48 protein-coding genes, 1 tRNA gene and 1 other RNA gene (2 of these 50 running past the window's edge) are annotated in these 57,671 nt (G+C 53.3%); 21 read left to right on the top strand and 29 right to left on the bottom strand.

Features of this window, described 5'->3' with window-relative positions; genetic code table 11:
- Positions 1 to 283, top strand: partial view of a M2 family metallopeptidase gene (locus IPJ96_10650; GenBank protein MBK7910807.1) — the 3' portion only. The gene continues 1,523 nt to the left of window position 1, outside the view; the window shows 283 of its 1,806 coding nt (coding positions 1,524-1,806); its start codon lies off the left edge, out of view; its stop codon occupies positions 281 to 283.
- A 9-nt stretch (positions 284 to 292) separates the two neighbouring features.
- Positions 293 to 676, top strand: coding sequence for a DUF4907 domain-containing protein (locus tag IPJ96_10645; protein ID MBK7910806.1), 384 nt, complete (start codon positions 293 to 295; stop codon positions 674 to 676).
- 26 nt (positions 677 to 702) lie between these two features.
- Here IPJ96_10645 and IPJ96_10640 read toward each other — a convergent pair whose 3' ends face one another.
- On the bottom strand, positions 703 to 1,443 hold the full coding sequence (locus IPJ96_10640) for a YdcF family protein (GenBank protein MBK7910805.1): 741 nt from the start codon (positions 1,441 to 1,443) through the stop codon (positions 703 to 705).
- Entirely contained in the window at positions 1,433 to 3,352 is a 1,920-nt protein-coding gene (gene asnB, locus IPJ96_10635) for an asparagine synthase (glutamine-hydrolyzing) (GenBank protein MBK7910804.1), read from the bottom strand. The genes IPJ96_10640 and asnB overlap by 11 nt, the downstream gene beginning before the upstream one ends.
- Positions 3,353 to 3,457: 105 nt before the next feature.
- Between asnB and mscL the strand changes: the two genes are divergently transcribed.
- A complete protein-coding gene (gene mscL / locus IPJ96_10630) occupies positions 3,458 to 3,871 on the top strand; it encodes a large-conductance mechanosensitive channel protein MscL (protein MBK7910803.1) in 414 nt (137 codons plus the stop codon).
- A gap of 449 nt (positions 3,872 to 4,320) precedes the next feature.
- On the opposite strand, the gene lpdA is transcribed toward mscL, so the two are convergent.
- Entirely contained in the window at positions 4,321 to 5,709 is a 1,389-nt protein-coding gene (lpdA, locus tag IPJ96_10625; GenBank protein ID MBK7910802.1) for a dihydrolipoyl dehydrogenase, read from the bottom strand.
- A gap of 161 nt (positions 5,710 to 5,870) precedes the next feature.
- Between lpdA and IPJ96_10620 the strand changes: the two genes are divergently transcribed.
- Positions 5,871 to 7,604: a M61 family metallopeptidase gene (locus tag IPJ96_10620; protein MBK7910801.1), complete on the top strand. Its 1,734-nt coding sequence runs from the start codon at positions 5,871 to 5,873 to the stop codon at positions 7,602 to 7,604.
- On the opposite strand, the gene IPJ96_10615 is transcribed toward IPJ96_10620, so the two are convergent.
- Entirely contained in the window at positions 7,605 to 7,985 is a 381-nt protein-coding gene (locus IPJ96_10615) for a RidA family protein (protein MBK7910800.1), read from the bottom strand.
- Positions 7,986 to 8,047: 62 nt separating this feature from the next.
- Here IPJ96_10615 and IPJ96_10610 point away from each other — a divergent pair, with 62 nt between their 5' ends.
- The 10 genes from IPJ96_10610 (at position 8,048) to IPJ96_10565 (ending at position 23,695) form a co-directional block, all read left to right on the top strand.
- On the top strand, positions 8,048 to 8,623 hold the full coding sequence (locus tag IPJ96_10610) for an aminodeoxychorismate/anthranilate synthase component II (GenBank protein ID MBK7910799.1): 576 nt from the start codon (positions 8,048 to 8,050) through the stop codon (positions 8,621 to 8,623).
- Between the two features lie 48 nt (positions 8,624 to 8,671).
- Positions 8,672 to 11,137, top strand: a complete 2,466-nt coding sequence (gene thrA / locus IPJ96_10605; protein MBK7910798.1) for a bifunctional aspartate kinase/homoserine dehydrogenase I — start codon at positions 8,672 to 8,674, stop codon at positions 11,135 to 11,137.
- Positions 11,138 to 11,294: 157 nt separating this feature from the next.
- Positions 11,295 to 12,233: a homoserine kinase gene (locus tag IPJ96_10600; GenBank protein MBK7910797.1), complete on the top strand. Its 939-nt coding sequence runs from the start codon at positions 11,295 to 11,297 to the stop codon at positions 12,231 to 12,233.
- A 6-nt stretch (positions 12,234 to 12,239) separates the two neighbouring features.
- Entirely contained in the window at positions 12,240 to 13,550 is a 1,311-nt protein-coding gene (gene thrC / locus IPJ96_10595) for a threonine synthase (GenBank protein MBK7910796.1), read from the top strand.
- A 76-nt stretch (positions 13,551 to 13,626) separates the two neighbouring features.
- Positions 13,627 to 17,226, top strand: a complete 3,600-nt coding sequence (locus tag IPJ96_10590; protein ID MBK7910795.1) for a CotH kinase family protein — start codon at positions 13,627 to 13,629, stop codon at positions 17,224 to 17,226.
- Positions 17,227 to 18,238: 1,012 nt separating this feature from the next.
- Positions 18,239 to 19,876, top strand: coding sequence for a T9SS type A sorting domain-containing protein (locus IPJ96_10585; GenBank protein MBK7910794.1), 1,638 nt, complete (start codon positions 18,239 to 18,241; stop codon positions 19,874 to 19,876).
- Between the two features lie 23 nt (positions 19,877 to 19,899).
- Positions 19,900 to 21,861 carry a tetratricopeptide repeat protein gene (locus tag IPJ96_10580; protein MBK7910793.1) on the top strand — a complete coding sequence of 654 codons (1,962 nt, stop codon included), beginning with the start codon at positions 19,900 to 19,902 and terminating at the stop codon, positions 21,859 to 21,861.
- Between the two features lie 4 nt (positions 21,862 to 21,865).
- Positions 21,866 to 22,279: a cytochrome c gene (locus IPJ96_10575; GenBank protein ID MBK7910792.1), complete on the top strand. Its 414-nt coding sequence runs from the start codon at positions 21,866 to 21,868 to the stop codon at positions 22,277 to 22,279.
- Positions 22,276 to 23,220 (top strand): hypothetical protein, encoded by a 945-nt coding sequence (locus IPJ96_10570; GenBank protein ID MBK7910791.1) that lies wholly within the window; start codon positions 22,276 to 22,278, stop codon positions 23,218 to 23,220. The genes IPJ96_10575 and IPJ96_10570 overlap by 4 nt, the downstream gene beginning before the upstream one ends.
- 76 nt (positions 23,221 to 23,296) lie before the next feature.
- On the top strand, positions 23,297 to 23,695 hold the full coding sequence (locus tag IPJ96_10565; GenBank protein MBK7910790.1) for a hypothetical protein: 399 nt from the start codon (positions 23,297 to 23,299) through the stop codon (positions 23,693 to 23,695).
- 162 nt (positions 23,696 to 23,857) lie between these two features.
- Here IPJ96_10565 and ssrA read toward each other — a convergent pair.
- The 3 genes from ssrA to IPJ96_10550 form a co-directional block, all read right to left on the bottom strand.
- Positions 23,858 to 24,225, bottom strand: a transfer-messenger RNA (tmRNA) gene (gene ssrA, locus IPJ96_10560).
- 413 nt (positions 24,226 to 24,638) lie between these two features.
- Positions 24,639 to 24,713, bottom strand: a tRNA-Pro gene (locus IPJ96_10555).
- A gap of 319 nt (positions 24,714 to 25,032) precedes the next feature.
- Positions 25,033 to 25,599, bottom strand: a complete 567-nt coding sequence (locus IPJ96_10550; protein MBK7910789.1) for a YqgE/AlgH family protein — start codon at positions 25,597 to 25,599, stop codon at positions 25,033 to 25,035.
- A 166-nt stretch (positions 25,600 to 25,765) separates the two neighbouring features.
- Between IPJ96_10550 and bcp the strand changes: the two genes are divergently transcribed.
- The 4 genes from bcp to IPJ96_10530 all read left to right on the top strand — a co-directional run bounded on the left by bcp (position 25,766) and on the right by IPJ96_10530 (position 28,992).
- Positions 25,766 to 26,242 (top strand): thioredoxin-dependent thiol peroxidase, encoded by a 477-nt coding sequence (bcp, locus tag IPJ96_10545; GenBank protein ID MBK7910788.1) that lies wholly within the window; start codon positions 25,766 to 25,768, stop codon positions 26,240 to 26,242.
- Between the two features lie 3 nt (positions 26,243 to 26,245).
- The gene (gene pdxH / locus IPJ96_10540) at positions 26,246 to 26,902 is read left to right on the top strand and encodes a pyridoxamine 5'-phosphate oxidase (protein ID MBK7910787.1); all 657 of its coding nucleotides are present in this window, start codon (positions 26,246 to 26,248) and stop codon (positions 26,900 to 26,902) included.
- 66 nt (positions 26,903 to 26,968) lie between these two features.
- The gene (locus IPJ96_10535; GenBank protein MBK7910786.1) at positions 26,969 to 28,207 is read left to right on the top strand and encodes a metallophosphoesterase; all 1,239 of its coding nucleotides are present in this window, start codon (positions 26,969 to 26,971) and stop codon (positions 28,205 to 28,207) included.
- Positions 28,204 to 28,992 carry an RNA methyltransferase gene (locus IPJ96_10530; GenBank protein MBK7910785.1) on the top strand — a complete coding sequence of 263 codons (789 nt, stop codon included), beginning with the start codon at positions 28,204 to 28,206 and terminating at the stop codon, positions 28,990 to 28,992. The genes IPJ96_10535 and IPJ96_10530 overlap by 4 nt, the downstream gene beginning before the upstream one ends.
- Here IPJ96_10530 and IPJ96_10525 read toward each other — a convergent pair whose 3' ends face one another.
- From IPJ96_10525 to IPJ96_10505, 5 genes are read right to left on the bottom strand one after another with little or no spacing between them, the layout of a single operon-like run.
- On the bottom strand, positions 28,993 to 30,570 hold the full coding sequence (locus tag IPJ96_10525; protein MBK7910784.1) for an FAD-dependent oxidoreductase: 1,578 nt from the start codon (positions 30,568 to 30,570) through the stop codon (positions 28,993 to 28,995).
- Positions 30,571 to 30,597: 27 nt separating this feature from the next.
- Complete coding sequence (locus IPJ96_10520) at positions 30,598 to 31,290, bottom strand: PorT family protein (GenBank protein MBK7910783.1); 693 nt, start codon at positions 31,288 to 31,290, stop codon at positions 30,598 to 30,600.
- Between the two features lie 32 nt (positions 31,291 to 31,322).
- Positions 31,323 to 32,054: a bifunctional demethylmenaquinone methyltransferase/2-methoxy-6-polyprenyl-1,4-benzoquinol methylase UbiE gene (gene ubiE / locus IPJ96_10515; protein ID MBK7910782.1), complete on the bottom strand. Its 732-nt coding sequence runs from the start codon at positions 32,052 to 32,054 to the stop codon at positions 31,323 to 31,325.
- Positions 32,054 to 33,064 carry a D-glycero-beta-D-manno-heptose-7-phosphate kinase gene (locus IPJ96_10510; GenBank protein ID MBK7910781.1) on the bottom strand — a complete coding sequence of 337 codons (1,011 nt, stop codon included), beginning with the start codon at positions 33,062 to 33,064 and terminating at the stop codon, positions 32,054 to 32,056. The genes ubiE and IPJ96_10510 overlap by 1 nt, the downstream gene beginning before the upstream one ends.
- Before the next feature lie 46 nt (positions 33,065 to 33,110).
- Entirely contained in the window at positions 33,111 to 34,310 is a 1,200-nt protein-coding gene (locus IPJ96_10505) for a pyridoxal phosphate-dependent aminotransferase (GenBank protein ID MBK7910780.1), read from the bottom strand.
- Positions 34,311 to 34,652: 342 nt separating this feature from the next.
- On the opposite strand from IPJ96_10505, the gene lon reads away from it, so the two are divergent.
- Entirely contained in the window at positions 34,653 to 37,073 is a 2,421-nt protein-coding gene (gene lon / locus IPJ96_10500) for an endopeptidase La (protein ID MBK7910779.1), read from the top strand.
- Positions 37,074 to 37,134: 61 nt separating this feature from the next.
- On the opposite strand, the gene IPJ96_10495 is transcribed toward lon, so the two are convergent.
- A complete protein-coding gene (locus IPJ96_10495) occupies positions 37,135 to 38,697 on the bottom strand; it encodes a SulP family inorganic anion transporter (GenBank protein ID MBK7910778.1) in 1,563 nt (520 codons plus the stop codon).
- A gap of 70 nt (positions 38,698 to 38,767) precedes the next feature.
- Entirely contained in the window at positions 38,768 to 40,471 is a 1,704-nt protein-coding gene (gene rho / locus IPJ96_10490) for a transcription termination factor Rho (GenBank protein MBK7910777.1), read from the bottom strand.
- Between the two features lie 320 nt (positions 40,472 to 40,791).
- On the opposite strand from rho, the gene IPJ96_10485 reads away from it, so the two are divergent.
- A complete protein-coding gene (locus tag IPJ96_10485; protein MBK7910776.1) occupies positions 40,792 to 41,238 on the top strand; it encodes a DUF4293 domain-containing protein in 447 nt (148 codons plus the stop codon).
- A gap of 4 nt (positions 41,239 to 41,242) precedes the next feature.
- Here IPJ96_10485 and IPJ96_10480 read toward each other — a convergent pair whose 3' ends face one another.
- The 14 genes from IPJ96_10480 to IPJ96_10415 form a co-directional block, all read right to left on the bottom strand.
- Entirely contained in the window at positions 41,243 to 41,752 is a 510-nt protein-coding gene (locus tag IPJ96_10480; GenBank protein ID MBK7910775.1) for a metallophosphoesterase family protein, read from the bottom strand.
- 4 nt (positions 41,753 to 41,756) lie between these two features.
- On the bottom strand, positions 41,757 to 42,542 hold the full coding sequence (locus IPJ96_10475) for a tetratricopeptide repeat protein (GenBank protein MBK7910774.1): 786 nt from the start codon (positions 42,540 to 42,542) through the stop codon (positions 41,757 to 41,759).
- Complete coding sequence (locus tag IPJ96_10470) at positions 42,539 to 44,389, bottom strand: protein BatD (protein ID MBK7910773.1); 1,851 nt, start codon at positions 44,387 to 44,389, stop codon at positions 42,539 to 42,541. Before IPJ96_10470 ends, IPJ96_10475 begins: the two co-directional genes overlap by 4 nt.
- On the bottom strand, positions 44,364 to 44,903 hold the full coding sequence (locus IPJ96_10465; protein MBK7910772.1) for a GNAT family N-acetyltransferase: 540 nt from the start codon (positions 44,901 to 44,903) through the stop codon (positions 44,364 to 44,366). Before IPJ96_10465 ends, IPJ96_10470 begins: the two co-directional genes overlap by 26 nt.
- On the bottom strand, positions 44,897 to 45,628 hold the full coding sequence (locus IPJ96_10460) for a tetratricopeptide repeat protein (protein MBK7910771.1): 732 nt from the start codon (positions 45,626 to 45,628) through the stop codon (positions 44,897 to 44,899). The genes IPJ96_10465 and IPJ96_10460 overlap by 7 nt, the downstream gene beginning before the upstream one ends.
- Positions 45,629 to 45,666: 38 nt before the next feature.
- On the bottom strand, positions 45,667 to 46,725 hold the full coding sequence (locus IPJ96_10455) for a VWA domain-containing protein (GenBank protein MBK7910770.1): 1,059 nt from the start codon (positions 46,723 to 46,725) through the stop codon (positions 45,667 to 45,669).
- A 1-nt stretch (position 46,726) separates the two neighbouring features.
- On the bottom strand, positions 46,727 to 47,722 hold the full coding sequence (locus IPJ96_10450) for a VWA domain-containing protein (protein MBK7910769.1): 996 nt from the start codon (positions 47,720 to 47,722) through the stop codon (positions 46,727 to 46,729).
- Entirely contained in the window at positions 47,719 to 48,699 is a 981-nt protein-coding gene (locus IPJ96_10445; GenBank protein ID MBK7910768.1) for a hypothetical protein, read from the bottom strand. The genes IPJ96_10450 and IPJ96_10445 overlap by 4 nt, the downstream gene beginning before the upstream one ends.
- Before the next feature lie 2 nt (positions 48,700 to 48,701).
- Entirely contained in the window at positions 48,702 to 49,574 is an 873-nt protein-coding gene (locus tag IPJ96_10440) for a DUF58 domain-containing protein (GenBank protein ID MBK7910767.1), read from the bottom strand.
- 32 nt (positions 49,575 to 49,606) lie between these two features.
- The gene (locus IPJ96_10435) at positions 49,607 to 50,593 is read right to left on the bottom strand and encodes a MoxR family ATPase (GenBank protein ID MBK7910766.1); all 987 of its coding nucleotides are present in this window, start codon (positions 50,591 to 50,593) and stop codon (positions 49,607 to 49,609) included.
- 157 nt (positions 50,594 to 50,750) lie between these two features.
- Positions 50,751 to 51,971: an ABC transporter permease gene (locus IPJ96_10430; protein MBK7910765.1), complete on the bottom strand. Its 1,221-nt coding sequence runs from the start codon at positions 51,969 to 51,971 to the stop codon at positions 50,751 to 50,753.
- Entirely contained in the window at positions 51,968 to 53,116 is a 1,149-nt protein-coding gene (locus IPJ96_10425; protein MBK7910764.1) for an ABC transporter permease, read from the bottom strand. The genes IPJ96_10430 and IPJ96_10425 overlap by 4 nt, the downstream gene beginning before the upstream one ends.
- A gap of 42 nt (positions 53,117 to 53,158) precedes the next feature.
- Complete coding sequence (locus IPJ96_10420) at positions 53,159 to 54,955, bottom strand: hypothetical protein (protein ID MBK7910763.1); 1,797 nt, start codon at positions 54,953 to 54,955, stop codon at positions 53,159 to 53,161.
- A gap of 12 nt (positions 54,956 to 54,967) precedes the next feature.
- The gene (locus IPJ96_10415) at positions 54,968 to 56,188 is read right to left on the bottom strand and encodes a sodium:proton antiporter (protein MBK7910762.1); all 1,221 of its coding nucleotides are present in this window, start codon (positions 56,186 to 56,188) and stop codon (positions 54,968 to 54,970) included.
- A gap of 172 nt (positions 56,189 to 56,360) precedes the next feature.
- Here IPJ96_10415 and IPJ96_10410 point away from each other — a divergent pair, with 172 nt between their 5' ends.
- Complete coding sequence (locus IPJ96_10410) at positions 56,361 to 57,119, top strand: glucose 1-dehydrogenase (GenBank protein ID MBK7910761.1); 759 nt, start codon at positions 56,361 to 56,363, stop codon at positions 57,117 to 57,119.
- A gap of 21 nt (positions 57,120 to 57,140) precedes the next feature.
- Here the strand turns inward: IPJ96_10410 and IPJ96_10405 are convergent, their stop codons facing one another.
- Positions 57,141 to 57,671: the 3' portion of an NAD(P)-binding domain-containing protein gene (locus IPJ96_10405; protein MBK7910760.1), read on the bottom strand. The gene runs 87 nt beyond the window's last position; only the last 531 of its 618 coding nucleotides appear in the window; its start codon lies off the right edge, out of view; its stop codon occupies positions 57,141 to 57,143.

Below are 57,671 nucleotides of genomic sequence, written 5' to 3'. Positions count from 1 at the left end.
TGCACTCAGTTTTATCCTGCTGTTCCAGGTGCACGATCACATCGCCAGGAACATCCTCAAACAGGATCCCCACGCGACGAATTATTTCGGCAACCAGGAAGTCGGTAAATTCATCGCGGACATCATGCGGCCAGGCAGCAGTGCCGACTGGCGTAAGTTGCTGAAGGAAAAGACGGGAGAAGATCTGAGCGCCCGCGCCATGCTGGACTATTTCAGTCCGCTGATGGATTGGTTGAAAAAAGAGAACGCCGGCCGGACCTATACGTTACCGGAAATGAAATAACAGGCCGCGATGCAGAAAAGTCTGTTGATCATACTTGTCATGCTTGCAGGTTACGCATGCAATTCCGGAGGGTCTGTTTCCGGGGAGGGAAAAGCCGAAGATCCCGTGCGTCCGCCGGCAACATCCCGACCCGCCCCTGCTGAGGCGGGTGTTTGGAGCGTTCGGACCTTTTCCAATTCAGACGGAAATTCCGGCTACGGCTTTGACATCCTGAACGGTGAAAAGATCTACGTGCACCAACCTACGATTCCCGCGGTACAGGGCGTTCGTGGTTTCTCTTCAGAAGCGAATGCGAAAGCCTGCGGCGTACTGATGGTCTATAAGATCCGCAATGGAATCCTTCCGCCGTCCGTTTCAGTCGCGGAGCTGGATTCCCTGGGCGTTTCCCGATAATTACAAGCATTGAAAAAAGGGTGGACTCAGATCCACCCTTTTATTTTATAATAGGCAAGTGCAAGGTATTCCCGATAGCATTTGACCTGATAGTGGAGATGGTTCCAGAACTGGTAACGGAGTTGCAGGCTTTCGCCGACTTCGGGCCCGGGCAATTTGCGGCCGCCCAGTTTTTCCGACCGGTACGTCAACTCTTCTTCCAAGGCTTTTTCAAAAGCGGCGGTTCCGCCCACATTCGAGAAGCCGACTTTACGGAAAGACAACAACGATCGGTAGAGGTGCTCCGGTGAGGTGATGAGGACGATCGGATATTCAGGCAAGCGAATTTCTTCGAAGATGCGTTGGGCTTGTTCGCGCGTGTTATGGCCACGGACTTCCAACAGGATCCGGTTCTCCTTGACTCCCCGCTGAACGAGTTCATCGCGCAACTGACCGATCGCGCTGCCGGACAGGGATTCACCGATTCCTTTGGTCAAGGCGATTTCTACTTCGGCTTCGGGAAAGCGGGTAGCCAGTTCGGCGGTCGTGTAGGCGCGCAGCAGGTTGGCTTCGGAGGGCATGCCGCCGGCTCCGAGGAGGATGATCCGTTTAGGAGCGAAGCGATAATCCGCGGATGTTGTGCCAAGCCGGTAGTACATCCAGAAGGGCAGGGTGGTGAACGACAGGATCAGGATCACCACAAATAATCCGCCCAGGCCGAGCAGGATCCGGCGAGTCCAGGTTAAGGTGCCGGCAATAAGTGCTGCTATCTTCGGATTACGCGTCATGTAACGGTCGATAACGATCGTACCAATGCTGGAATACCAACAGCGCCCAGACCTGCGCGACCGATTCTCCCGGATCGCGACTGAACAGGCGCTTCAGGATCAATGCTACCGCTTCGGGGTCGAAAATTCCCTGATCTGCGAGACGCTCACGTGAAAGCAGGTCTTCGGTGATATGCGTTCTCAATTCGCCGCGGAACCAGTTCAACAGTGGAACTTCGAATCCCTGCTTGCCGCGTCGGTAGAGCTCGTCGGGTAGGAGCTTGCGAAACGCATCCCGTAATACTTTCTTTCTGCCGTTGCCGTCGATCTTATATTCTCCCGGCAGGCGGCTCGCGAAATTGACCACTTCATAATCCAGGAAGGGGGTCCTGACTTCGAGTGAATTGGCCATCGACATCAGGTCGACTTTCGTAAGCATATCGTTGACGAGCACCAGCTCCATATCGTTGCGCAACACATCGTTCAGGGATGTTCCGCCTTTGATAAACCTCGTCAACCGTGTTTTGCGGGCCTGATAAACCCGTTCATCCGTGCTGAAACTGTCATGCATGAACAACTGTCGAACACTGGACTCATCCTCGAAGCCTGCCCATCGCCAATACCGGTCCGTCGCCGACATGCCGGCCCCGGAGCTAAAGCGATCGAGTTGACGGAATCTGTTGGTCCATTTGCCGTTGCGCGAGCGTGGCAGTTGCTTCCACAGTGGTCCCAGGAGCCGGATGGCCGTGGTAGCAGTGCTGTTGTTCCGCAACCGCCATTCAGCGGCGTGCTTGTTGTAGCCGCCGAAAAGTTCATCGGCACCGTCGCCGCTCAGCGCGACTGTTACGTGCTTACGGGTTTCACGGCTCAACAGGAATACATTGAGCGCGCTGGAGTCGGCGAAGGGTTCATCGATGTAATCAAGCGCCGGTTGCAGAACGGAGTAAAGGTCGTCGGTTGTGAGCTTGAATACGGTATGATCGGTTTTATACCGCTGGGCAACGAGCTCCGCAAAGTGGGTTTCGTCGAATTGCGGTTCGTCGCGGAAGCCGATGGAAAAGGTTTTCAGCTTCTTCGTCATCCCGCTGGCCAGCGCGACAATAACAGAAGAGTCGATGCCTCCACTGAGAAATGCGCCGAGCGGAACGTCGGCGACCATGCGTCGTTCCACCGAGCGTTCCAGTAGGTGCAGCAGGCGGTCCTGTGCTTCGTGGTAGCTTGGCGTTGTTTCAAAGGTCGAATCCGGAATCTGATAGTATGCTACCGGTTCATCCACGGAAGCGTTTTCCCCGATGTTTCGGATGACTTGGTAATGTCCGGGTTCCAGTTTTCGAACCCCTTGCAGCATGGATTCCGGCCCGGGTACGTAATTCAACTGAAGGTATTGGAAGAGTGAGACACGATCCAGCCGCACGGGAATTCCCATGCGTACCAGTGCCTTCATTTCGCTGGCGAAGCAGAAACGATCGCTGTCGGTATACGTCAGCAAGGGTTTCACACCCATGCGGTCGCGTGCGACAAACAGCTTACGTTCCGTTCGATCGTAAATGGCGAGCGCGAAGAAACCGTTGACGCGTTGCAGACACGCTGCACCTTCCAGGATGTACCAATGCAATAAGACTTCGGTATCACTATTCGAATGCAAACTGACGCCACGACGAACCAGTTCTTCCCGGTGTTCCCGGTAATTGAAGAATTCACCATTGAAAATGATGGTGTAGCGGCCCGAAGGGTCCGACATCGGTTGCCGGCCCGCGTCACTCGTATCGATGATGGAGAGCCGGGCGTGCCCTAACGACAAACGATCAAAGGTCGCGATGCCGCTCGCGTCAGGTCCGCGTTGTCGTAGGCAGTGCACGGCTTCCTGAATGGTAGAAAGCGTATGGGTGCCTTGAGAAGTGAGGGCGACAATGCCCGCGATGCCACACATGCGTTGTGTTACAAATATACCCGATTGCCATGACCCTTTTCAAATAATTATCGCGGGGACGTGACCATCACTTTTGTAAATTTCGGCCACCAAAACATAAAGAATATGGGCCTATTAAAAGAATTCAAAGAGTTCGTCAACCGCGGCAACGTCATGGACCTGGCTGTCGGTGTAGTCATCGGCGGTGCCTTCGGGAAAATCGTCGATTCGCTGGTTACCGATATCATCTCACCGATGATCGGGCTGGTAATCGGAGAGACCGATTTCGCGGCCTGGAAACTGACCCTCAAAGAAGCCGGTATGAATGCCGCCGGGAAGGAGATTTCCCCGGTCACCCTGAACATCGGAAGTTTTTTCGAGTCGATCGTTGACTTCGTAATCGTGGCTTTCGCCATCTTCATGGTGATCAAAGCTGTCAATAATATGCGTCGGAAGCAGGAAGCAGCACCAGCCGCACCTCCGGCTCCACCTAAACAGGAAGTCTTGCTGACGGAGATCAGGGATTTGTTGAAGAAGTAAGCCTGCAGTTGGCAGAGATCAGTAGGCGGTTGGCGGCAGGCGGAAGGCAGAGATCGGTTAGCAATTGGCAGTAGGCGGTAGGCAGAGATCGGTTAGCAATAGGCAGTAGGCGGTATGCAGTATGGCTGTTGCCTGTTTAGAGCAATCCACCCACTTCAATCTGGGTCTGGAATTTTAGTCTCCGACTAATGAAAAAATAAAAGGGAACAGTAGCGAAGGCTGCTGTTCCCTTTTATTTGGTGCCAGGAGAAGGGACTAGAAATTAGTAATTTGTAATTAGTAATTGGTAATTAGTAATTGGTAATTAGTGATTAGAAATATTTTATTCGCTCCTGCCTTCGCTAAAGCTACGGCAGGCAGGATTCGCTATTCACCATCTACTGTTTACTGTTTACTGTTTACTGTTTACTGTTTACTGTTTACTGTTTACTGTTTACTGTTCACTAAAATCAAAGATGAATGCACTCCCCATAAGCTTCAGCAACTGCTTCCATGATGGCTTCGCTCATGGTCGGGTGGGGGTGAACGGCTTTGATGATCTCGTGTCCGGTGGTTTCGAGTTTGCGGGCCGTCACTACTTCGGCGATCATTTCAGTGACGTTGGCGCCGATGAGGTGGGCGCCCAGCCATTCTCCATACTTCGCGTCGAAGATGACCTTGACAAATCCGTCCGGCGTGCCACCGGCTTTCGCTTTTCCCGAAGCAGTGAATGGAAACTTGCCGACCTTGATCTCATAGCCGGCATCTTTAGCTGCTTTTTCGGTGTAACCGACTGAAGCGATTTCGGGCTGACAGTAAGTACAACCGGGAATGTTCTTGTAATCCATCGGCTCAGCGTGCAGGCCGGCGATCTTCTCCACGCAGGTGATGGCTTCATGCGAAGCGACGTGGGCAAGGGCAGGGGTGTTGATGACGTCCCCGATCGCATAATAGCCGGGCATATTCGTCTGATACCAGTCGTTCACCATGATCCGGCCTTTGTCGGTGGCGATCCCTACTTCTTCAAGTCCGAGGTTTTCGATGTTCGCTGTAATGCCTACGGCCGACAAAACGACATCGCACTCGATGACCGAATTGCCGGATTTTCCTTTGACGTTCACCTTACAGCCTTTGCCCGAGGTGTCGACCGATTCGACACTTGCCTCCGTCATGATCTCGATGCCGGATTTCTTGAAGCTGCGGGCCAGTTGTTTTGAAACGTCTTCGTCTTCGAGCGGAACGATGTTCGGGAGATATTCCACGATGGTGACCTTTGTGCCGATCGAATTATAGAAATAGGCGAACTCGACGCCAATTGCTCCGGAACCGACGACAACCATGGATTTCGGTTGTTGCGGCAGGGACATGGCCTCCCGGTAGCCGATCACCTTTTTGCCATCCTGCTTGAGGCCGGGCAACTCGCGTGAGCGGGCGCCGGTGGCTATGATGATGTGTTTCGCTTCGTAGGAAGTGGACTTGCCGTCGGCAGCCAAGACTTCGACTTTGCGCCCCGCTTTGATCTTTGCAGTCCCGGCGATCACCTCGATCTTATTCTTCTTCATCAGGAACTGGACACCTTTACTCATCGCATCGGCAACGCCACGACTACGCTTGACCATGGCGCCAAAATCCGCTTCGATGCCCGAGGCTTTTACTCCATAGTCTTGTGCATGAAGCAGGTACTCATATACCTGTGCGCTCTTCAACAGGGCTTTGGTTGGTATGCACCCCCAGTTCAAGCAGATGCCGCCGAGTTCGGAACGTTCAATGACGGCTGTTTTCATTCCCAGTTGTGCGGCGCGGATAGCGGCAACATAGCCTCCGGGTCCGCTGCCGATGACGATCAGGTCGTAGTTCATTTCAGTTGATTTTCAAAGCGGGCCGAAGATACCAATTGTCCGGCATTTGATGGGAAGCGCTTGTCATCCAGAGGGTTGAAAAAAAGCAAGAACACCCTCGTCCGGTTTGGAGGTTTTCCTGCGATCTTAGCCGGTCCAATCCCAAGCCGAAACATCCATCAATGCACTATACCTTTTCCGCAGAGCGCCCGAATTCCCGGTACATTGATATTGAGTTCACGACCAGTAATCCGGATGGAGGAGAGGTGTTGCTGCAACTCCCTTCCTGGCGGCCCGGTCGCTATGAGCTGGGTAATTTTGCCCGTAATATTCAGCGATTTCATGTCTTCGATGCGGTTGGAGAATCGCTTCCTTTCAAAAAACTAACGAAAGATTCGTGGCTGGTACACGCCAACGGCGCGGAATCCCTGACGGTGCGTTATAACTATTACGCGGCTCAGCCCGATGCAGGCGCTTGTTGGGTGGACGAAGAGTTCTTTTACATCAATCCGGTTCATTGTTGTCTTTATGTACCCGGACGTTTGCACGAGTCCTGTTCGTTGGAATTCCGGCTTCCGGATAATTACCGGTATGCCACCAGCCTCAAGAGTACGGGGAAGGCCGGCTTTGTTGCCGATGATTTTGATGAATTGGTTGATTCTCCGGTTCTGGCTTCCGCCAGTTTGCAGCACCAGCATTACGATGTGAACGGTTGTCGTTTCCATGTGTGGATACAGGGAGAATGTCAGCCGGATTGGAAACGCCTGCTTGCTGATTTTCGAAAGTTCACGGAGGTACAGGTAAAGACCATGGTTGATTTCCCGTTTACGGAGTATCATTTCCTCGTCCTGGCCTTGCCTTATAAGTTCTATCACGGAGTCGAGCACCTCCGTTCAACCGTTCTGGCCATCGGACCGGGCTCCGAGTTGATGCAACCTTCGGTCTATACGGACTTCATAGGGGTGGCATCGCACGAATTATTTCATGCCTGGAACGTCAAGACGATCCGTCCGGTTGAACTGATGCCTTATGATTATACCACGGAAAATTATTCGCGTCTCGGTTTTGTCTACGAAGGGGTGACCACCTATTATGGCGACCTCTTCCTGGTGCGATGTGGGAGTTATGATGTAGGGCAGTATTTCAAAGAGATCGATCTGCGCCTGCAGCGGCACTTCGATAACTATGGCCGCTTTCATACACCGGTCGCTGACGCCTCCTTCGATACCTGGCTGGACGGCTACGGCCCCGGGATTCCGCATCGAAAGACATCCATATATGACGAAGGTTCCATCCTGGCGTTGATGGCGGACTTGTTCATTCGCCGGAGTACGGGCGGGAAGCGGTCACTCGACGATGTGATGCGTGCCTTGTATGTGGATTTCGGAAAGCGCGGGATCGGTTACTCCGAACGTGATTATATGTCGTTGCTCGAGCTGACGGCCGATGCTCCCATGACCGACTTCTTCATGGACTATGTTTACGGCACCGAGAATTACGAGCCGCTGCTACGCGAACTGCTGGATGCGCATGGTTGTGAACTGCATCGTTCGCCGGCGTTGACGGTCGCAGAGCGTGACTTTGGTTTCAGGATTTACGCGGACACGACGGTTACCCGGGTGAGTGCTGTTGCGCCCTTGTCGATCGCGGACCGCTCCGGTATCGCCAAAGAAGATGAACTCATTTCCGTAAACGGTCAAAAGATCGAAGGTAATCTGGAAAGTCTCCTGGCGGAAGCGGGAAACAAGACGGAGCTTACACTCTTCAGCCCGATGCGTCGCCAGCGGGAAATCACGCTCCAGAAGGGAAATGAGCAGTACTATCACCGCTACAATATTCGCCGGAAGGAAGACACGTCACTCGATTCCGAGTTGTTGTTCCGGGCTTGGACGCAGCGCAGTTTTCGGGATGCCTGATCAGGATTGATAGGCGATAACCGAGATCTCCACGTTGACTTCCTTCGGCAACTTTGAGACCTGAACGGTTTCACGGGCCGGAAAATCTCCCTTAAAGTACTCTCCGTATACCTCATTGACCGTACCGAAATCGTTCATATCCTTCAGGAAGATGCAGGTCTTGACGATGTGCTCGTAACCGAGTCCGGCAGCACGCAGGATCGCTCCGATGTTCTCCATGACCTGGTTGGCTTCCCGGATGATGTTGATCGTCACCAATTGCCCCGTAGCGGGATCAAGGGCGATCTGCCCGGATACATAGAGGAAAGGACCAGCCTTGACAGCCTGACTATAGGGCCCGATAGGGGCGGGAGCCTTTTCACTTTGAATGATGGTTTTCATCGCGCGTCGCTTTACTTTGCCACTTCAAAGCAACGCATTCCGCTCCATTCCGACAACGTCTCATGCGTATCCTGCTGATCGACAACTACGATTCGTTCACCTTCAACCTGGTTCATTTCCTCGAAATGGCCAGCGGCAGTCTGCCGGATGTTGTACGAAACGACGCGCTGGATGCCATCGACCTGTCACGTTACGATGCTGTTGTCTTGTCGCCGGGCCCCGGTTTACCGACGGAGTCAGGTCAATTGATGCCATTCATCGAAAAGGTGATCGGACGATTACCCTTGTTGGGAATCTGCCTGGGTCATCAGGCGATCGTGGAACACTTTGGCGGACGCTTGCGTCAGTTGCAACAGGTCATGCACGGTGTTGCCAACACCTGTTCGATCCTCCAACCGCCGGATCAACTTTTTTCAGGGTTACCGGATCGCGTTCAAACCGGTCATTATCACTCCTGGGTTGCCGACGAAGCAACTTGGCCAGGTTGTCTGCGAATCACAGCGCAGGATGGGGCACAGGTGATCCAGGCATTCGCTCACAACGAATTGAATGTGCGTGGTTTACAGTTCCATCCGGAGTCGGTGTTGACCCCCGACGGTTACGCGATTTTGTGTAATTGGGTCCGGCATCTTTCCTGAACATTTTTCGGGGAATGCCGTATTAATTAGAACTCTTTAAGAATCAATATGTTAGTAATGAAATTTGGCGGCACTTCTGTCGCAGGTGCTGACCGTATTAAAGCTTTGGATTCGATCATTCGCGATGCCCGGAAACCGGCATCCGAGCGGACCATCGTTGTTGTTTCTGCGCAGTCAGGTGTTACCGACGATCTGATCCGGATGAGCAGGATGGCTGCACGCCGCGACCGGGGATATGTGGAAGTATTGGAGCGCGTGCGTCACCGGCACGAAGAAACGGTCAAGTTACTTCGTCTGGGAAAGGATAGAAATCTGGCTGATCAGTTGAAGGCTGACTTTTCCGGATTGTACGATACACTGCACGGGGTCTTCCTGGTTGGAGAACTGTCGGATCGCACGCTCGATTTCGTCAGCGCTCACGGAGAACTCTTGTCTGCCCGTATCATCGCAGCGTACCTGCGTTCGAAAGGGCGATCCGCTGGTTTTCTCGACGCACGGGAAGTTATCCGAACGGACGAACAGTTCGGTAATGCACGTGTGAACTTTACTACGACGAACCGACAGATCGGTCAATGGTTGAAGAAGCACCGTGAGCAGGTGGTCGTCATGACCGGCTTTATTGCATCGACGGCGCGTAATGAAACTACCACGCTCGGCCGAGGCGGCTCCGATTATACGGCCGCGATTGCCGGCGCAGCCACCAAGGCACGGGAGATCCAGATCTGGACCGATGTGGATGGTGTCCTGACGGCCGATCCGCGAAAAGTACGCAAGGCGTTTACGGTACCGACCATGTCGTATCGCGAAGCCATGGAGATGTCGCACTTCGGTGCCAAGGTCATCCATCCGCCGACCATTCAGCCGGCGCTGGAGAAGGGGATACCGTTGCGGATCAAGAATACCTTTCGTCCGCAGTCGGACGGCACATTCGTTTCCCGTAAATCGAACGGTGCGGATTTTCTGATCAAAGGAATCTCTTCCATCGACGATATCAGCCTGCTCACGCTCGAAGGCAGTGGCATGGTCGGGGTGGCCGGCATATCGGCACGCTTATTCAGCGCCTTGAGTCAGTCGAAGGTGAATGTCATTCTGATCACCCAGGGGAGTTCCGAGCATACGATCACCTTCGCGGTCCGTCCCGGTGATGCCGCGCAGGCAAAGGCCGCTATCGAGGAAGCATTTCGATTTGAGATCCGCGACCACCTCATTGAGCAGGTGAAAGTGGAGGAGGGCCTGAGCGTGATAGCCGTGATCGGTGAGAACATGAAAAACACACCCGGCGTCTCCGCCCGGCTTTTCGGCGCGCTCGGGAAAAACGGTATCAGCGTTGTAGCTACCGCCCAGGGTTCTTCGGAACTGAACATTTCAACGGTCATCCGGAAACAGGATCTGGGTAAGGCGATGAACGCCTTGCACCAGGCATTCTTCCTGTCGGAAGTCAAGACGCTCTCCGTCTTCCTGGTCGGCACCGGACTCATCGGTAAAACACTCCTGAAGCAGGTAGCCGAACACCGCGACCACCTGAAGCAGGCCCGTTCCCTGGAGATCGTGATCGCGGGCGTCGCCAACAGCCGGAAAATGTACTTCGCTCCGGATGGCATTTCACTTAAACGCTTGAGTGAAACGCTTGACCGTTCGGGCGAACCGATGGATATCCGGTTGTTTGTCGACCGGATGAAATCCATGAACCTCCCGCAAACGGTCTTCGTCGATTGTACGTCGAACGAATCGGTGGCCTCGGTTTACGGAGACTTGATCGCGTCAAACATCTCGGTGGTTACGCCGAATAAACTGGCGAATGCCGGTCCGTACCGTCAATACCGGAAACTGCACGAACTGGTACGGAAGCATCACGCGAAGTTCTTGTACGAAACCAACGTAGGAGCCGGCCTGCCGGTCATCAACACCCTGCAAAACCTGCTCACGAGTGGTGATCGTATCCGTTCGATCGAGGCAGTATTGTCGGGTACCCTTTCCTATATCTTCAATACCTTCCGGGAAGGCATCCCCTTCAGCGAAGTTGTCAAGCAAGCCAAGGAACTGGGGTATACCGAACCGGACCCGCGAATCGATTTGTCCGGTACCGATGTAGCCCGAAAACTCCTTATCCTGGCGCGCGAAACCGGGTTACCGCTCGAATCCGGTGACATTCAAATCAAACCCCTCTTACCCGCTCGCCTGATGAAGGCCAAAACCGTTGGAGCGTTCCTGTCTGCCTTGCCGGATATCGATGCCGAAATGGAATCACTTCGCGCACGAGCGGCAAAGAAAGGTTGTGTACTTCGTTTCATCGCCCGACTCGAAAACGGAAGAGCCAGCATACAATTGACCGAGGTGGATACCAAACACCCTTTCTACAATTTATCGGGAAGCGATAACATCATCTCTTTCCGGACCGATCGCTACAATCAACGACCCTTGGTCGTAAAAGGCCCAGGCGCCGGCGCCGAAGTCACCGCAGCCGGTGTGTTTGCTGAGATTATCAGTATTGGGAACTATTTTGGCGTTGAATAGCGAATAGCGAATAGCGAATAGTGAATAGTGAATAGTGAATAGTAAACAGTAAATAGTTTAGCGAATCGTATGTTTATTCTGGAACCTCAATTTTTAATTACTAATTACTAATTACTAATTACTAATTCCCGCTTTCCATCGCCCAGCCACTCCGCCTATGCCCAAAACTTCCGTTACCGTTTTCGCTCCTGCTACTGTTGCCAACCTGGGTTCGGGATTTGACGTGTTCGGACTTGCGATCTCGGGTTTGGGCGATTCGCTGCGCATGGAACCCAACACCTATGGGGGGATCCGGATCCGAAGCATAAAGGGCGATGACGGAAAACTCAGCACCGACCCGGAACAAAATACGGCGGGCGTAGCCTTGATGGCATTGCTCGAACATCTTGGCGTAAACCGGGGCTTTGACCTGTGGTTGACAAAGAAAATGCCGATGGGCAGTGGGATGGGATCGAGTGCGGCGAGCGCTGCGGCTGCCGTGGTGGCTGCAAATCACTTGCTGGGCTCTCCTTGTAGCAAGGAAGAACTGGTATACTGGGCCATGCAGGGAGAACGGATCGCCAGCGGTGCTGCGCATGCCGACAATGTTGCGCCTTCCATTCTGGGAGGAATAACACTCGTTCGCACTACGGATCCGTTGGAAGTGCTTCGCTTGCCTGTGCCGTCCCGCCTGCACGTTGCCATCCTTCATCCTCATCTGGAGTTGCCCACATCCGAATCCAGGAAAGCGTTACCCAGGCAGATACCCCTGTCGGATGCCGTTCGTCAATGGGCGAATACGGCTTCCCTGGTAGCCGGCTTGTATGCGAAAGACTTGTCGCTCATCGGGCGGGCGATGGAGGATCGTGTGGCGGAACCTGCTCGCGGTCCACTCATTCCCGATTTCGCCAAGGTCAAGTCGGCCGCGTTGGATGCCGGCGCGCTTGCCTGCACCATCAGTGGGGCGGGCCCTTCCATTGTTGCACTGTGCAGCAGTCGGCCACAAGCCGATCGTGTCGGCGCCGCAATGCGTGAGGTCTATCTGGAAAAGAACTTATCCTGCAGTCTGTATGTCTCGGCCGTTAACCGCAAGGGAACGGTCATAACCAAGCGTTGAACGAGTATGCGCTATTTTTCTACGAAGGATCCAAATCATCCTTTCAGTCTCCGGGATGCGGTATTGTTGGGATTGCCCCCTGACAATGGCCTCTTCATGCCCGAACGGATCCCTGTCTTGCCTCAGCCGATGATCGAAGCGATGCGTTCCATGTCGTTGCCGGAGATCGCTTCGATAGTATCCAAAGCCTGGTTCGGTGACGAAATTCCTGCGTCGGATCTCGAGACCATGTGCCAGGACGCATATCCGTTCGATACTCCGCTGGTACGGTTGCGCGACCAAACTTATATGTTGGAGCTCTTTCATGGCCCAACGCTGGCCTTCAAGGATGTCGGCGCGCGCTTCATGGCCCGCTTGATGGCTTATCTCAACAAAGGTGAATCCAGGAAACTAACGATTCTCGTCGCCACATCCGGTGATACCGGAAGCGCGGTAGCCAGCGGCTTCTGGAATGTTCCGGGAATTGATGTCGTGATTCTTTATCCCTCGGGAAAAGTGAGTGAATGGCAGGAGAAGCAGTTGACGACCTGGGGTAATAACATTACGGCCCTTGAAGTGGACGGGGCTTTTGATGATTGCCAACGATTGGTGAAAGAGGCCTTCCTCGATCCTGAATTGCGTGGTTCCTTGCGACTCTCTTCGGCGAACAGCATCAGCATTGCTCGCCTGGTTCCCCAGATTTTTTATTATTTCCGGGCAGTGGCGCAGCTGCCGACCGGGTCGGCTGATCCTGTATTTGTCGTGCCATCCGGGAATTTCGGCAACCTGACCGCAGGAATCCTTGCCTGGATGATGGGCTTGGGCGTGCATCGTTTTGTTGCAGCGACGAACAGCAACGATGTCGTCCCGGAGTACCTCCACACCGGGGAGTTCAAGCCACGAGCTTCCGTTTCGACCATGTCCAACGCGATGGACGTCGGCAACCCAAGCAACTTTTGGCGGATGACAGCCTTGTTCGGTAACGACCTTGAGGCGATGCGGAAAATGATCTTTGCCGCTACTGCCGACGAGGCCACGACCGCGCGCCTTATGCGCCTGTGTTGGGATGAATGTCATTACCTCACAGAGCCGCATGCCGCTGTCGGCTTGTATGGTTGGGAGCAGTACGTTAAGCAAAATGGTTCTCTGCATCCCGGCATCGTGCTGGGCACTGCGCACCCTTCGAAATTTATCGAAGCGGTAGAGGCGATATCCGGTCGTTCTCCGGAGGTTCCGGGTGCTTTGGCTGAAGTAATCCGAAAAGAGAAACAAGCTGTCCGGATGAAGGCGGAATTTTCCGAATTACGGCGATTTTTACTTGAAAAGTCAAAAATTTAACCAACACTTTACTCGTATTTTATTCTGACTTAACTTTCGCAGTGTAAGGAATTGATTCCGCTCTGAACACTGTGAAATGAAGCGAATTTTATTGCGGCTGCTATTGCCGCTTTTACCGGTTCTTTTTCCAAACCTCACCTTTGCTCAATGGATGATCTTGAGCGATACAACCTGGTCAGGTACGATTCTGGTCGACCGGGAGGTCACCATCAATCCGGGTAAAGTACTGACGGTAGCCGCGGGTTCTGTCCTGAAGATGTCGAAAGGCGCCTCCATCCATGCTTCCGGTGGTGGTGGAGTGCGGCTCATGGGAACGAACGTCTCGCCGGTGCAAGTGCTTCCGGTAATTGCCGGTGAGCAATGGGGAAAGATTGAAGTACGCGATACCGGCAGTGCAGTCGAATATCATTTTGCAGAATTATACGGAGGCCAGACCAAGATCTGGAACGGAGCAACGGCTGATTTGCAAGACAGTTATTTCCACGATTATCACCAGGGAGATGCGCCGATTGTCTTTTCACTCGATGCGCAGTTTGTCTATATGGGTCGCTGTCATGTTTCGAATTACTACGAGATCAACCTTGTTCGAAGCCTTTCCACCGTAGAAGATTGTCTCTTTGAGTTTACCACGGCCGACGCGATCGACTTCGACAATTCCCCGGCAGGTACGGTCATTCGTCGTACCACCATTCGTTATGGACGAGGTACCAACATCGACGCCATTGATTTTGGGAAGGTCGATTTTCAACCACCGGGTTCCATCGGGAAGGTGGAGCAATGCCTGATTCACGACATCAGCGATAAAGGTGTGTCAGTAGGGGAAGGCGCGCAATTCGTGGAGATCACAGGTACCTTGATCTATCGAACGGGCGCTGGTGTCGCTGTAAAAGACAATTCTCATGCGCTGATCCATCAGAATACCTTTTACGATTGTGAATACGCGATCGAGTGCGTGGAGAAAAATGCAGGACTGGGTGGTGGTAAGGCGGAGGCCTATGATAACATCATCTGGTCGCCGTTAGAGGGTCCCTATTATCTCAATTCCACTGGTAGCCTTGAAATGCGCTACAGCGATATTGAAGGCATGACCGACAATTCCCGGCACATCTTTTCCCGTGATCCTTCCTTCCTGGATGCCGCATCGGATGATTATCGCTTACGTTTCGGTTCGTCCTGTCAAACTGCCGGAAGTCACGGTCAGCCGCTCGGAGCCTTGTTCCCGCTGGGCGGCTTACAGGAGGATCCATTTACGCTTCGTCTCGGGTTGCCGAATTCCGTCACCAGTCTTAATGGCGACTCCCTGTTGATGACCTATTGGGCGGCGGGTGATTCGATCCGGTCGGTGGACCTGAAATTCTCCCCGGATGGTGGTTTGACGTGGCAAGTACTGGCACAAGACATACCTGCACAAGAGGAAAAGTGGTTATGGCAAGTGCCGAATACGTACTCCACCCGTTGTGTATTCCAGGTACTCGATCATGATGTTCCAACCAGGATGGCGAAAAATGAACTGCCCTTTACCATCCTGCCGGTAGGCGACACCACGATCAAAGCTGACTTTTCCGCTGAAGCCGGATTTTATCTTCAGCCCGTTACGTTATCGCTCTCCGCGCCCGCGGGTTCTCTCATTTACTATACCCTCGACGGCAGCGAACCGACCGACCGATCCTTTCTGTATTCGGGACCCTTGTCCCTGGCCGGCGACAGTATTCCGCCCGGTTTGCAAGAGCAGAATGTGACGTCCACGACGGAGGCTCAGGCGCCCTATTGTTATGTCAGAACCGCGCCGACAAGTCAGATCGGCCCCAACCCGGTGTTTTGGGCAAAGCCGAATGGTAGTGTCATGCGGCAACAGATCGTTCGCGCACGGGTTTATACGCCCGGTGGAGGACTTGGTCCGGTCAAGACGCGCAGCTACTTCATTGATTCGGCCGCTACCCGCGGAACATTTCCATTACCGGTCATTTCGATTGCGACCAATCCGTCCGGCCTGTTTGATTTCTACAACGGCATCTATATTCCCGGCGCAGCTTTCACCGGATACTCCTTTACAGGAAATTATGAAATGACCGGGCGAATTTCCGAACGACCCATCCATATCGAATATTTCGAGGCAGGGGGCGGAGAGCGCGCGTTCAGTCAGGATGCGGGTCTCCGCGTTCGTGGTCAGTGGATCAGAAGTTTGGGCCAGAAGCCCCTGACGGTCTATGGACGTACGGAGTACGATACCGAAAATGAGTTCGAGTATGCGTTCTTCCCGGGTTTGCGCGTGCCGGGTACTTCCATACCGATCGATGAATTCAAGCGTTTCATCCTGCGCCAGAATGGAAACGAATGGGGTGGTCCCGAAAATGTCATGTGCCGGGACGCGCTGGCGCAGTCGTTGTTCAACAAACTCAACCTGAAATATCAGGCGTATGAATTGACAGAGCTATTCTTGAATGGTGAATACTGGGGTGTTCATGACCTGCGCGAGTTGAACGATGTCAAACATCTATCCCGGATCTACAACATACCCGAAGATTCCCTGGTCATGATGGAGGATAACCTCGACGGACCGTTCCAGTTGATTGAAGGTCACGACGGCGATGTGACTTTATTCCAATCACTCATGAGTACGGTGCACGGCCAGGATATCCGGACCGATTCGATTTATGCCAAGCTCGAGACCATGATAGACGTGGACAACTTCACCGACTATTGGATCTCGACGCTATTCATGAACAAGACCACCGCGGACCATAACCAATTTTACTGGCGGGTGCGAAGCGGAGAAGGGGAGAACAGTCCGAACATGGGGCACGACGGACGGTGGCGCTGGATCGCGGAAGACTTCGACAACGCGTTTTTCAATGCCAACTTTGATATCGTGACCTATCTGCCAACGCATGTACACGACGGATTCATCCGGCGCTTCTGGGAGAACGACAAGTATAAGATCCGTTTCGGTAACCGCTTCTGCGATGTGCTCAATTCCAATTTCCGGGAAAGCCATATCCTGGAAGAGATGGATAAGGCGGAAAATCTTCTATCCCCGGTTATCCAACGGCACATTGACCGCTGGAATACTCCGCGCGATGTAGCATCCTGGCAAAGCGGATTCGATAAGATGCGCGATTTCGTGAACCAGCGCCGCGACTATCTGATGGATGATCTTGCCACGCGACTGGGCTTCACCGACCGTCATGTCCTGACTGTTGATGTATCCTCCCCGCAACATGGCCAGCTTGAGGTGAACAGTCTGCAGATCAATGACCAGCTGCCGGGTGTAAGTAATTCGGTTTATCCGTGGACCGGCATTTATTACCAGGAACTTCCGCTTACGATCACTGCTCATGCCTTACCCGGCTACAAATTCGTGCGTTGGCAGGAAACGGACGAGGTTACCCCCACCATCGTGATTCATGCCGACGTGGACGTTACACGTACCGCCATCTTCGAACGCGACTACGCGCAGTTGCTGACGGACTTCAGTTTGATTCCCAATCCCGTGGTGCGCGGTCAAAATGCCTACATGTCAAAGGCAGAACCGGTTGACGTATTTTCCATGGAAGGGAAATTGGTATTGAAGCATGATGGGTCATCATCCTTTATTTCCACCAGTAACCTTGAAGCCGGTAGTTACTTACTTAAGAATCAGTACGGAGAAATTGCCAGATTGGTAGTGTTCGAATAAGGAAGGGGGCAAATCGGAAGGCGATTTCTATTATTCGACACTCCGTGGATGTCAGGCAACAGATACCTGATCGAATCGCTGAATTCATCAAGAGCAGTCAGATTGCTTCCCTGTGTTTTCTGGAAAGCAGAAGAATTCCCTGGTGCTTCAACTGTTTCTATTCGTTTGACCCGGAAAGGCAGCTGCTTGTTTTCAAGTCGGGTGAAGATTCAATTCACGGTTCGCAGTTGTGTGCGGGAGTCTTAATCGCCGGAACCATTCATTCCAACCCACTCCAGCCGGCCAATATTCAAGGTGTTCAGTTTTCGGGTGTCATTGTTTCTCCTGATTCCTATGCGGAAGCGCCTGAGCGGATTTATCAGGATAGGTTTCCATATTCCGATCAGTTAACGGGTAGGTTCTTTTTTGTTCAACTTCAGTATCTCAAATTCACGGACAATACCAGGAAGTTTGGTGAAAAAGTCCATTGGGGCTCCCGGAACTGAGTTTTCGTATTTCTTTTCGTATTCCGCTGTTTGATTCCACTCATTACGAATTGGGGGAATTGACAATAATTTTAATAGCGTCTAAAATCAATCCAATCATGAGAATAGGAAAGCGGGTACTCTGTTTGTTGTTCATTACGGCGTTAACATCCGGTAGGGCGTCCGCCCAATGTACGATCACAAATGCGACAAGTTGTGTTTGTCCGCCGGGGTCCGGTTCCTCGGATTGTGATTTGTTGCCGGATTTGACGATTAGCTGGTATGGATTGGAAAACTATGCCGGAGGCCCGACAGAATATCCACAAACCGGCGCTGGCGCAGACAATGGACATTTAAGAGTTACTGGTAGTACGCCCAATATCGGTTATGGACCATTTTCAGTACAAGCAGAGCAGAATGCTGAACATTGGTTCGTATGCGGTACGGATACGTTTACAGCTCCCGCTAGTCAGACATTTACGTGCCCCAATGGAGAGGTTGCGAAGCAACTGCTTTGGCAGCGGGTCTATCACAAGTCAGGCAACCAAATGACTTTCAGGGACCGGGTGGCTGGTGCGATGACCTATCAGCAGGGCAGTATGCATGTGGATGATTGGGGACGGATGTCGTTAAGGATTCAGGATCCCCTGGAGCCGGATCCGCTTAAGTGGAGTGTGATTGGATGGGGTCATAAGCAGTCTTTTTGCCTGATGGATTATGGCTCCTGTAGCACCTATCAGGGGCATTGTCGCGATGACCAGTCCGTATTCGGACAAGGAACAGTTTTGCTTAATGCCGATTTCCCGAACTACGGATTGGGTAATTCATACGGATGTTCCGATGTGGAACAGGGCTGCAGCGTTGGCTATACCGATATCTACAGCGAGAGCCTGAATGGCATGTTCATTGAAATTCCTCCAGGAACCTGCAACGGTGACTATTGGATTGTCTATGAATTGGATCCTCACGATTTCTTCGTCGAGATGAATGAATCGAACAATTTTACGATCATGCCCTTTACGCTGACCCAACAGGATGCTCCCGGCAACCCGGTTGCAAGGATCAGTGCTGATCGTAGTACGTTGATTTGCGGAACCGATTCCATAACCCTGACCGCGAATGCAGGTCTTTCCTATGTATGGTCCACTGGTGCTACGACACAATCGATTCGGGTGAGTGCCGGCAGTTATTCGGTAGCCGTTACTACCTATTGCGGGACCGCCACTTCTGATCCTGTCACGATCACGTCCATGGCGGCACCCTTGCCACCTGTTGTGATGGATGATACCGTATGTTCCGGAACCAGTGCGATCTTAAGCGCGGTCGGCAACGACATTCTTTGGCTGGATGCGGCAGGACAGATAGCTGGAACAGGAAACTTGTTGACCACGCCATCCCTGACCGCATCTACCTATTACCAGGCAATTCAACATTTGCACCATCCGGGAGTAATTTCCCATGGAGCAAAACCGGACAATACCGGTGGCGGTAGTTACTTTACCGGAACGCAGTACTTGATTTTTGACGCGTTGAAACCCTTCCTGTTGAAATCCGCGCTTTTCTATGCGAACGGGGACGGACCCCGTACGATCTTTCTATCAGATGCAACCGGAAATACCATCCAGTCGGTCACTGTTAACATACAGGATGGCATGTCGAGAGAGGACCTGGGAATAGAGGTGCCGGTCGGCACCAATCTGCGGCTGGGTGTTTCCGGCACACCGAACCTCTATCGTAACAACGCGGGCGTTACTTATCCGTATGTCCTGCAGGATACCTTATCTATCACCGGTTCCAGTGCCGGGGCCTCCTATTACTACTTCCTTTATGATTGGGAAATAGAGGTTGGAGGAATTACGTGTGAAAGTCAACCAGCCTTATCACAAGTATTTGTTGAAACCTGTACCGGTATTGGAGGTGGGTTGGAAGAGAAATTCAAGCTGACGATCTCCCCCAATCCTTCCGATGGGGTATTTCAAATCAGGGTGAATGGACGTTCGACTTTAGGCGAAATGGGTATGAACGTATTCGATTTGGCCGGAAGGTTGCTCTTTTCCCGTGTGGTTCAGTCTGGTAGCAATGAATGGACTCATACACTCGATCTCGTTGGGTTGCCTGCTGGAACATACCTGTTTACACTGGAAACGAACGAGGGCAGGTTGCACAGACGGGTGATCCTTCGATGATCAGCCGTAAATCCTGAATTCAGATGCCGCTAAAGCAGGGTACGGATTATGCCAGATGGCGGGTGATCAGTCTGGCTTCCGTATATCTGCTGATGGGCTTGCACATTGCGCATTGGAAGATCGCAGGTAAGACTTTAGCGCCGCTTGAATTCAATGAAGTGTTATACACGCTTCATCTTGGAATTCTGACGGCAGGCTTCATTTTTATGGGCCTTGCCATGGTTTCCACCTTGCTCTTCGGGCGATTTTTTTGCTCCTGGATGTGCCATATGCTTGCTCTTCAGGATGCAAGCGCCTGGATACTGAGAAAGCTTAAGATCAAGCCTCGGCATATTCGTTCACGGACATTTTATTGGATTCCGGTTGGGGCTGTGATTTACTTATTCTTGTTGCCGCAGCTGGAACGGATGTTCATGGGGCAACCCGCTGTTTCAATTCATATTGCGGGTGCCTCAAGCAATTGGGCATCATTTGTTACGACAGATTTCTGGAGAAATCTTCCGTCCATTGGCATTACGCTTCTTACGTTCCTGGTTTGTGGAGGATTTGTGGTTTATGTTCTGGGGAGCCGGACGTTTTGTCAATATGCCTGTCCGTATGGAATGCTGTTTTCAGTGGCGGATCGTGTAGCACCCGGAAAGATCCTGTTAAAAGGTAATTGTACGAGCTGCGGCATTTGCACTTCGGTCTGCGATTCACACATCCAGGTTCATCGTGAGGTGAATGCATATGGACGTGTCATGGATACAAACTGCCTGAAAGATCTGGATTGTGTTCAGGTATGTCCTGAAGGAGCGTTGGAATTCGGTTTTGGTCAGCCTTCCGGGTTTTTTACCCGCGTTGCATCGAAGTCGGGCAAAAGAAAATTTGATTTTTCCTGGCAGGAGGATGCTGTGCTATTGATCGCTGCAATCGTATTTATAGTCATTTACAGGGGTTTATACGACGCGGTTCCTTTTCTATTGGCCATTACTCTTGGAATATTACTGGCATTCGGACTGGTAATTTCGTTACGGGTCTTGAAGCGACAGTACGTACGGTTGGGCCCGATCTTGTTGTCGCGTCCCAATCATCGGACCGCACGCGGACGATGGTTCCTGGTCCTCTATGGAGGGTTAATTCTTTTTTCAATCCATAGCGCCATCGTGCATTGGCATACCTGGAGGGGTGAGCAGGCCTACAATCACTTGGCGGGAGAAAGTAGAAAGAACGGTTGGGAGGCTGGAAAGTATGCGGGAACATACCAGACGTCGGTCGAACACTTATCGAAGGCTGAGCAGTGGGGGCTCTATCGTCCTGCAAGTTTGTCGCGGGAGTTGGCTTCGCTGGCGCTACTTCGGAAGGACACCGCAGCAGCTATCGGATATTTCACCAGCCTGCTGCAGGAAATTCCGGAAGATCTGGAAGCCGGACTTCGGTTCGCTCGGTTACTCAAAGCGAAGGGAGAGATTGATAATGCGATACGGATTTTAGAAAAAGTCCCATCAGGTGTAATCGAAACCGACCGTGATCGAATATTAGCTTCTGAAATCGCATTCGAATTGGGCAAATGTTATTCCAGTACTAATCGATTTGATGACGCACGCAGGCTGTTTGAAAAGTCATTGGCCTACCACGACGGGAATAGGGAAGCAAAAGCTGTATTGGGCGTTATCAAGATGCAGGAGGGAAGGTGGAGAGAAGCGGAAGCGATTTTCCGTTCGTTACCACCAAGTCCTGTAACCGATAATAATCTGGCTCTGATTTGCCTGCGCGATGGTCGTTTCGCAGAGGCTGAAACCTTTCTGGAGAGATTCCTGCGTCAGGATCCGGGAAATGTGCAAGCGTTGTACAACCTGGCTATTGTAAGATACCGGCAAGGAGAACGGGCACAGGCCTTGCAGATTTTGAACGATATCCTTTCCAGAGATCCTGTTAACCAAAATGCCCTTGCGGCACGTGACCGCATCCTAAAAGGGGGAGTATCCCTGGCATCAGAAAAATAAACGAATGAAGAAGCAATCGAAGTTGCAATATCCAATTGTACTTGCGCTGAGTTGTATGCTGGCTTCAAGCGCGTTCACCGATCCGCAGATTCCCTGGGTAGCGCCGGAAGCAGTGAATAAAGTGGAGAACGCCCTGCCGCACAGTGCCGAAGTGGTCAGTCTTGGAAAGAAGTTATATGAAAGTACCTGTTGGACATGTCATGGACTTGATGGCAAAGGTGACGGACCTGCTGCGGCAACGCTACGGGTCAAGCCGGCTGACCATACCAGCTTGAAGATTCAATCGGAAAGTGATGGTGCAATTTTTTGGAAGATATCGACTGGGCGAGGCGATATGCAGGCATATAATAAGTTGTTCACGGTCCGGGAGCGATGGGCATTGGTACACTATATCCGCTCGTTATCTTCAAAAAGATGAAAAGACAACCGTTTAATGATTCGCTCATCCTGAGATGGCTTGCCCGATGCATGCTGTTGCTGATCGTCTGGTTACCGGATATCCCCGCCCGGGCTCAACTCGAAGTATTTGACGAAAGCCCGGGAGATAAAGATATGTTCAGGTCTTCCACATTGGTCAATATGCAAACTGTGCAAACGGGAGTCCCTGGATCCTGGGAATTTCATATTCGACACCGTTTCGGGTATGTAAAGGCAGACCAGTCCTTGATCCGGAATTTTCTGGGAACCGACGGTGTGGCGAATATCCGTTTCAGTTTCCAATTTCCGCTTGGCAGTCGGGGTATGCTGGGTATAGCAAGAACAAAATCCGGAAAAACCTATGAGATGGAAGGGAAGTACCGGTTTCTGGATCAATCGACCGACAACCGAAGACCCTTCGCGCTGGCTGTCTACGTCAATGTAGCCTGCATGAGCGACGACTTTCCGCCTGTTTCCCAATTCGCGTATTTCGGTGATGGTCGACAGCGATTCACCTATGAATTGGCGCACCGATTTTCCTATTCTTCCCAACTGATCCTTGCAAGAAAGTTCAAGGAGCGCTTTCGGGCTTTGTTGATTCCGTCCTTTCAATATTACAACCTGGTCACACCGGGCTATCAGAACCATCGGCTCGGACTTGCAGCCGGTGGTTCGGTTGCACTATCTACTAAAGCCTCTGTTGTAGCGGAATATCATTACCGTTTCGGCCGAAAGCCGGAGAATGGTTTGTTCCCTGCGACGCTGGGAATTGAATTCGGCACCGTCGGTCATTCATTTAGCGTCTTCGTGTCGTCTTCGCAGGCGCTGAACACACAGCAACTGGAATGGAGTACACCTTATGATTATACCAATGGGGAATTTCTGATCGGTTTCAATCTGCGTAGAACATTTTGGAAGAAGGCGAAAAATGAGAAGGGCTAGTGGAATGAAAAACAAGCGTCAAAATCGCTGCAGGGTCATACCTCAGCATTACGTCATGCAAATGCCAAGCGGATCCATGCGTAGATTCCTGGTGGTTTTTTTCCTGATAACGGTCATGTTCGGTTCTTGCACCAAGGACCAGGGACCTCTGATCATACAACCTGCGCCGATCCCTGGTGATACGATGATCTCGTTTACCCGGGATATTCAACCTTTGTTTGATGCAATGTGCATACGGTGTCATAATGAATGGCATCCCTTCCTGGATCTGAGGACGTGTTGTTCGTTTGAACAACTCTTGACCTCCGGGCATCTGGCGCCTTATGTCGATTCTTTGGATCCTGAAAACAGTATTTTGATCGGCCGCTTACGCGGAGTGGAATTTCCGCTAATGCCGCCGGATGGAGGACGTGTCTCGGAAGGCATGATCGATACAATCAAAGTATGGATGTTACAGGGAGCACGACCCTGGTGAACCTGTTCGGGATATTGTAGCGTTGCCTGGTTCGAATCAACCACAGTGCGGTTCCGGGCTGGTCACCATTCGCGTTCATGGCAGAGCGCCGATGCCGGAAGGTCAACGAATAGAGTCATAAAAAAACGGAAGCAGCTGATGGCTGCTTCCGTTTTTTGATGGAGGTGGAGCTGGCGGGAGTCGAACCCGCGTCCAAACCGGGAATAACCCCGCTTTCTACATGCTTATCGGCCTTTGATTTTCGACCCGCCGGCTGCCGGACGATGGCGACCTGCAGGCTTAGTCCCGTTGATCTCGGCAGCCGCTACGGAACCTTGCGTCTGCCCACTCACCATGCGATGCTTCCGTACAGGAGACGGGTGAGCAGGTCTCCAGGAAACAGTCGGATCTGGTTAATCGGTCTGATTAAGCAGCCAACGCGTAGTTGGTGTTGCCAACTAATCTTTGAAAGCCGGGATTAACGAGCCTGACTAACGACGCTCGGCATGCTTACGGAACGATTCATCCAGCTGTCAAAACCGGTCAGCCCCATAGGTAGATGCAAAGATACGAAAAGTGGATGAGGCGGTTGGCGGCGGAGCAGAAGGCGGTAGGGGTAGGCGGTAGGCGGTAGGCAGTAGGCAGTAGGCAGTAAGCAGTATGCGGTAGGCAGTTGGCAGCGTTGGTTGGAATGGTTACTGGTTGTGTCTTGTAGGAAAATGCAAAACCCTATCGTTCGAACGGTTCGCTAAGCCGTGATACGAAGGCACATTATTCTTTACTGAAAGAACCTCCGGTACCTCGTTTTCCGCACCTCGCACCTCGCACCTCGCACCACGTCCCTCGTCGCTCATCCCACGTCCCTCGTCTTTCGCACCCGCACCTTGTTCCTCGCACCTAGTCCCTCGCCCCACGTCCCTAACAAAAAAAGCCCCCCATCACTGGAAGGCTTTTAACTATGCTGTCGGGGTGAGAGGATTCGAACCTCCGACCTCCACGTCCCGAACGTGGCGCGCTAACCGGGCTACGCTACACCCCGAATTCCCCGCTGTTTTGGGGACGGCAAAGGTAGGAAAATCGAATAAAATAGCAAGAATGACAAGCCAGGAATGTGATCAGATGCTTTTTGAAACGCTGAATAGTCAGTTGATAATCAACGATGTAAGCTATCGAAATTGCTGGGTGACAAGAAGCTAAAACCTAAAACGGCACGAATAGTCTTTGATCAACGTCCCTGCTCCCTCGACCCTCGTCCCTCGTCTCACGTCCCTCGTCCCTCGTCTCACGTCCCTCGTCCCTCGTCCCTCGTCCCACGTCCCTCGTCTCACGTCCCTCAGTCTCGGTTCGACTTCACTACATCAATTCAGCGAAGGGTCTTCCGGAAAATTCGCCAGTACGGCATAGGAACTTCCCATGGAACGCAGGACTTCTCCCCAGAGGTCTTCCGGATGATCGGAGAAGGCAAATACCTTTTGGCAATTGGATACCAGCCAGGTCTTACTGCGCAGTTCATCGTTTAACTGGTTGGGTTCCCAACCGGAATAGCCGGCGAAAAATCGGATGTCGTCCTTGCCAACCTGATGCGTATCGATCATCAGTTTAAGCATCTCCAAACTACCGCCCCACCAGATACCCGGAAGGATCTCTTTGCTTCCTTCCAGCTTGGCTCCGATGGTGTGGAGGAAGTGGATCGTATCCGTCTGAACCGGGCCGCCGAAATACAGGGGAACTTCGAACGGCGGAAAGTCTTCCAACGCGTCGTTGAGACCCAGATCGGTCGGTTTGTTCAGGATAAATCCTACGGTCCCCTCTTCGCCATGCTCTCCCAGAAGAATCACGGAACGCTTGAAGTAGGAATCCATCAGAAAGGGTTCGGAAACCAGGATACGGCCGACTTTCGGTTCGAGGTGTATCAGCTTACGCATAATCGTTGATCAGGTCAGTCAAGCCCTGGGCCAGACTCCCGGAAGAGTTGAAACCCAAAAGGCTCTCATTTGTTTTTCTCGTAGTTTTACCCCTGTTTTCAGGAGGAGTTCATTCATTCCATAGGTAAAACTTACATCCTGAGCAGGCTGCGAAATTCCTTAAAAAATGGCTAAAAAGCGATCCGGAGCGTTGCAAATAGGTGATAAGATCCCTGCTTTTAGCTTGAAAAACCAGGATGGAAAAACAGTAAATCATTCCGATTTCCTCGGACGAAAACTGGTCTTGTTCTTTTATCCCAAGGATAATACGGAAACCTGTACGAAGGAAGCCTGTAATCTTCGGGATCATTACAAGAAATTGAAGAAGAGCGGATATGAGGTCGTAGGAGTGAGTATGGACTCGGAAAAGTCGCACCGTCGCTTTATCGACAAGTATGACCTTCCATACGACCTGTTGGTGGACGATCAGCAGGAACTGGTGAATGCCTTCAAGGTGTATGGTCAGAAGGTGCTCTTCGGTCGAAAGTACATGGGCATCATCCGGACCACTTTTTTAATCGATGAGCAAGGCCGGATTGAACGGATCATCGAATCAGTAGATTCCGCCCGGCATGCGGAACAAATCCTAACCGAACAAGCATAACCCATGCGTCAGATCAGCGATATCATCCGGCATTTGCGGACCGACTTTTCGGCCTTCGAGTTGAACGAATCGGATGTTGAAAAGAACCCGCTCCGGCAATTTGCGAAGTGGATGGAGCAGGCACTCGAAGCGGAAGTGAACGAACCAAACGCCATGACGCTCGCCACAGTCAACAAGAAGAAACAGCCGGATGCACGCATCGTCCTGCTTCGCGATGTCGACAAGACCGGGTTCACGTTCTTTACGAATTATCAGAGCCGCAAAGGGACACAAATGGCAGACAACAAACAGGCGTGTCTCAATTTCTTTTGGCCGGAATTACAACGACAGGTCCGGATATTGGGGACCATCGAGAAGCTGAGCGCAAAAGCCTCCGATGCCTACTTCAAGACCCGCCCCCGCGAAAGCCAGTTGGGTGCCTGGGCTTCCGACCAAAGCCGTGAATTGAATGACCGGCATGCGCTCGTCGAACGGCTGGAGCTATTGGAAAAGAAATTCGAGGGGAAGGCGGTAGTTCGACCCCCGCACTGGGGAGGTTACCGACTGAAACCGCATCACATCGAATTCTGGCAAGGCCGTCCCAGCCGGTTACACGACAGGATCATCTATGAGCGTTCCCGGAATTCAGGCAAGTGGCGCATTTTCCGTTTGTTCCCCTGACAATAAATCTACGCCGCAAACGTCTGACGAGATACCCCTTCGCAACCACTGCGAGTTGATCCTCCCATGCTGACCCGCTTCTTCATTCTCCTCTTCATCCTCTTGTTGGTCGACCTGTATGTCTTCCAGGGTGTTCGTTTTCTGGTAGCCCAGCGTGCGCCCTCCACGCAACGGATCACCGTCCTGATCTACTGGGCAATCGCCCTATTCGGCTACGGCGTCATGCTGACCGGCCAATGGATCGACTGGCACACCTGGCCGCGGGTGTTTCGCACTTATGCATTCGCGATTGTCGTCATCTTCTACCTATCCAAGATCATCTTCAGTCTGTTCCTGGCCACTGACGACATTCTTCGGGTCTTCCGTTGGGGAGCATCCAAGCTCTTCAGCTCCGGGGATGTTACCGTCGCGGGCGGGATCAGCCGTTATCAGTTTCTGGTACGCCTGGGCTTTGTCGTCGGGAGTATTCCGTTGCTGTCGATGCTGTACGGCATGACCGGAGGCGCCTATCGTTATCAGGTGAAGCGCGTGCGACTGAAGTTGCCGAACCTCCCACCGGGTTTTGAAGGACTGCGGGCTGTACAGATTTCCGACATACACACCGGAAGCTTCCTGGACCGCAAACCACTGGAGCGCGCCGTTGAACTGATCCAAAACGAATCACCGGATATCATCTTCTTCACCGGGGACCTGGTGAACGACCGGCACGAAGAAGCGGTTGAACACCGGGATGCTCTCTCCCGATTGAAAGCTCCTCTGGGCGTACATTCGATACTGGGTAATCATGACTATGGTGATTATTTCCGGTGGAAAACCCAGGCGGAGAAGGCGGATAACCTTGAAAAACTCAAGCGTCTCCACGCCGACTTCGGCTGGAACCTGTTGCTCAACGAGCATACGTTCATCGAACGAAATGGCGATCGCATCGGACTGCTGGGCGTTGAGAATTGGAGCGCGCGCGCGAACTTCTCCCGCTACGGCGACCTTGGTAAAGCGTTGAACGGCTTTACGCCCGCGCCGGTCAACATCTTGTTATCGCACGATCCTTCCCATTGGAAAGCCGAGGTGGTGAATCATCCGTTCATTGACCTGACCCTTTCCGGACATACCCATGGCTTCCAATTCGGTGTTGAGATCCCCGGTTTCCGGTGGAGCCCGGTTCAATATGTGTATAAGGAGTGGGCCGATTTGTATGATGCCGGACGCCAGCATTTGTATGTGAACCGCGGACTCGGATTTCTCGGTTATCCGGGACGTGTCGGTATCTTGCCGGAGATTACCGTATTTGAGTTCAGCCGCGCATGAGCATGCTCTCCAACAATCAGTTGAAGTGGGTCCGGTCCCTGCACCAGAAGAAATTCCGGGAGGAGGAGGGATGCTTCCTGGCCGAGGGTAATAAGGTGGTGGAAGAAGCTTTGCAGACCGGAATGACGGTCAGCCTGATTGCCGGTACACCTGAATTCCTGCACCGGATGAAGTCGCATCCTGCTGCTTCGGCCGGAATCGAATTTGTGGAATGTACCCGCCAGCAATTGGACCGCATGTCGAGCCTGAGTACAGCACCGGACGGCTTGGCGGTTATCCGGAAGCCTGCAACTTCTCATGACGAGGTTGTTCCGTCAGATCATCTTGTGTTGGTTTTGGATGGAATACGAGATCCCGGGAACCTGGGAACCATCTTGCGTATTGCAGATTGGTTCGGTTTACCCTCGCTTGTCGTATCAGAGGATACGGTGGAAGAGTTCAATCCCAAGGTCGTGCAAGCGGCGATGGGATCGCTCTTCAGAACCAAGATCCGTCGCACAAAGCTGGATACCTTTCTTGCGGCATACATCGCCGCAACCGCTCATCCGGTACTCGCGGCAACGATGGATGGACCGGACTTATTCAAAAGCCGGTTTCCGAAAAGTGCCTGCCTGGTATTGGGAAATGAATCGGAGGGAATTCGTCCGGAGGTCTTAAGTTGTTGTACGGAACGAATCTCCATACCGGGATACTTCAAGAGCGGACAGGGCCCCGAATCGCTCAATGTAGCAGTAAGTTCCGCTGTGCTGCTGGCCGAATACCGGCGCGTGCATCCGGATCAGTGATCAGCCTCTTCTTTTGACCAATTGCTCGGCACAGCGCTCACCGTCCATGGCCGCTGACACGATTCCACCGGCATATCCCGCTCCTTCGGCACAAGGGAAGAGTCCCGCGATTTGCGGATGCATGAGCGTTTCCCGGTCTCTCGGAATCCGCACAGGCGAAGAGGTCCGGGATTCGGTTGCGACCAGCACGGCTTCGTTCGTAAAGTAGCCTTTCATCTTCTTTCCGAATTGCTTCAGTCCTTCGCGTAACGCACTGGACACCGTGGTGGGTAATACTTCGTCGAGCTTTACCGGACGAATTCCCGGTAAGTAAGAGCAATCGGGCAGATCGCGACTTGCCTTGCGTTCACAGAAATCGATCAGGCGCTGGGCAGGCGCCACCAATTTTCCTCCTCCGGCCCGGAAGGCTTGCTGTTCAACTTCGGCTTGAAATCGCAAGCCCGACAATGCGCCAGCAGCATCATAGGGAAGAAAATCCGCTAACCCAACGCTTACCACCATGCCGGAATTCGCGTAGGGGTTATTGCGTTTGGAAGGTGACCAGCCGTTGACCACCACTTCACCCTGCGCGGTGGCGGCCGGTGCGATGATCCCACCCGGGCACATGCAAAAGGAGTAGACACCGCGGTCATCCACCTGACAAGTCAGCGAATAACTGGCGGGCGGCAGCCAATTGCTGCGTACGGGACTATGATACTGGGCCGCATCGATGATGCCTTGCGGATGTTCCACCCGGACACCAAGGGCGAACGGCTTTGCTTCCAGGAGTACGCCTTTCCGAAAAAGCAATTCATACACATCACGTGCTGAATGCCCCGTTGCCAGGATCAGGTCCTGTGCCGGCAGTTCAGTCTCCGTGCCGGTTTCCACACTGGTCACCGTTACAGTCCGAAGTCGCTGCTCAGTTATTTGGAGATCGGTCAATCGTGAAGAGAAGCGAATTTCTCCTCCCGCATCGAGGATGGTTTGACGAATTGCCTGCACCACCTGCGGCAATCGGTTGGTGCCGATGTGCGGATGCGCATCGATGAGGATGGAAGGATCGGCGCCGTGGAGTACCAGGATCGACAAGATGCGCTGAATGTCGCCTCGCTTTCCGGAACGTGTGTATAGCTTTCCATCGGAATAAGTACCCGCGCCGCCCTCGCCGAAGCAATAGTTGGAATCCGGGTCGACTTCACCCGCGCGGTTGAGTAAGGCAAGGTCGCGTCGGCGGCTACGAACATCCTTGCCGCGTTCTATCACGAGCGGGCGATAGCCCAGTTCGATCAGCCTCAACGCTGCGAACATTCCTGCCGGGCCCAGGCCAATGACAACGACGGTTGGTGCGTTGGATACGTCTTTCCTGAATTGATAGAGGGTGGAAAGATCGACGGGAGGCGCCGGCAGTTCGTCGACATAGGCATCCACGAATAACCGTATGCGAACCTGTCGGCCACGGGCATCGATGGAACGCTTGCGCAGTACCAGCCGAATGCGGGAGGGCGGTACCCTGAGCAGCGAAGCCGCCTGCCGCATTTGTGCCGATTGGTCTGCCGCCTCTTCGGGAAGAAGGACCAGCTCGAGCGAATGAATCATAGTGGGATGGCCCGGAAGGCCTGAAGCTTATTCGAAGTTGAAGGTCAGGAAAAAGATCTTGGAGTTCAAGGCGTCGATAGGCGAACTGTAGGGAGTATTCTCCCGGACAAGCAAATTCGGAAGACCCTGGAACATTTTGATCTCCGGAGAGAACTTGAAATATTCGAGATAAAAGTCGAACCCGATCCCGATCTCGTAGCCATAGTCGTTTCGGCTGAGCTTGATAATGTCCTTATCCTTCTGCTTCACTTTGGCTTGGGAGACCATGTCGATCGAGTAGCGCCCGCCGCCGAGCACGTATACGCGGTAATTGTTCACCCGTCGACTTTTGAATTTCAGCATGACGGGGAACTCCAGGTAGGTGGACTCCACCTGCTTCACGACCGTGGCGGTTCCGCCGGCCGGGTACACGAAGTCATACACCAGTCCACGCTGGCAAAAAGACAGTGCGGGGATGAAACGCAGGTCAAAGTGATCGCCGATCCTCAAGTTCGAGATGATCCCGAGATTCAAACCCGTCACCGGATCCGGATCGACGCGATAAATGCTGTCCCGATTCATCAGATCGTCGGCCAGGTTCACCCGGAAGTTCGCCGAGTTGATGCCCAGGCTGAAACCGAAGTGGATCTTTTGCTTGTCGTAACGGCCCAGGTTCAACGGCTGTGTGTGTAACTGCGCACGGGAGTCGGTCCACTGCAATACGAGCAGCAAGCCGGCCAACACTGTTATGTTTTTGAATCCGCGCAAAACGATCAGGGCTTGAAACCGGTATAGATGGAAACGACGCCGAAGGTCATAGGCTTCACAACGGTCTTTTGAAATCCGCAGGATTCCATGATGCGTAGAAAATCCTGACCGGAAGGGAATGCGGCAATGGATTCGTGAAGGTAGGTGTACGCCTGCGGATCTTTGGAAATCTTGCGTCCGAACCAGGGAGTGATCCGGGTTGAGTAGAATTGGTAGAGGCGATTCATCAGGGCGTTTCGCGGCTGGGAAAATTCGAGGATCATGACAACTCCGCCGGGGCGTAAGACCCGGAGTATTTCCCGGAGGCCGTCCTGCAGGTGCTCGAAATTCCGGACCCCGAAAGCAACGGTCACCGCATCGAACTTATTGTCGTTGAAAATAAGCTTTTCCGAATCTCCTTCCAGCAGGTGAATCTTGTCGCTGAGTCCTTTTCGCTTCAGCTTCTCACGACCGATGCGTAGCATGTCGACCGAAATGTCAACTCCGGTAACCTGGTCGGGATTGAGTTTCAAGGCTTCGATCGCGAGATCCCCCGTACCGGTGGCGATGTCGAGTACCTGACGCGGTTGATGGGGGCGGAGGGTGCGAATGGCTTTTTTACGCCATACCCGATCGATCCCGAGCGATAGAAAGCGATTGAGAAAGTCGTACCGCCACGCGATGTTGTTGAACATGCGTGCGACCTGATCTTTCTTCGCTGCATTCGATTCCTTATACGGTCTGACCGTCGTTCCCATCAGGCACCGAGTTTGAGTCGCTTCGCTTCGCGGAATAATTGTTCCTTATCGACCGGAACAACGCCCACGGATTCGCAAACCAGTCCACCGGCGAGATTCGAAAGGCTGGACAACAGCGTGGGCGAAACGCCCAGTGCCAGGCAACAAGCCGCCACACTGATGACCGTGTCACCTGCGCCGGAAACATCCGCGATATTCCGGATATGTGCAGGCACGAGGAGTTCCTCCGTTCCGTCGGAATGCAGGATGCCTTTTTCGGAGAGGGTAAGCAAGACCGAGCCGAGCTGGAGATCCTTGCACAATTTGCGAACCGCTGAACTAATGGCGTTCAGGTCATTTTTATCAAGATCCAGCTTCATGCCTTCCCGGAGTTCCTTCAGATTGGGTTTCAAGAGGGTAACATTCCGGTAGTGGTTGAAGTTTCGTTTTTTGGGATCCACTGCGACGGGGATGTGGCGGGATCGTGCCATGCGGACCACGGCCTCGATCAGCGCTTTGTTGATGATCCCTTTGTCGTAATCCTCAAATACGATGACATCGACTTTACGGACATCGAGAAAACTCTCGATACGTCCGAGTAATTGCTTGCGTTCCGCGACGGGGATATCCGAATCCGATTCTTCGTCGACCCGCAGCATCTGATGGTTGTTGCCGATCACGCGCGTTTTAACGGTGGTCGGACGATCCGGCGACTGCACGATCCCTTCGGTGCTGAGACCGAGTTGTTGCATCAGCTCGATGAAGTCCCGGCCGTTCGTATCGCTGCCGATGACCGAGCAGAGCAGGGGCGTAGCACCAAGAGCGCGTACGTTGATCGCCACGTTGGCGGCGCCGCCAAGCCGGTTTTCCTTCTTGCGGATGGATACGATCGGAACAGGTGCTTCCGGCGAGATCCGGTCCACGTTGCCCCAGAGGTACGCGTCCAACATCACGTCGCCGATCACGAGCACGTTGAGCTTTTCCATGGACCGGAAAAGCGTATCGATGGCGGAGGTTTTTCGGGTAGCCATGACAAATGATTCGTTACCGGTGACAGGATGGACTGTCTCCCGGAAATTAGCGAAGTTTCGCAAGCGCGTCGCCGATGCGGCGCACTGCTTCCTTCAGCTTGTCGTCGGATGCGGCATACGAAAGGCGGAAACAATTCGGAGCGCCGAACGCTTCGCCGGTCACGACGCTGACATGTCCCGTGTTCAGCAGGTACATGCAGAGGTCGGTCGCGTTGTGAATGGTGGTGGTGCCATCCGATTTGCCGAAATAACTGCTGATGTCGGGAAATACGTAGAACGCGCCTTTCGGCTGATTCAGCCGCAGCCCCGGTATTTTTTTCAGCCCTTCTATGACAAGGTCGCGACGGCGTAGAAACGCGTCACGCATGTCGAGTGTCGGTCGGTTGTCGAGATTCAATGCAGCTTCCGCGGCTTTTTGCGCGATGGAAGATGCGGCTGACGTGAATTGTCCCTGCATCTTGTCGCAGGCATCGGCGATGAACTTCGGTGCACCGATATAACCGATCCTCCAGCCGGTCATGGCGTATCCTTTGGAAACGCCATTCACGATAATCACCCGGTCACGGACAGACTCGAATTGGGCGATGCTCTGATGGGCATCGAGAAAATTAATATGTTCGTAGATCTCGTCAGACAGAATGTACACCTGCGGATGACGCGCGAGTACCTTGGCAATGGCTTCCAACTCTTCCCGGGTATAGACCGATCCGGTCGGATTGCACGGAGAGGAGAAGATGAGCAACTTGGTACGCGGTGTGATAGCGGCTTCCAGTTGCTCCGCCGTCATCTTGAAGTCTGCCTCAACCGTCGTGTTCACCGCCACCGTTTTTCCTTCGGCTAATTTGACGATCTCGATATAACTCACCCAATACGGTAATGGGATAATGACTTCGTCGCCGGGATTAACCAGGCAGAGCACCACATTGGCAATGGCCTGCTTTGCGCCGGTGGAAACCACGACCTGGTCGGGTTTGTAGTCAAGCTGGTTTTCCCGTTGGAATTTCGCCGAGATGGCTTTCCTCAATTCCGCGTAGCCAGCGATAGGAGGATAGAATGTGAAGCCATCGTCGATGGCTTTCTTGGCCGCTTCCCGGATATGTGAAGGGGTCACGAAGTCCGGTTCACCTAAGCTGAGGTTGATGACGTCGATACCCTTGGAAGCGAGTTCCCGGCTCAACTTGGCCATTCCGATCGTCTGACTTTCAGCCAGTTGCTGAACCCTCTGGGATAAAGAAGAGGTACTCATAGAAGCTTGCAAACCTACGCAGATAATAGGAATCATTACCCCCGGCGAAGGCCTTTTGTTTCACACTTTGCTCAAATAATACGTCAGAATGGTTTGTGTACTGTAATACAGTCAGTTACAACGTTTCTGGAGGTCATTAAATTCGCATTTTTTGGACGAAAATCTCATTTTGTCAGCGTATTCTTGCTGGCACGGAATTCGACCCGTCCCATGGCGTGCCTTTGTGGTGGAATGCACTGCCACTGTGACGCATTATTCTCCATTATGATCCAAAATGACAACAAGCAACTGCCGCTGCAACTCATGAATATACTCGACGACGACTCTGAGTTCATACCGCTCATGTCCCAGGAGGACGAGGACAACATGAACCAGCAGGAGATGCCGGATGTGCTATCCATTCTGCCGCTCCGGAATACGGTGTTGTTTCCCGGCGTGGTCATTCCGATCACCGTGGGCCGTGATAAGTCGATCAACCTAATCAAAGACGCTTACAAGGGCGATAAGGTGATCGGCGTGGTGGCGCAACGTGACGTGAGTATCGAGGATCCGAAGGTCACCGATCTGCACAGCATTGGAACGGTTGCCAATGTGATGAAGATGCTGCGTATGCCGGATGGAAATACCACCATTATCATTCAGGGTAAGCGACGTTTCCAATTGGAGCAACCCGTTCAGACTGAACCCTACATCCGTTGCAAAGTCCGTTCCTTCCCCGAACCGGCGGTTCAAGGGGATGACAAGGAATTCGGTGCTTCCGTTTCTTCTTTGAAAGACATGGCGCTCCAGATCATCCAGCAATCGCCGAACATTCCGTCCGATGCGGCCTTCGCCATCCGGAACATCGAAAGTCCGAGCTTCCTGATCAATTTCATCTCGTCGAACATGAACCTCGATGTGGTCCGGAAACAGGAATTGCTGGAGATCGCCGACCCGAAGCAACGCGCCATGCGCGTATTGGAACATTTGGGCAAAGAGCTGCAAATGCTGGAAATGAAAAATCAGATCCAGAGCAAGGTAAAGACCGAGCTGGACCGGCAACAGCGGGAATATTTCCTGAACCAGCAGTTACGGACCATCCAGGAAGAACTGGGAGGCTCCACACCCGACCGTGAAGTGATGGAGCTTCGCGAACGGGCCAAGCAGAAGAAATGGAGCAAAGAAGTGAACGATGTATTCCAGCGCGAATGCGACAGGATGTCGCGCATGAATCCGGCTGCTGCGGAATACTCGGTTCTGCTGAATTATCTCGAGTTGATGCTCGACCTTCCGTGGAACGAATTCACGCAGGATAATTTTGATCTGAAGTTCGCTCAAAAAGTACTCGACAAGGACCACTACGGACTGGAGAAGGTAAAGCAGCGCATTCTGGAGTACCTGGCCGTCCTGAAGTTGAAACGCGACATGAAGTCGCCGATCATGTGCCTGTACGGCCCTCCGGGTGTCGGGAAAACATCGCTCGGAAAATCGATTGCCAAAGCCTTGGGCCGGAAGTATGTTCGCATGTCGCTTGGCGGCCTGCGTGACGAGGCGGAGATCCGCGGCCACCGGAAAACCTACATCGGTGCCATGCCTGGGCGAATCATTCAGAATCTTCGGAAGACCAAATCCTCCAATCCGGTCTTCGTACTTGACGAGGTGGACAAACTGGGAAACGACTTTCACGGCGATCCATCATCCGCCTTACTCGAAGTGCTCGATCCGGAGCAGAACAATTCGTTCTACGATAACTACCTGGAGGTCGATTACGACCTTTCCAATGTCCTTTTCATCGCTACTGCGAATTCCCTGAGTCGGGTACAGCCGGCCTTGCTTGACCGGATGGAGATCATCGAAATCAACGGGTACACGCTGGAAGAGAAAGTGCAGATCGCCATCCGCCACCTGCTGCCGAAGCAACTGGAGGCGCACGGCCTGAAGAAGGACCAGCTAAAGTTGTCGCCGAAAGTCATCGAGCACATCATCGAGCGCTACACCCGTGAGTCGGGCGTACGCGGTCTGGAGAAGAAGATCGCTTCCGTGGTGCGGGCAATCGCCAAGTCGGTCGCGATGGAGGAAGAATATGAACTCGCCGTCTCGGTGGAAGCGGTCGGCAAGATACTAGGCCCTCCGATCTTTCAGCAGGACAAATACCAGGGCAACGAGAACGCGGGTGTCGTTACCGGACTTGCCTGGACTGCAGCGGGCGGGGATATCCTCTTCGTGGAGACCAGTCTGAATCGCGGACAGGGAAAACTGTCCATCACCGGCAATCTCGGGGAAGTGATGAAGGAATCCGCCGTGATCGCCATGGCATTCCTCAAGGCCCATGCTCAGGAACTCGGGATCGATTATCGCGTGTTCGAACAATGGGACATCCACATCCATGTTCCGGAGGGAGCAACACCCAAGGATGGCCCATCGGCCGGCATTACCATTCTGACTGCGCTTACATCAGCCTTCACGCAGCGGAAAGTCCGCAGCAACCTGGCCATGACCGGTGAAATCACGTTGCGTGGAAAGGTATTGCCCGTGGGCGGAATCAAGGAGAAGATGCTGGCGGCCAAGCGTGCGGGCATCAAGGATATCATCCTGAGCGAAGAGAACCGGAAGGATGTGGAGGATATCCGAAAGGATTACATCAAGGACCTGCGCTTCCATTATGTTTCCGATATGATGGATGTAGTGCGCTATGCACTGCTGAAAGAGAAAGTGCGCGACGCGCTGGACATCCGATTCGAAGACAACGGGCAGGAAAAGAAAAAGAAGGTGAACGCTTCCTGACCGAGAGCCAATCCGTTGAAAGCCCCGGAGTATCGTACGATTCCGGGGCTTTTTATTTCCATCAATGCATGAAATCCACCTGCACGGTTTCGATACCGATCAGGTGCAATTCGATGTGTCGTTCTTTCGCTTTCAACGCGAAATCGCTGATGACTTCCCGCACATCGTAGTCGATGAAGTTGCTGTTCGCACCATCAATCGTCAATACGGTGTAGGGTTCGATCTTATCCAACAACTGCGCGATCTTGACCTTGTTCAAGAATGTGACATTCGTATTCAGCGTGATGTACACATGGTCGGTTTCATGCCGCTTGGTGCGTTCAAGACGAAATTCCGCCTGGAAATTATTCTGCACGATAAAATAAACGGACAATAACAAGCCGATGCTGACACCGATTATGAGGTCGGTCAGTAGGATGACGACAATCGTAAGGATGAACGGAAGAAACTGGGTCATTCCCTGCCTCCAGATGTTCCGATAGAGGCGGGGAGGCGTCAGGTTGTAACCGGTGAAGAGCAGGATGGCTGCTAAAGCCGCGTAGGGGATCCGGTTGAGCAGCGACGGGATCAGGAGCACGGCGAGCAGCAAAAAGACGCCATGCATGAACGACGACCAGCGGCTCCGTGCCCCGGCCTGAACATTCGCGGCACCGCGTACGATCACAGCGGTCATCGGCAGCCCGCCCAGCACCCCGCAAAGGATATTGCCGGTTCCCTGCGCGATGAGTTCACGGTTCGGCGGCGTGATGCGGTTATGGATGTCTAACTTGTCGATCGCTTCCACACACAGCAGTGTTTCCAACGAAGCAACCAGACCGATCAGCAGGCCGTCCCGGATCGTCTGTTCCCAGGAACTGATACGATGATAATCCGGCCACTGAAATTCCTGAAAAAGGTTGGATGGAATATTCACCAACTGCGTAGGTTTTAGTGCCCCACTATCCAGAAGGGAGAAAAGTTCGTTGCACAGGACCCCGATCAGCACGGCCAGCAGTGGAGCCGGAATGCTCTTCGCCCAGGGTTGTTGCAACCTGCGGAACAAGGCAAGCGTTCCCAGGCTGCAAAGGGTGATGATGATCGCGCTGCGGCTGATGTGTTCGTTCAAATCAAGCAAGTTCGACAACACGTGTTTCGACTGGAAGAGCTCGAGAAACCCACTCGACCAGAAATCGGGCTGATTGTAACCGATGGAAACCGGGATCTGTTTGCTGATCAGGAGGATCCCGATGGCGGCGAGCATCCCTTTGATGACCGCGGATGGAAAGAAACGGGCGATCGTACCCAGGCGCAGCACGCCAAGACCCACCTGGAACAGCCCGGCGATCATGACCGCGAAGAGGAAAGATCGGAAGTCGCCATGAATGGCAATGGAGGCTGCAACGATGGTGGTCAAACCCGCTGCCGGCCCCGAAACGCCGAGGGCGGATCCGCTCACGAGTGAAACAAAGAGACCGCCAACGATGCCGGAGATGATTCCGGCATACAAGGGCGCTCCGGAGGCAAGGGCAATGCCAAGGCAGAGTGGCAGCGCGACCAGGAATACATACAATCCGGCGGGAAGGTCGTGCCGGAGAAAGAGCTTGCGTTGATAGCGCTGCCTTCGTTGTCGGGCCAGATCACGCATTGGACAAGTGTAGTAAGACCGCTGTCTTGATGAATAAAAAAAAAGCCCCGCTCGAGGGCGGGGCAGAAGATCAACCTCTCATGGAGATCATGAATTCTTCGTTTGTTTTTGTTCCCCGGAGCTGTTGCAGGAGGAATTCCATCGCTTCCAGCGGATTCATGTCGGCAAGGTGATTCCGCAGGATCCACATGCGCTGAAGCATTTCCTTGTCGAGGAGCATATCCTCGCGTCGGGTGGAGGATGCGACCAGGTCGATTGCCGGGAAGATGCGCTTGTTGGCCAATTTACGGTCGAGCTGCAGTTCCATGTTACCGGTACCTTTGAATTCCTCGAAGATGACTTCGTCCATACGGGATCCGGTATCGATCAGGGCCGTCGCGATGATCGTGAGGCTTCCGCCGTTTTCGATCTTTCGCGCGGAACCGAAGAAGCGCTTCGGTTTGTGGAGCGCATTCGCTTCGACGCCGCCGGAGAGCACTTTTCCGGATGCAGGGGCTACCGTATTGTATGCACGGGCAAGTCGGGTGATGGAGTCCAGAAGGATGACGACGTCATGGCCACATTCCACCAGGCGCTTGGCTTTCTCCAGCACGATGTTGGCGATCTTGACGTGACGCTCTGCCGGTTCGTCAAAAGTGGAGGCGACGACTTCGGCTTTTACACTGCGGGCCATGTCGGTTACTTCTTCCGGACGTTCGTCGATCAGCAGGATGATCATGTACACTTCCGGGTGATTCGACGCAATGGCGTTGGCGACTTCCTTCAACAGCATCGTCTTACCGGTCTTCGGCTGAGCGACGATGAGTCCGCGCTGACCCTTACCGATCGGCGTGAACATATCCATGATACGCGTGGAATAGGTTACTTGCTTGCCTTCGGCCAGGTTGAGTTTTTCGTTCGGGAAGAGCGGTGTCAGATAATCGAAGTGAACCCGATCGCGAACCACAGCGGGATCCAGACCGTTGATGAGTTCTGCCCGGATCAGGGGGAAGTACTTTTCACCTTCACGGGGCGGACGAACAAGGCCTTGGACGGTGTCGCCGGTTTTCAAACCGAAGTTTTTGATCTGAGCCTGGGAAACGTAAATATCGTCCGGTGAGGTGAGGTAGTTGAAATCGCTGGATCGTAAGAATCCGAAACCGTCTGGCATGATTTCCAGGACGCCTTCACATTTGACCAGGCTTTCATTTTCCACCTGGGCGTCCACCTGGGTTTCCGGAGCGCGGAAATCGCGACGTTGCTGACGGAAGTTACTATTGCGATCGAAGTTATCCCGGTTCTGTTGCCCTTGTTGTCCGTAAGGCTGTGGCCGCTGATCCTGGTTCGGATGACGCGGTTGCGACGGTTGTGGTGTCGGTGCAGCTTCGGCTGGGACAGGAGTCGGGGGCGGCGGTGGCGGAGTGGGGTTCGGGTTTCGAGCCGGTGCGACTTTAACGGATGGTTCCAGCGCTACCGGCGCCGGAGCGTCTGCAGCGGCGGCACCGGGAGGTACGCGACGCCGCTTGGGCCGGGAACCGGCACTGTCGCTTTCCTTGGCGGCCGGGGCAGCAGCCGGAGCTGCAACTTTGACGGATTCCGCTTTGGCGTTGCTGAACTTACCCACCAGGGATTCCCGGATGGAGTTACTCGCAGTCGGATTGAGCGCCTGTTGGTCGAGGATCTTGTAGATCAACTCCTGCTTCCGAAGTTCATCGTAGTTCGGAATGTTCATCAACCGGGCAATCTCTTTCAGCTCGTTAACGAGCTTGTCATTCAATTCAAGGATATCGTACATGAAAATACTATTGGTGAAATACGAAGCGCAGATTCGCGTATACGTTCAGGATATAATCGGGGGAGACCGGAAAACCGGGTGGAATTTTCTCCGATAGGAGAGAAGTACTCAGAAATAACGGGGATGAATCAGCTGAACTATAGGAAAGGGAAGAGGATGTAATCGAAATCGCTTCCCGGGCGCTAAATTCATCACAAGTATAGGTGCTTTTTTCAATTGGTGCAAACAATTTATGAACAAATTTTGCAGATTTTGAGGCTGAGGTAACCGATTTGCCCTTTTAAATGGGTTTATCATCTTTGTCCCCGATCCATCCGTCTATGATACAACGCATCCAAACCCTGTTCTTCCTTGGCGTCGTCCTGATATCCGTCTTACTGATCTTTGTCCCGGTATACGAATTACCGGATATCCAGGTACCGCCGAATCCGGATGGCACTCCGGCAATAAAGGCGATTTCCATTGCCAACAACGCGCTACTGATGTTGCTCAACGGCGCGGTCGGGGTCTTCGCACTCGTGGCTATTTTTCTTTACCGCAACAGGAACCTCCAGGCGCGCATCGGTAATCTCATGCTGCTCTTGCTTTGTATCGAAGTTGGCTTGCTGTTTTTCGTGGCCGATACGATGGCAACCAACCTGGATCAACGGCTCCATTACCGTTATGGTAGTTATCTCCCGCTGGTGTCGCTGCTCTTTACCTTTCTGGCGGTTCGCTTTGTCAAGCGCGATGAGGCCCTGGTACGCTCTGCTGACCGGTTGCGGTGAACGGTTAGGGCTCCAGCGACCCGCGTAAACCGATTTCGACAGCCTGGAGTTCCCGGATCGATTTTCCATCGACAACGAACTCCAGCAGGGTGCGGACTTTGTGAAAGCCGTGCTTGCCGGCTGCTCCCGGATTTAAATGCAGGTGACCGAATTTTTCATCCCGTTGTACTTTCAGGATGTGGGAATGACCGCAGACGAACAGGTCGGGGCGATGCTTTTCCAATAATGTTCGGACGCTGGCCGGGTAATGACCGGGTGTCCCGGCAATGTGCGTGATCAGCACCTTCAGCTCTTCGCATTGAAAGATCGCATGTTCCGGGAAACGTAGCCGCATCCGGTGATCATCAATGTTACCGTACACAGCCCGGACCGGTCGTTGATGTTCTAATTGATCGGCCACCTCCATGGATCCGATATCACCGGCATGCCAGATCTCATCAGCGAGTTCGACCCGGCGCATGATCCGATCGTCGATCGTACCGTGCGTATCACTCAGTAGCAAGACCCTGCGCATCCGTTCAGATCGCTTCCAGGACGTTCAAGGTCACCCAACCGACGGTTCCATTCGCCAGGCGGATCTCCTGCCAGTTGCCGACCTGATCCTGCAGGGAAACCTTTGTTCCTTCGTGCAGGATGAACAGGTCGTTACCTTTTTCATCGGGAGAGCTTTTAACATATACGCTGGGAGACAGGATGATCGCCTCATCGTGTCGGCTCACCTGCCGATTACTTTCGCGACCCGCCAGGGTTACGACAAGGGTGATGAAGAGCACCATGACCCCGGAAAGGAACAATACCTTTTTCCAGCCCGGAGAACGGGTGATGATAAATCCGAAAATGATCGAAGCCAGCAGCCAGGACAAGCCGATCAGCCATGCGCTCCAGGTGTCCGGACCGCACCAACCGCTAATACTGTTGATCCATCGGCGGTAAAATACAGCCGGCATCGTTTCAATCTTGTCGACGACCTGGAGGTTGGCAATGCGCAGGTTGTACCGTGTATCCTCATCATCCGGCGCAAGTTTCAGCGCCCGCTCGTAGTTGAGGATCGCCGCTGCGATGTGCCCCGCTTTGAAATGCGCGTTACCGAGATTATAGTAGAGGTCGGGCGCGCGATAACCTTCGCGCAATAATTCTTCGTAGGTGGCAATGGCCGTAGCGTACTCCTTTTTTTCATAAGCTTTCCCGGCTGTAGAATACCGTTCATCCGTGCCGGATGCCAGGACCGTACCGTCAATGGCCAGGAGCCCCAGCAGGCAGAAAAGTTGGATCAGAAAGGAAGAAGGACGTGTGATCCGGTTCATGCTTGTTCCTCCATCTGGGTGATACTTGCAATTCCCCTCCGGTATAAGTCGTCGGGTAGGGAAGCCGTTCCGCCTGCAAACCTGGCGAATTCACAGGCATCCAGAACGGAAAGCAATTCGTTGATCATGGCTTCTGATGTTCCGCGCTGTTGCAGATGTGTTTTCGCATTATCACGGTTGAGTTCCGACACCGGCAGTTGCAGTTTGTCGGAAATATAACCCCACAAGGCGCGGGAAAGCTCTTCGAGAAAGGCCGCGTGATCCTGTTTGCCCAACAACTCCTTCGATTTGGCGAGACGACGGAGAGCGACCTTGCTGGCACGTTGACTGCGGATCAAGGCCACATTGGTCATTCGTTCAGCGAGTTTTTTCCGCCATTGCAAGGCGATGAGCAATAGCGCGAAGGGCATGAACAACAGTACATAGAACAGCCATGAGCCGCGCAACGGCCGTGGGTTCAGGGCCAGTTGCGGGTCGGCAGTCTTGAGAAAACGAATGTCCTCCCCGAGTAATTGTACATCCGATTTGTTCACGCCGCTAACGGTAGTAGTGACTGTTTCGTTGCCTTTTTCCACCGCGAGGTCCAGGGTCGTACCGGATAGTTCGAGGTAGGACTTCTTATCCAGGTCAAAGTAGCTGAACGGATCTACGGTGATCTTAAAATTACCGGCATTGCGCGGGATGATCAGGTACTCGAAGGTCTTACTACCGCTTGCGCCACTGCCACCGGCGGTGATATTCACCGATTCTTTCGGATCATATAATTCAAAATCAGGCGGGAAGTTGACCTTCGGTGCATCCACCAGTTTGATGTTCCCTTTGCCGGTGACTTTTATCCGAAGCGTTACGGCTTCATTCGTTTTGGTCTTGTCCTTATCAATAGAAGTTTCAAAGGTGAACTTACCCACGGCCCCGGTAAAGCCGGCAGGCGCGCCGTCCGGTAATTCTCGTACGTTCACCCGGACGGGTTGGCTCTTGAGCGGCACTTTGACGTCCTGCAGTCCTCCGCCGAAGAATGAGCCGAACGGATCGTTCCCGAAAAACTGATCGAACGGGTCGTTGCTGCGCTGGCGTTTCACCTGTACACGGGCAATGACTTCGCCTTCCATCGGATCCAGTTCCAGGTTGCCGCTTCGTTGTGGAAACAAGACCATTTTTTTCAGATCGGCCACCTGATAGTTGACCCCGTCCACATTCTCGTTATGGAATTGCAATTGTTGGGGCAACTGGATTTCCTGGCTCCAGAAACCGTTCGGAGCAGGCAACTTGCTGATGGTGTAGTTAACGAGGGTTACGCGGGTGTAAAGACGGTACGTCACCACAAGACCTTCTCCGCGAAACACATTGCTCTTATCCACCGAGGCGCGGATGAAGACATTCCTGGTCATGGGCTCGCCGCCGCCCGAACTGCCGCCGGAAGAACGCGACGTTCCTTTGGTCACGGTAAGCGTGACGGGATTGCTCAGTACTTTTTGGTTATTCAATACGATCTCGGCAGAACCAATCTTGAAGGTGCCTTCTTTCACCGCCTGTAATACATAAGTAAAACTGAGGGTTTGCGAAAAGCTGCCGTTGATCATTTGGATATTGCTCGACTGGCTGGGCCCCATCAGCACGTTGAAGCCTTCAAAGGAGGGGGCTTTGAAGTTCCGTCCACTACCGTTGAGCGTAAAGGTGATCTGCACCTGATCGCCCACGGCAACCGAATTGGAACTGAGACTGGCCGTGAATACATCCGCCGTAGCCCGGGAATGCACGGGCAGGAGCAAGGTGGCCAGCAACATCGCCAGCCAGCTCCGGAGTCCAAGGACCCGCGTTAGATCAATTCCGACCGATCGGGAGTTCATGACGTTCTAAGGCGTATTCATCGCAAAGGTAACCGTGCGCCGTAAACGACCGCACGGCCTTGAAACCGAGTTTCAGCAGTACATGGGAAGCGCCGATGTTCTCGCGCGCGCAGCGTGCCCGTATCCTGATCAAACCGTATTGTCCGAACGCTTCCTCCATGACGGCTCGTGCAGCCTCTGTGGCGTACCCTTTTCCCCAGGAGGTTCGCTCCAGGCGAAATCCCAGGTCGAACACCTGATCCTCGTCGTCATAGCGAAGGCCGCACCACCCGCTTTTCTTTTCTTCGCCGACAATACTGATCAGATAAACCGGCGGATGGGAAGCCGGCATCGCAGTGCAGCGATCCAAAAATTCGCGCGCATGCGCTTCATCCCGCAACCGGGTTTCTCCGGTATACCGGATCACTTCCGGATCCGTGTACAGGTCGAACAGAAAGCCGGCATCCTGTGCGGTTAACGGACGAAGCTCCAGACGTTCCGTCAACAATACGTTCGTTCTGTCTTTGATCACCATTGCTTATCGATCCGAACCCGAACCGCCTCCTTTTTGTTCAACTTTTTTTGCGTTTTCTTTTCGTCGTTGTTCAGGGCTTGCAGAATTTTTTCCGCGTCTTCCTTGCTGATCCGTTCAGGTTTTTGCTGATCCGGTTTTTGCTGATCTTTTTTCGCCTGATCCTGCTGCTGATCCTGTTGCTGCTGGTCCTGCTGCTGCTTGTTCTTATCCTGCTGGTCTTTATTCTGTTGTTGCTGCTGGTTCTGGTTCTTCTGCTGGTCCTTTTCTTGCTTGTCGTCTTGCTTGTTGTTTTGATTCTGTTGGTTCTGTTGTTGCTGCAGCTTGGCCTGCGCGTAAGCAAGGTTGTAACGCGTGTCGTTATCGGCGGGATTTATACGCAGCGATTGTTTGTACGCGTCGATGCTTTCCTGGTATTTTTCCTGTTTCAAAAGGCTGTTGCCCAGGTTATGAAACGCCTTGGCACGATCCGCCGCCGGTGCATTTTTCAGGTTGGCGGCCTGTTCGTACTGGCTCTTCGCTTCGTCGAGTTTATCCTGCCGGAACAGTGCGTTTCCGAGGTTGTATTGTGCCGGGAGGGAAGTCTTGTTCTTCTCCAGGGATTTCCGGTATTGTATTTCCGCCTGGTCAAACTTCTTCGCTTCGTAAGCAGTGTTCCCTTCACGAACAAGTTTTCGTTCTGATTGAGCCAGGGTATGGGTAGGAGCCTGGAGCATTAACAGGCTCATGGCAAGCAGTTGATATCTCAGAGTGATGGAAGCTATCATCATGATGATCGTTCCTCCTTGTTTTTATTTTCTCCAAAAATATCCAGCCGGTGCAGCACTTCGCTTCTGCGGTCGCTGAAGAGCGATTCCAATACAAGGAGCAGCAGCGAGAAGGCAAGCAGATACTGAAACCGGTCTTCGTAATCGGAATATTGCTTGGTGCCGAATTGTTTCTTTTCCATCCGGCCGATAGCGTTGATCACGGTCGTCAAGCCGTCGTCGCTGTTTGTGGCCCGGATGTATTCCCCTTTCGTCTCTGCGGCGATTTGTTGAAGGGTCATTTCATCCAGCTTGGTCAAGACGGTATTTCCGTCACGGTCACGCAGGTAGTCGACCTGGCTGCCGTTTCGATAGACCGGTACCGGTACGCCCTCCGGAGAACCCATGCCGATGGCGTGGACGATGACTCCCGCTTCTCCGGCTTTTTTCGCAGCGGTTATCGGGTCGTCTTCGTGGTTCTCGCCATCCGTAATCAGGACGATGACTTTGTGCTTGTTGTCATTGCCTACGAATGATTCCTGGCAAAGATCAAGTGCTGAACCGATGGCCGTACCCTGGGTCGGAATGATATCGGTGTCAATCGAGTTGAGGAACAACTTAGCCGCCGCATAATCGGTCGTGATCGGCAACTGCACATAGGCTTGTCCTGCAAAGACCACCAATCCGATGCGATCGTTTTCCAGGCGATCGATCAAACGGCTGATGAGCTGTTTGGAGCGTTCCAGACGGTTCGGCCGTATGTCTTCCGCCTTCATGGAGTTGGATACGTCGAGCGCGACGATCACGTCAACCCCTTCGCGTTTCACTTCTACCAGTCGGGAACCGAATTGCGGATTCGCCCAGGCCAGGACAAGCGACAACAGCGCGAAGAGTACGAGGAACATCCGCAACCACGGCTTGTTTACGGAAGCGAAGGGTAGGAGACGTTCCACGAGTTTGCGCTCGCCAAAGCGGTAGAGGCGTTTCCCGCGAGCGTCCCGTGCGAATAAATAGAACATCAGCAGGACCGGTACGACGGCCAGTGCATAGAGATGTTCAGGATGTGCCCAGCGAAACATATCAGGGGAGGGTGCGGAACAAGGTCTGACGTAAGAAGTACTCGAGGCAGAGCAACCCGATCGCGACCAGCGCGATCGGGTAATACTCTTCCGAGCGATGACGGAACTCGGTCACGTCGATCCGGGTTTTTTCCAGTTTGTCGATATCCTGGTAGATGGTCTTCAACTGGCCGGAAGAAGTAGCGCGGAAGTATTTTCCTCCGGTCGAGCCGGCGATCTTTTGTAAGACGGCTTCGTCGATCTGTACCGGCATATACTGGTACTGGGTACCCAGCGGGGTCTGTACCGGATAGGGCGCCATGCCTTCCGTTCCCACGCCGATCGTATAGACCCGGATACCAAAAGCCTGTGCAATGTCGCCGGCGGTCTCCGGCGCGATCGCTCCGATGTTGTTTACGCCGTCGGTCAGCAGGATGATGACCTTGCTTTTCGCCGTGCTGTTGCGTATGCGGTTCACCGCGGTTGCCAGTCCTTCACCCAGGGCGGTTCCGTCCGCCAGCATTCCGCTTTGAATACCCAGCAACAGGTTCTTCAGCACGGCATGGTCGGTCGTCATCGGACACTGGGTGAAGCTTTCTCCGCTGAACACGACGAGGCCGATGCGGTCATTGGGTCGCTGGTCGATGAAATCACGGGCGACTTTCTTAGCAGCTTCGATGCGGTTGGGTTTCAGGTCCTCGGCGAGCATGGATGCGGAGATGTCCAGCGCCATGACGATGTCAATACCTTCGGTCGTAATGTTCTGACTGCTGGAACTGGATTGCGGCCGGGCCAACGCGACGATCAACGCGGCGATCACCAGGCTTCTCAGGATCACCGGAAGGTCTTTCAGTTTGGTTCTACAGCTGTTCGGAACGTTCGAGAAGCCCGTCAGGCTGGAGAATCGAAGGGTGGGTTGCCGCTTCCGCAGGTAGAAGAAATGAAACGCCAAAACGGCCGGAATGACCAATAACAGCCACAGCCATTGCGGGTGAAGAAACTTCCAGCCCGGGATCATGGCAGCACCTCCTGCTTATCGGTCATATCTTCCGCCACCACAGGCCGGTTAAGTTCGATGAACTCGCGGCATTCGCGCAGTAATTGTTCGTGTTCGTCGGGTAGTGGATGCGCTTTGGCGAACTTGACCAGATCGGCCAATACCAACATGGAACGGAGCAACTCCTGGCTCCGGATATCGCGGATCTTTCTGCGCATGCGATCGATCAATTCATCGGTCGTCATCTCAGGAGCGGGTATCCCGAAACGTTCTTCCAGGTAATTGCGCAGCACATCGGTCACCCGGGTATGATACTCCTTGATCTTACCCTGTTGCCAGAGTTTTTCGGCGGCGATCCGTTCCAGTTCTTCAAATGCCCGGACGTGAGCCGGAATCGCCGGCGGGATGATGCGCTTTTCGGGTTGCGGTTGTTTCTTTCGTTGCTTCAGGTATCGATAGATCCCGTACCCGATCAGCAGAGCGGCGAGACCAATGGCGACATACGGTAAGGCATCCTGCCAGGTAAACGGAACATCGAGGATCGGTTTGATGTCCTTGATGCCTTGCGTCGTATCAACCGCGAGTGTCGTGACGCTGATCAGTTGCGCTTCCGTGGTCAGGCTGTCGATCGCGCCGGTGGTCGGATCGGCGACGACAAAGAGAAAGGGCTCCAGTACGACATAACCCGTATCAAAGCGTGTGAGGTAAAAGCGCTGAGAATAAGTGATCGTCCTGCCGTCAGGTGAGCGCAGGGTGTCGGATGAATCACGTTTCACGATTTCCAGTCCAGGCAAGGTGTCACCGATAACAGGAAACTGAACACGAGCGTTGGACGGGCCGGAAAGAGATAGGTCGAGTCGAATTTGTTCCCCGATTCGAATGGTGTTCGTATCGATCCGGGCTTCCGCATGGGAAGCTATTTGCGCAGCCACAGGCCGTGTCATGGCCAGCCAGAGCAGACACACGATCAAGAGTGTAGGGAGAATCGACCTGCTCATGCTCACTTGCTTCCGCGCTTTTTAAACAATTGCATGAGTGGTTGAACATAGGAGCGATCGGTGCTCAATCTGACTGTATCGACGCCGGAACGTGCAAACAGGTCCGCATTTCTGCGTGATCGTACGTGCATGTTCTTCTGGAAAGCTTCCCGCACGGCAGGGTCCCCGGTATCGATCCATTGGGACGTACCCGTTTCCGCGTCTTCAAATCTGACCAGGCCGATATCGGGCAACGATTCCTCCCGCGGGTCGATGATCTCAAGCGCGACCAGGTCGTGTTTCTTGTTCGCGAGTTTGAGTTCACGTTCGAAATTCTCCGTGTAGAAATCGGAGATCAGGAAACAGATACTGCGTTTCTTGATCGCATTCGTGAGGTACTGCAAAGCGACGGCCAGGTCGGTTTTGCGGTTAACGGGTTTGAATTCGATCAGTTCCCGGATGATCCGCAGAATGTGGGTCTTTCCTTTCTTTGGCGGGATGAACTTCTCGACACGGTCGCTGAAAAAAATGACGCCGGTCTTGTCGTTGTTCTGAATGGCGGAGAAGGCGAGTACCGCGCAAAGCTCCGTCATCAATTGGCGTTTGAACTGTTGCTTCGTGCCGAAGTCTCCGGAGGCGCTCACATCTACCAGCAGGATGACGGTCAGTTCCCGCTCTTCCTCGAATACCTTGACATACGGATGTCCGAAGCGGGCGGTGACGTTCCAGTCGATGGACCGGATGTCGTCTCCCGGTGTATATTCCCGCACCTCGCTGAATGCCATGCCACGCCCTTTGAAGGCGCTGTGGTATTCGCCGGAAAAGATGTGCGCCGACAAGCCGCGAGTCTTGATCTCGATCGCGCGGACTTTTTGGAGCAGGGTGGAGGTTTCCATGTGTACAGTTCAGGTTCGCTCTCGGGGGAGACTTAGGGAACTTCGACTGCGTTGAGGATCTCGTTGATGATCTGGTCGGAACTGATGTTCTCCGCTTCCGCTTCGTAGGTCAGCCCGATGCGGTGCCGCATCACGTCGTGGCAGATCGCGCGTACGTCTTCGGGAATCACATAGCCGCGGCGTTTCACGAAGGCGTAAGCCTTGGACGCCAGCGCCAGGTTGATGCTCGCGCGGGGCGATCCTCCGTAGCTGATCAGTTGTTTCAGCTTGCCGAGTTTGTAATCCTCGGGTGTACGGCTCGCGAAGACGATGTCGACGATGTAACGCTCGATCTTTTCATCCATGTACACGTCGCGCAGGCTTTTGCGCGCGTGAAGGATCTCTTCGGGTCGCACCACCGGCTGCACCGGAGCCGGCGCTTGCCCGATGTTCTGACGGATGATGAGTTTTTCATCTTCCTTCGTCGGGTAGCCGATAACCACTTTCAGCATGAAGCGGTCGACCTGTGCTTCCGGAAGCGGATAGGTTCCTTCCTGTTCAATGGGATTCTGCGTAGCCAGGACCAGGAATGGTTCTTCGAGCGCGAAGGTCTGTTCGCCGATGGTAACCTGTCGTTCCTGCATGGCTTCCAGCAAGGCGCTTTGCACCTTGGCGGGTGCCCGGTTGATCTCGTCGGCCAGCACGAAGTTGGCGAAGACAGGTCCCCGGCGGATGGAGAAACTCTCCTGCTTCTGATTGTAGATCATCGTGCCGATCAGGTCGGCAGGTAACAGGTCCGGTGTGAATTGGATCCGGTTGAACTTGGCGTGAATGGCTGATGCAAGCGACTTGATCGAAAGCGTCTTGGCCAGTCCCGGGACTCCTTCCAGCAGGATGTGGCCGTTGGCCAGTAGGGCGATCAGGAGCCGTTCGGTCATTTGCTTTTGTCCGACGATCACTTTCCCCAATTCGAGTTGGAGCAAGTCAACAAAAGCAGATTCGCGCTGAATGCGCTCGTTGATTTCTTTAATGTCCATCATGTTGTTTAACTACGAGGTACTGGTACCTAAACCGCGAAACCGTGGTTTAGAAAGTGTAACATTCGGAAAGGATGGCGGTAGCCGGAAACCTTCGTAACGAGGAGCAATTTTAACTAAAAAACGATGAATCCGCTGTGAAAAACGAGGTTAAAGAATGTTAAGAACCGGTGGTTCTTCGCATGGACTGAAGGCTGTTCAAGAGCAGGAACAGGCAGCAACCCGGAAATACCAGCACCCACCACGCCTGCAAATCCTGTCGACCTTCCTGCAACAGGCTTCCCCAGGTTACGATATCGTGCGGAACACCGGCACCGAGAAACGACAAAGCGGACTCGGCCAGGATCGCTCCGGCCATGTGATAAAAAAAGATCAGGACCAACAGGGATCCGAAATTCGGTAACAAATGCCGGAAGAGGATCCGTACATCCCGCAAACCCGCGGCGCGCGCGTTTTCCGCAAACCCGGATCCGCGGAGTCGCAGGGTTTCCGCTCTGGTCAGTTGGGTGAATTCCGCCCATCCGGTCAATCCAATGGTCAGGATCACCAGCGAGACCGATGGTGTCAGCGTTGCACCGATCAGGATGATCCAGACTAGCCGGGGTACTGCCAGGAAGACGCTCATGACCGCACGGACCATTGTATCAATCGGCAGTCGCAGGGTGGCTTTCTTCCCGCGAACGCGCAAGGTCAGTAACATTCCGATCAATGGTAATAACCACCAACCAAGGCTTGCTTGAAGCCCGTAACGGCCAGGAATGAAACTGCCTTCGAACCAGGCGATAAAGAAAAGTGCCAGTATTAAGATGAACGATCCCGGATGCACCAGGAAGTGACGATCACCAAAGTATCCGGCGAATAACCCCAGTGTAATTCCAATCAGGGCAGAGAGGAGCGCTGCCAGAAAGCCGATCAGCAAGGCATACCGGGTGCCATGGATGAGGGCGGATAGCAGGTCTCCACCTGTCCGCGTTGTGCCCAGCCAGTGACGGTAGCGCAATGGGAGTTCGATCGAGCCGGTGTCGGATGCCAGAAACTGTTTCGAGAAGGGTGATTGAAAGTTCGCGTTGGCGGGATCCAGGTCGGCAGGAGCATACGGGATCGGAGCAAGGAGGGTGAAGCCTCGTTGAAACGTGCGCCAGTCGATATCGGCGGCTAGTACTGCTTTCCATTCTCCGTTTTCCTGCGGTAACTCCACATACGGATTTCCGCTCAGTGCCGGGAAACTGGTCTTGCCGTCAATACGAAGCATCAGTGGATTACGGTTGGCCAGAACAGGAGCCAGCAGCGCCACCAGGATGAAAACACCAAGCATGCGAAACGCCCGCCGTTGATGTTTCGAGCCTTTGAACACGGTAAACTCCGACAACCGAATACTCATGATACCGTGCTTGAAGTTGAAGGCGAATGAATCCGGGGGTCGGAACGATACACGAGCAGGTCGGAGATCAGGAGCCCGATCAGCGTAAACAATCCGCTCAGCAGAAAGACCGCATTCATGACCGGAAAGTCGCGTGCATCGATCGCTTCGTAGATCGTGAATCCCATCCCCGGAATTCCAAAGATGGACTCAATGACGATGGAACCTCCGATTGCTGCCGGGAAGGCGAAGCCAAAAAGTGCGAAGGCCTGGATCCAGGTGTTGCGAAACGCGTGGACGTAGAGGGCTTTTTTCTGATCGAGTCCTTTTGCAAGCGCGGTCTTGAAATAATCGGACTGCATTTCTCGGAAAAGTGTCTCTCGGAATTGACCGGTGAGAAATGCCCAACTGCCATAGCAATAGGATACAGTCGGCAGGATGAGGTAGGGAATCGTGCCGTACAATCGTGAAATCCAGGAAGCGGATGCCGGCCATCCGCCGGCAGGCGAAACACCGGTGACCGGAAAGATTTGCACGATGGAAGGATTTGCCAGCAACAGCAAGAGCATTCCGCCGACCCAGAACACCGGCAGTGAAAGGCAGATGTGTCGCAGTCGAGTGAAGAAATGGTCGAACCGTGAGCCGGGGTATTGAACAGCACGCAGGGCTACCGGATAACTCAACAGATAAGCGAGCATCAGGGAAATGAAGGTCAGCAAGATGGACCAGCCGATGCGATGTGAAAGCAGATCGGCGACGGGTTGTCGCGAATTCCAGGATATGCCGAAGTCGCCTCGGATAATACCGCGCGAGAAAGCGGCATCACCGAACAGCCAACGGTGAAAACGATTGTCAGGGTGCCACTTTAGTACGGGAACATGGTGACGCCAATTCGAATCGGTTTCGGCACGCAGTGTCGGGGGAGTAGCGGTTTTCGAATGATCCGCAAGGGTTCCGAGTGTGAGATAGAAGACAGGAAGATCCAGTCCAAGCCGTTGACGCCAGGCCGCCCTTTCCTGCTGTGTACTCGCGGAATTGTCATTTTCCCGGAACCACTGATCCGTCGGATCACCGGGCAGCGCGTTCTGCAACACGAAGGCAAGCAGCAAAAGGCCCAGCATCACCAGGCAACCCGACAACAGACGACGAAACAGGAAGCGCCCCATCGATTTCAAAGATAACCGGCCACTACGATCAGCCGGAGGGCGTCAGGAAGGGTTTTTCCGAGTGCTTGTGAATAAACGCAATGAGTCGAGACGAATGCCGGGACGTTCCGGAAAGATGATCGCGTTTTCGTAGCGTTTATGTACAATGACCCTGCGCAGGGAAGAATAAAGAAAGACCATGGGTTGTTCCTCCCGGATGGTTTGTTGCAAGCTGCGGCTATACCGGTAGTAATCCGAAAGACTGACCGATTGCCGGATCGAATCGATCAAGACGTCGGTTGCTGTCGATCCGAATCCGCTGAAGTTGGATCCATGATTCTGCCAGGAAGCGGTTCCCCACAATTGCCCGTAGTCTTCGGGAAGGGAAGTGGCTGACCAACTTCCTAACAGCAGATCGAAGCGGTGGGAGCGGGCCGTTTCCTGAAAGCGCTTCAGTTCCATCGGAACCAGGTTCAGCTTGATACCTGCGCGTGCCCATTCGTCACGGATCACTTTGGCCATGTCGCGCCAATCCGGACTGACACTCAGGTAAGCAAGTTCCGCTTCGAATGGGACGGTCTTGCCATTGACTGTCCGTTCGAGCACGCCGTCGCCGTTCGTGTCGAGCCAGCCGGTTTGCCGGAGCATTTCCCGTCCGCGACTGGGATCGAATGGTAAGGGTGTGAGTGTGGTGTCAAACTCCGGCTTCAGGGCCGATACATTGCCCGACATCCGGTGACAGGCACCAGCATAATCAGAATAGATCAGCCTGATGATCCGATCGACCGGTGTCATCAGGGCAAGCGGCCGCCGGGTAGCTGCGTCATTGAACAAAGCCGGTCGATCGCCTGAGTCCGGACGCATGTTGAAGCAGAGATAAGTGTAATTATAGGTGGGCGAGACAGCGAATCGATAGTTTTTACGAAGTTCCGGATCGGCTTGAAGGGAAAGGAAAGCTCCCATCGAGCAATTGGTGGACACGTCCAGTTTCTGTGAGCGGAATTCCAATGCCTGGGCGTTTTCATCACGGACCACCCGGAAGAGTATACGTTGAGGTCCTTCCGGTTTTCCAGACCAATGGTGTGCTTTCCGTTCGAGCGTGATGGATTGTCCCGCTTCCCATCGGCTCACCTTATACGGCCCAAGACCGTTCAGAAAGTTCGGATCCCGACCATAGCGGTCGTTGTTGAACTCGGCTGCCCATTCCGTTAAGGCAGAGGAAACAAAGGTCGGATCTTCGAGCTGCGAGAAGCTGACTTCCTTCAGCACATTGTCGGGGTCATGGAATTTACGTTCCATAATCGGGAAGCCACTGAGGAAGGCCACGTTTTGAATATTGGTCTTCTTTAAAATCACGCGGAAGGCACGCGGGCTTCCAGTTACCGCTTCCACGGAAGCGACATTTTGCCAATAGACCTTCACACCCGGATTCAGGGTCAGGGAGCATTTGTTTGCTTTGGCCGTGAAGACCACATCGTCGACTTGCAGGGGTGAGCCGTCATCCCATCGGACATCTCCCCGAAGCTGGTAGGTGAAGCTCGTTCCGTTCAACGCGGTATCCGGCAGACGTTCTACCAAAACCGGCATCAGCTGGCCCGTGCGGAGATCCGTCTGGACCAGGTATCCCTGGGTGTACAGGTTGATCTCGCTCCGTTGGGAGGAAGTCCCATTGGTAGGATGCAGGTTGTCCGGCTCCGCCGTAAAATGTACCAGTAATTGGTCGGTCGTGTCCCAGTCAGCCGCAGGTTGACCGGCATCCGGTAAACGAACGGTCCCGTACACCGGGCGTTGGTTTTCCTGCCGGACAATGTCCTGACAGGATGCTGCCAACAAGATTGCCAGAAAAAATGCAACACGCATAGCGGATGCAAGCTAAGGATTCAAGATTGATTTATTTTCGTCTGGCTCCGGAATACTCGAGGTTCGTCTGTGTTTTCGGCTGCCGAGGAGGGTCCCGAGGGTCATGATCAATGCGGAGAGCAGAATAACCTGGAGCAGCAATGACTGACTGATGCTGCCCGTCTTTTCATCTGGCAAGATCGAGAGGAAGAGCAAGATGGTGATAAGGCCTCTTGGAGCGATGAATAGCAGAGGGCGAAGCGACAATCCGGTGAGGAGGAGTAGGACTGCCCTGATACTGAAGATTACCCCGACCACAATTCCGGACTGCAACAATGTATCGACATTCAGTAATCCTTTGTCATCGATCAGAAAACCGAACAAGATGAAGAAGGATGCCCGGATCAGAAAGGCTCCCTCTCCCGTGATTTCCCGAAAGCGATGCGCTTCACTTAAGAGTGATTGCGGTCTGAAATATTCCGCCCAGGAGTATCGAGTCAATTTGTTAAAATTTCCTACAAACAATCCGAAAATCATGACGAAGATCAATCCTGGAAGATGCAGGCTTTTTGTGATGCCATAAATCAGCAGCACCATGAGCATTATTGGAACGAATTTTACATGATGGCCGATCCGGCTGAGCAGAATCGACAGTAATAATGTTGCTACGACCGAGATGGCGATAATAAACACGAGATCAAGCGCGAAGTAGCCAAATGCACCGAATGTCAATTCCTGGTTAATGGAAATGAAATTGAAGAATGTAACTCCAAGAATGTCTGAAAAGCTGCTCTCGTAGGTGACGAATTCCCGTTCTGTTTTCGAGAATAGACGGACACTGGGAATTGCCACGGCGCTGCTGATAACGCAAAGTGGAAGGACATTCAACAGGTGATTCCGAAGGGAACCTCCTTCCTGATACTGGAACCACCAGGTCAGGACTCCCGCCATCAACATCATCGGGATGAGCGCGACGAGGAATGAACGCATGATCAATGATCGCTTCTGATGGTTCAACTCCAATTCAAGCGAACCTTCTAAAACGATCATGATCAGACCGATGGTTCCAATAACCGGTAGTAAGGGAGATAATTCAGGTAACTGGATATGCAACCACGAAACGAGGTGGCGGACGAGCCAACCAGTCAACAGTAAGAGTATGACTGAAGGGATCCGAGACCGTCCTGCGGTTAGATCAAAGATGTAAGCCAGAAGAAACAGGCAGCAAAACGTAATCAGGATCGCAGAGGTCATACAAATATCCCTTCAGTTTTTTCCCCACAAAATGTGCTAGTCATCTTTCCGTAAATTTAGATCATTGGGGGATTTTCTGATAGTCGTCATGGTGGGAATAATGAAATAGTTGTCACTTTGTAGTTGAATTGTACGTGACAAGTCTCAAACTTGAAATTAAACCACAAATCGTATGAATCAATTGTCCAATCAAACCGCGATCATTACCGGAGCCGCTTCCGGAATGGGTAAGGCCATGGCCATTTTATTCGCTGCAGAAGGTGCCAGGGTGGTGGCAGCGGATCTTCATCAGGCGGAACTGGACACGGTAGTCGAGTCCATTCGCCAATCCGGTGGTACGGCTATCGGCATTCCGTGTAATGTCAGCCTGGAGTCGGATATCCGGTCCCTGATTGCGGGAGCGATGGAGCATTTCGGTAGTGTCGACATTCTGGTGAACAATGCCGGCGTCATGGATGACTTTCACCCGGTCGAGCATGTTTCAAATGATGTCTGGAACAAGGTGCTCCGCATTAACCTGGACGGACCCTTTTACGCTTGCCGCGCAGCGATACCGATCATGTTAAAACAAGGTAAAGGGGTGATCCTGAATATCGCGTCCGTCGGCGGGCTCCACGGAGCGCGGGCCGGAGCTGCTTATACTACTTCCAAGCACGCTGTGATCGGTCTGACGAAGAACATTGGATACGTCTATGCCCAAAAGGGAATACGCTGCAACGCGATCGCGCCCGGTGGTGTGAATACCAACATCGGCCGTGATATGCATCCGGATCCGTTCGGCTATGAGCGCAGCCTTCCGGGCATGGGTACCATGCCCCGGATGGGGGAGCCGGAGGAGATCGCCCGAACGGCACTGTTCCTGGTCTCCGACGCTTCCAGTTTTGTCAATGGAGCTGTGTTGACCGCCGATGGCGGGTGGACGGCCTACTGATCCGATTCAGGAAAAGCTACTTCAACGCCTGAGGAGCTTGAATCCGATTTCCCTGCCGAGTCCCTGCATCATCGCGAGATTGATCCAGAAAAAAGCGAATTGCTCCATCAATTGGAACTTATCGTTGCCACCTGCATCATAGCATTCCGCGAATCCGGCGTCGATTGCCAGTTGACGAGCAATCGCTTTTCCCCGGGCGCTGTCGCCCGCCATGAAGAGATCGATCGGCATGCCTTGGTAGATGGGGTCTTTCATGTTGTTAAAACCGGTCGTATTGAAACACTTCACCACATCCCGGCTGGCAGTATGAGCCAGGATGGCGTCAGCCGTATTCGAAAATCCTTGCGGACCGCGCCCCATCACGACGTTCATCGCATCAAGGATGACCTTGCCGGCTGTGTCGCCCAGCGATTGTGCCACCTCTATTGCGGCGGTAGCGGGTGTCGCCAGTAGGATTGCCTCGCTCTGACGGACTGCCTCCGGAATGGTAAAGACGGCTACGGCAGGCAATTCGGTCAGCGCCTGGCCTTTGAAATGCTGTGGATCGCGTAC

It is taken from the genome of Bacteroidota bacterium (genome assembly GCA_016713765.1).
Lineage (GTDB): Bacteria > Bacteroidota > Bacteroidia > AKYH767-A > 2013-40CM-41-45 > Pollutiaquabacter > Pollutiaquabacter aromativorans.
Note: the sequence above shows the minus strand (reverse complement) of the source record. Positions and strands in the feature narration are given on the sequence as shown.

What these genes read in the sequence shown, in the direction of transcription:
- IPJ96_10415 (MBK7910762.1), bottom strand. Translation starts at nt 56,188, where the DNA reads ATGACCTCTGCGATCCTGATTACGTTTTGCTGCCTGTTTCTTCTGGCT.
- IPJ96_10480 (MBK7910775.1), bottom strand. Translation starts at nt 41,752, where the DNA reads ATGCGCAGGGTCTTGCTACTGAGTGATACGCACGGTACGATCGACGAT.
- ubiE (MBK7910782.1), bottom strand. Translation starts at nt 32,054, where the DNA reads ATGGGAACGACGGTCAGACCGTATAAGGAATCGAATGCAGCGAAGAAA.
- IPJ96_10600 (MBK7910797.1), top strand. Translation starts at nt 11,295, where the DNA reads ATGCCCAAAACTTCCGTTACCGTTTTCGCTCCTGCTACTGTTGCCAAC.
- asnB (MBK7910804.1), bottom strand. Translation starts at nt 3,352, where the DNA reads ATGTGTGGCATCGCGGGCATTGTCGCCCTCACTTCTCAAGGCACCCAT.
- IPJ96_10430 (MBK7910765.1), bottom strand. Translation starts at nt 51,971, where the DNA reads ATGAGTATTCGGTTGTCGGAGTTTACCGTGTTCAAAGGCTCGAAACAT.
- IPJ96_10505 (MBK7910780.1), bottom strand. Translation starts at nt 34,310, where the DNA reads ATGAGTACCTCTTCTTTATCCCAGAGGGTTCAGCAACTGGCTGAAAGT.
- IPJ96_10485 (MBK7910776.1), top strand. Translation starts at nt 40,792, where the DNA reads ATGATACAACGCATCCAAACCCTGTTCTTCCTTGGCGTCGTCCTGATA.
- IPJ96_10610 (MBK7910799.1), top strand. Translation starts at nt 8,048, where the DNA reads ATGCGTATCCTGCTGATCGACAACTACGATTCGTTCACCTTCAACCTG.
- IPJ96_10590 (MBK7910795.1), top strand. Translation starts at nt 13,627, where the DNA reads ATGAAGCGAATTTTATTGCGGCTGCTATTGCCGCTTTTACCGGTTCTT.
- IPJ96_10455 (MBK7910770.1), bottom strand. Translation starts at nt 46,725, where the DNA reads ATGTTTCGCTGGGCACATCCTGAACATCTCTATGCACTGGCCGTCGTA.
- IPJ96_10525 (MBK7910784.1), bottom strand. Translation starts at nt 30,570, where the DNA reads ATGATTCATTCGCTCGAGCTGGTCCTTCTTCCCGAAGAGGCGGCAGAC.
- IPJ96_10615 (MBK7910800.1), bottom strand. Translation starts at nt 7,985, where the DNA reads ATGAAAACCATCATTCAAAGTGAAAAGGCTCCCGCCCCTATCGGGCCC.
- IPJ96_10410 (MBK7910761.1), top strand. Translation starts at nt 56,361, where the DNA reads ATGAATCAATTGTCCAATCAAACCGCGATCATTACCGGAGCCGCTTCC.
- IPJ96_10565 (MBK7910790.1), top strand. Translation starts at nt 23,297, where the DNA reads ATGCGTAGATTCCTGGTGGTTTTTTTCCTGATAACGGTCATGTTCGGT.
- IPJ96_10580 (MBK7910793.1), top strand. Translation starts at nt 19,900, where the DNA reads ATGCCGCTAAAGCAGGGTACGGATTATGCCAGATGGCGGGTGATCAGT.
- IPJ96_10510 (MBK7910781.1), bottom strand. Translation starts at nt 33,064, where the DNA reads ATGGCTACCCGAAAAACCTCCGCCATCGATACGCTTTTCCGGTCCATG.
- IPJ96_10450 (MBK7910769.1), bottom strand. Translation starts at nt 47,722, where the DNA reads ATGATCCCGGGCTGGAAGTTTCTTCACCCGCAATGGCTGTGGCTGTTA.
- lon (MBK7910779.1), top strand. Translation starts at nt 34,653, where the DNA reads ATGTCCCAGGAGGACGAGGACAACATGAACCAGCAGGAGATGCCGGAT.
- IPJ96_10550 (MBK7910789.1), bottom strand. Translation starts at nt 25,599, where the DNA reads ATGCGTAAGCTGATACACCTCGAACCGAAAGTCGGCCGTATCCTGGTT.
- IPJ96_10465 (MBK7910772.1), bottom strand. Translation starts at nt 44,903, where the DNA reads ATGGTGATCAAAGACAGAACGAACGTATTGTTGACGGAACGTCTGGAG.
- IPJ96_10420 (MBK7910763.1), bottom strand. Translation starts at nt 54,955, where the DNA reads ATGCGTGTTGCATTTTTTCTGGCAATCTTGTTGGCAGCATCCTGTCAG.
- lpdA (MBK7910802.1), bottom strand. Translation starts at nt 5,709, where the DNA reads ATGAACTACGACCTGATCGTCATCGGCAGCGGACCCGGAGGCTATGTT.
- bcp (MBK7910788.1), top strand. Translation starts at nt 25,766, where the DNA reads ATGGCTAAAAAGCGATCCGGAGCGTTGCAAATAGGTGATAAGATCCCT.
- IPJ96_10435 (MBK7910766.1), bottom strand. Translation starts at nt 50,593, where the DNA reads ATGATGGACATTAAAGAAATCAACGAGCGCATTCAGCGCGAATCTGCT.
- rho (MBK7910777.1), bottom strand. Translation starts at nt 40,471, where the DNA reads ATGTACGATATCCTTGAATTGAATGACAAGCTCGTTAACGAGCTGAAA.
- thrA (MBK7910798.1), top strand. Translation starts at nt 8,672, where the DNA reads ATGTTAGTAATGAAATTTGGCGGCACTTCTGTCGCAGGTGCTGACCGT.
- IPJ96_10440 (MBK7910767.1), bottom strand. Translation starts at nt 49,574, where the DNA reads ATGGAAACCTCCACCCTGCTCCAAAAAGTCCGCGCGATCGAGATCAAG.
- IPJ96_10645 (MBK7910806.1), top strand. Translation starts at nt 293, where the DNA reads ATGCAGAAAAGTCTGTTGATCATACTTGTCATGCTTGCAGGTTACGCA.
- IPJ96_10425 (MBK7910764.1), bottom strand. Translation starts at nt 53,116, where the DNA reads ATGGGGCGCTTCCTGTTTCGTCGTCTGTTGTCGGGTTGCCTGGTGATG.
- thrC (MBK7910796.1), top strand. Translation starts at nt 12,240, where the DNA reads ATGCGCTATTTTTCTACGAAGGATCCAAATCATCCTTTCAGTCTCCGG.
- IPJ96_10470 (MBK7910773.1), bottom strand. Translation starts at nt 44,389, where the DNA reads ATGAACTCCCGATCGGTCGGAATTGATCTAACGCGGGTCCTTGGACTC.
- IPJ96_10620 (MBK7910801.1), top strand. Translation starts at nt 5,871, where the DNA reads ATGCACTATACCTTTTCCGCAGAGCGCCCGAATTCCCGGTACATTGAT.
- IPJ96_10585 (MBK7910794.1), top strand. Translation starts at nt 18,239, where the DNA reads ATGACTTTCAGGGACCGGGTGGCTGGTGCGATGACCTATCAGCAGGGC.
- IPJ96_10640 (MBK7910805.1), bottom strand. Translation starts at nt 1,443, where the DNA reads ATGACGCGTAATCCGAAGATAGCAGCACTTATTGCCGGCACCTTAACC.
- IPJ96_10570 (MBK7910791.1), top strand. Translation starts at nt 22,276, where the DNA reads ATGAAAAGACAACCGTTTAATGATTCGCTCATCCTGAGATGGCTTGCC.
- IPJ96_10475 (MBK7910774.1), bottom strand. Translation starts at nt 42,542, where the DNA reads ATGAACCGGATCACACGTCCTTCTTCCTTTCTGATCCAACTTTTCTGC.
- mscL (MBK7910803.1), top strand. Translation starts at nt 3,458, where the DNA reads ATGGGCCTATTAAAAGAATTCAAAGAGTTCGTCAACCGCGGCAACGTC.
- IPJ96_10530 (MBK7910785.1), top strand. Translation starts at nt 28,204, where the DNA reads ATGAGCATGCTCTCCAACAATCAGTTGAAGTGGGTCCGGTCCCTGCAC.
- IPJ96_10575 (MBK7910792.1), top strand. Translation starts at nt 21,866, where the DNA reads ATGAAGAAGCAATCGAAGTTGCAATATCCAATTGTACTTGCGCTGAGT.
- IPJ96_10495 (MBK7910778.1), bottom strand. Translation starts at nt 38,697, where the DNA reads ATGCGTGATCTGGCCCGACAACGAAGGCAGCGCTATCAACGCAAGCTC.
- IPJ96_10535 (MBK7910786.1), top strand. Translation starts at nt 26,969, where the DNA reads ATGCTGACCCGCTTCTTCATTCTCCTCTTCATCCTCTTGTTGGTCGAC.
- IPJ96_10460 (MBK7910771.1), bottom strand. Translation starts at nt 45,628, where the DNA reads ATGAGCCTGTTAATGCTCCAGGCTCCTACCCATACCCTGGCTCAATCA.
- IPJ96_10445 (MBK7910768.1), bottom strand. Translation starts at nt 48,699, where the DNA reads ATGAGCAGGTCGATTCTCCCTACACTCTTGATCGTGTGTCTGCTCTGG.
- pdxH (MBK7910787.1), top strand. Translation starts at nt 26,246, where the DNA reads ATGCGTCAGATCAGCGATATCATCCGGCATTTGCGGACCGACTTTTCG.